The 47,432-nt window shown below is 31.7% G+C and carries 50 protein-coding genes and 3 pseudogenes; 13 read left to right on the top strand and 40 right to left on the bottom strand.

Going from position 1 to position 47,432, the window contains the following annotated elements; genetic code table 11:
* Positions 1–192: 192 nt before the first annotated feature.
* The 18 genes and pseudogenes from CUL_RS0103075 to iadA all read right to left on the bottom strand — a co-directional run bounded on the left by CUL_RS0103075 (position 193) and on the right by iadA (position 14,360).
* Positions 193–459 (bottom strand): transposase, encoded by a 267-nt coding sequence (locus CUL_RS0103075; RefSeq protein WP_025640467.1) that lies wholly within the window; start codon positions 457–459, stop codon positions 193–195.
* Between the two features lie 164 nt (positions 460–623).
* On the bottom strand, positions 624–1,619 hold the full coding sequence (locus CUL_RS0103070) for an ATP-binding protein (protein ID WP_005582437.1): 996 nt from the start codon (positions 1,617–1,619) through the stop codon (positions 624–626).
* Positions 1,619–2,713: a DnaD domain-containing protein gene (locus tag CUL_RS0103065; protein ID WP_025640466.1), complete on the bottom strand. Its 1,095-nt coding sequence runs from the start codon at positions 2,711–2,713 to the stop codon at positions 1,619–1,621. The genes CUL_RS0103070 and CUL_RS0103065 overlap by 1 nt, the downstream gene beginning before the upstream one ends.
* Positions 2,714–2,723: 10 nt before the next feature.
* Positions 2,724–3,932, bottom strand: a complete 1,209-nt coding sequence (locus tag CUL_RS0103060) for an HD-GYP domain-containing protein (protein ID WP_025640465.1) — start codon at positions 3,930–3,932, stop codon at positions 2,724–2,726.
* Positions 3,889–4,530: a GNAT family N-acetyltransferase gene (locus CUL_RS0103055; protein WP_025640464.1), complete on the bottom strand. Its 642-nt coding sequence runs from the start codon at positions 4,528–4,530 to the stop codon at positions 3,889–3,891. Before CUL_RS0103055 ends, CUL_RS0103060 begins: the two co-directional genes overlap by 44 nt.
* Positions 4,531–4,610: 80 nt before the next feature.
* On the bottom strand, positions 4,611–5,816 hold the full coding sequence (locus CUL_RS0103050) for an FprA family A-type flavoprotein (protein ID WP_005582430.1): 1,206 nt from the start codon (positions 5,814–5,816) through the stop codon (positions 4,611–4,613).
* 69 nt (positions 5,817–5,885) lie between these two features.
* Positions 5,886–7,208, bottom strand: a complete 1,323-nt coding sequence (gene dnaB / locus CUL_RS0103045) for a replicative DNA helicase (protein WP_005582428.1) — start codon at positions 7,206–7,208, stop codon at positions 5,886–5,888.
* Between the two features lie 28 nt (positions 7,209–7,236).
* Positions 7,237–7,683 (bottom strand): 50S ribosomal protein L9, encoded by a 447-nt coding sequence (rplI, locus tag CUL_RS0103040; RefSeq protein ID WP_005582423.1) that lies wholly within the window; start codon positions 7,681–7,683, stop codon positions 7,237–7,239.
* Positions 7,680–7,862 (bottom strand): annotated as a pseudogene (locus tag CUL_RS18260) (DHH family phosphoesterase); the annotation flags it as partial. The gene rplI (CUL_RS0103040) and the pseudogene CUL_RS18260, both read right to left, overlap by 4 nt.
* A gap of 199 nt (positions 7,863–8,061) precedes the next feature.
* Positions 8,062–8,346 (bottom strand): annotated as a pseudogene (locus tag CUL_RS0103035) (IS110 family transposase); the annotation flags it as partial.
* A gap of 23 nt (positions 8,347–8,369) precedes the next feature.
* Positions 8,370–8,661 (bottom strand): annotated as a pseudogene (gene rplI / locus CUL_RS16545) (50S ribosomal protein L9); the annotation flags it as partial.
* Positions 8,658–10,658, bottom strand: coding sequence for a DHH family phosphoesterase (locus tag CUL_RS0103025; protein WP_005582422.1), 2,001 nt, complete (start codon positions 10,656–10,658; stop codon positions 8,658–8,660). The pseudogene rplI (CUL_RS16545) and the gene CUL_RS0103025, both read right to left, overlap by 4 nt.
* Before the next feature lie 20 nt (positions 10,659–10,678).
* A complete protein-coding gene (locus CUL_RS0103020; protein ID WP_025640461.1) occupies positions 10,679–11,617 on the bottom strand; it encodes a DUF2232 domain-containing protein in 939 nt (312 codons plus the stop codon).
* A 22-nt stretch (positions 11,618–11,639) separates the two neighbouring features.
* Positions 11,640–11,957, bottom strand: a complete 318-nt coding sequence (locus CUL_RS0103015) for a MazG-like family protein (RefSeq protein WP_005582420.1) — start codon at positions 11,955–11,957, stop codon at positions 11,640–11,642.
* 117 nt (positions 11,958–12,074) lie between these two features.
* Positions 12,075–12,299: a 30S ribosomal protein S18 gene (gene rpsR / locus CUL_RS0103010; RefSeq protein ID WP_005582419.1), complete on the bottom strand. Its 225-nt coding sequence runs from the start codon at positions 12,297–12,299 to the stop codon at positions 12,075–12,077.
* A 15-nt stretch (positions 12,300–12,314) separates the two neighbouring features.
* The gene (locus CUL_RS0103005; protein WP_005582418.1) at positions 12,315–12,749 is read right to left on the bottom strand and encodes a single-stranded DNA-binding protein; all 435 of its coding nucleotides are present in this window, start codon (positions 12,747–12,749) and stop codon (positions 12,315–12,317) included.
* 20 nt (positions 12,750–12,769) lie between these two features.
* On the bottom strand, positions 12,770–13,054 hold the full coding sequence (rpsF, locus tag CUL_RS0103000) for a 30S ribosomal protein S6 (protein ID WP_005582417.1): 285 nt from the start codon (positions 13,052–13,054) through the stop codon (positions 12,770–12,772).
* Between the two features lie 133 nt (positions 13,055–13,187).
* Entirely contained in the window at positions 13,188–14,360 is a 1,173-nt protein-coding gene (gene iadA, locus CUL_RS0102995; RefSeq protein ID WP_005588639.1) for a beta-aspartyl-peptidase, read from the bottom strand.
* Between the two features lie 225 nt (positions 14,361–14,585).
* Between iadA and CUL_RS0102990 the strand changes: the two genes are divergently transcribed.
* From CUL_RS0102990 to CUL_RS0102960, 7 genes are all read left to right on the top strand, one after another.
* Positions 14,586–15,497 (top strand): substrate-binding domain-containing protein, encoded by a 912-nt coding sequence (locus CUL_RS0102990; protein WP_025640460.1) that lies wholly within the window; start codon positions 14,586–14,588, stop codon positions 15,495–15,497.
* Positions 15,498–15,575: 78 nt separating this feature from the next.
* Positions 15,576–16,454, top strand: a complete 879-nt coding sequence (pstC, locus tag CUL_RS0102985) for a phosphate ABC transporter permease subunit PstC (RefSeq protein WP_035142846.1) — start codon at positions 15,576–15,578, stop codon at positions 16,452–16,454.
* Entirely contained in the window at positions 16,447–17,265 is an 819-nt protein-coding gene (pstA, locus tag CUL_RS0102980; RefSeq protein ID WP_005588636.1) for a phosphate ABC transporter permease PstA, read from the top strand. The genes pstC and pstA overlap by 8 nt, the downstream gene beginning before the upstream one ends.
* Positions 17,258–18,010, top strand: a complete 753-nt coding sequence (gene pstB, locus CUL_RS0102975; protein WP_097677621.1) for a phosphate ABC transporter ATP-binding protein PstB — start codon at positions 17,258–17,260, stop codon at positions 18,008–18,010. The genes pstA and pstB overlap by 8 nt, the downstream gene beginning before the upstream one ends.
* A gap of 21 nt (positions 18,011–18,031) precedes the next feature.
* The gene (gene phoU, locus CUL_RS0102970; RefSeq protein ID WP_236616426.1) at positions 18,032–18,682 is read left to right on the top strand and encodes a phosphate signaling complex protein PhoU; all 651 of its coding nucleotides are present in this window, start codon (positions 18,032–18,034) and stop codon (positions 18,680–18,682) included.
* Between the two features lie 11 nt (positions 18,683–18,693).
* Positions 18,694–19,359, top strand: coding sequence for a response regulator transcription factor (locus CUL_RS0102965; protein ID WP_005588630.1), 666 nt, complete (start codon positions 18,694–18,696; stop codon positions 19,357–19,359).
* 2 nt (positions 19,360–19,361) lie between these two features.
* On the top strand, positions 19,362–20,420 hold the full coding sequence (locus CUL_RS0102960) for a sensor histidine kinase (RefSeq protein ID WP_025640457.1): 1,059 nt from the start codon (positions 19,362–19,364) through the stop codon (positions 20,418–20,420).
* 30 nt (positions 20,421–20,450) lie between these two features.
* Here the strand turns inward: CUL_RS0102960 and CUL_RS0102955 are convergent, their stop codons facing one another.
* The 5 genes from CUL_RS0102955 to yedF all read right to left on the bottom strand — a co-directional run bounded on the left by CUL_RS0102955 (position 20,451) and on the right by yedF (position 23,762).
* Entirely contained in the window at positions 20,451–21,632 is a 1,182-nt protein-coding gene (locus tag CUL_RS0102955; protein WP_005588629.1) for an aminotransferase-like domain-containing protein, read from the bottom strand.
* Between the two features lie 140 nt (positions 21,633–21,772).
* Positions 21,773–22,003, bottom strand: a complete 231-nt coding sequence (locus CUL_RS0102950; RefSeq protein WP_025640456.1) for a DUF951 domain-containing protein — start codon at positions 22,001–22,003, stop codon at positions 21,773–21,775.
* Positions 22,004–22,018: 15 nt separating this feature from the next.
* Entirely contained in the window at positions 22,019–22,870 is an 852-nt protein-coding gene (locus CUL_RS0102945) for a mechanosensitive ion channel family protein (protein WP_025640455.1), read from the bottom strand.
* Between the two features lie 14 nt (positions 22,871–22,884).
* Positions 22,885–23,151: a putative Se/S carrier protein gene (locus CUL_RS0102940; RefSeq protein ID WP_005588626.1), complete on the bottom strand. Its 267-nt coding sequence runs from the start codon at positions 23,149–23,151 to the stop codon at positions 22,885–22,887.
* A gap of 14 nt (positions 23,152–23,165) precedes the next feature.
* Complete coding sequence (gene yedF / locus CUL_RS0102935; protein WP_005588625.1) at positions 23,166–23,762, bottom strand: sulfurtransferase-like selenium metabolism protein YedF; 597 nt, start codon at positions 23,760–23,762, stop codon at positions 23,166–23,168.
* A 335-nt stretch (positions 23,763–24,097) separates the two neighbouring features.
* Here yedF and CUL_RS0102930 point away from each other — a divergent pair, with 335 nt between their 5' ends.
* Genes CUL_RS0102930 through CUL_RS0102915 form a run of 4 tightly spaced genes read left to right on the top strand, consistent with a single transcriptional unit; the run spans position 24,098 to position 26,541 of the window.
* Positions 24,098–24,496 carry a hypothetical protein gene (locus tag CUL_RS0102930; RefSeq protein ID WP_025640454.1) on the top strand — a complete coding sequence of 133 codons (399 nt, stop codon included), beginning with the start codon at positions 24,098–24,100 and terminating at the stop codon, positions 24,494–24,496.
* A 20-nt stretch (positions 24,497–24,516) separates the two neighbouring features.
* The gene (locus CUL_RS0102925; protein WP_005588623.1) at positions 24,517–24,888 is read left to right on the top strand and encodes a DUF2089 domain-containing protein; all 372 of its coding nucleotides are present in this window, start codon (positions 24,517–24,519) and stop codon (positions 24,886–24,888) included.
* 11 nt (positions 24,889–24,899) lie between these two features.
* The gene (locus tag CUL_RS0102920; protein WP_025640453.1) at positions 24,900–26,141 is read left to right on the top strand and encodes a DUF4097 family beta strand repeat-containing protein; all 1,242 of its coding nucleotides are present in this window, start codon (positions 24,900–24,902) and stop codon (positions 26,139–26,141) included.
* 10 nt (positions 26,142–26,151) lie between these two features.
* Positions 26,152–26,541 carry an SHOCT-like domain-containing protein gene (locus CUL_RS0102915; protein ID WP_005588621.1) on the top strand — a complete coding sequence of 130 codons (390 nt, stop codon included), beginning with the start codon at positions 26,152–26,154 and terminating at the stop codon, positions 26,539–26,541.
* A 14-nt stretch (positions 26,542–26,555) separates the two neighbouring features.
* Here the strand turns inward: CUL_RS0102915 and CUL_RS0102910 are convergent, their stop codons facing one another.
* From CUL_RS0102910 to CUL_RS0102900, 3 genes are read right to left on the bottom strand one after another with little or no spacing between them, the layout of a single operon-like run.
* Entirely contained in the window at positions 26,556–27,185 is a 630-nt protein-coding gene (locus CUL_RS0102910; protein WP_025640452.1) for a hypothetical protein, read from the bottom strand.
* A gap of 11 nt (positions 27,186–27,196) precedes the next feature.
* A complete protein-coding gene (locus tag CUL_RS0102905; RefSeq protein ID WP_005588619.1) occupies positions 27,197–27,784 on the bottom strand; it encodes a CvpA family protein in 588 nt (195 codons plus the stop codon).
* 26 nt (positions 27,785–27,810) lie between these two features.
* Positions 27,811–28,887, bottom strand: a complete 1,077-nt coding sequence (locus CUL_RS0102900) for a DUF5711 family protein (protein WP_005588618.1) — start codon at positions 28,885–28,887, stop codon at positions 27,811–27,813.
* Positions 28,888–29,006: 119 nt separating this feature from the next.
* Between CUL_RS0102900 and pdxR the strand changes: the two genes are divergently transcribed.
* Positions 29,007–30,452, top strand: a complete 1,446-nt coding sequence (gene pdxR / locus CUL_RS0102895; protein WP_025640451.1) for a MocR-like pyridoxine biosynthesis transcription factor PdxR — start codon at positions 29,007–29,009, stop codon at positions 30,450–30,452.
* A 140-nt stretch (positions 30,453–30,592) separates the two neighbouring features.
* On the opposite strand, the gene CUL_RS0102890 is transcribed toward pdxR, so the two are convergent.
* The 14 genes from CUL_RS0102890 to CUL_RS0102810 all read right to left on the bottom strand — a co-directional run bounded on the left by CUL_RS0102890 (position 30,593) and on the right by CUL_RS0102810 (position 46,933).
* Entirely contained in the window at positions 30,593–31,387 is a 795-nt protein-coding gene (locus CUL_RS0102890; RefSeq protein WP_025640450.1) for an alpha/beta fold hydrolase, read from the bottom strand.
* Between the two features lie 1,081 nt (positions 31,388–32,468).
* Positions 32,469–33,278, bottom strand: coding sequence for an alpha/beta fold hydrolase (locus CUL_RS0102875; RefSeq protein WP_005588614.1), 810 nt, complete (start codon positions 33,276–33,278; stop codon positions 32,469–32,471).
* A gap of 284 nt (positions 33,279–33,562) precedes the next feature.
* Entirely contained in the window at positions 33,563–34,303 is a 741-nt protein-coding gene (gene fabG, locus CUL_RS0102870) for a 3-oxoacyl-[acyl-carrier-protein] reductase (RefSeq protein WP_005588613.1), read from the bottom strand.
* Positions 34,287–35,318: a 3-oxoacyl-ACP synthase gene (locus tag CUL_RS0102865; RefSeq protein ID WP_025640447.1), complete on the bottom strand. Its 1,032-nt coding sequence runs from the start codon at positions 35,316–35,318 to the stop codon at positions 34,287–34,289. Before CUL_RS0102865 ends, fabG begins: the two co-directional genes overlap by 17 nt.
* A gap of 13 nt (positions 35,319–35,331) precedes the next feature.
* Positions 35,332–36,897 carry an AMP-binding protein gene (locus CUL_RS0102860; protein ID WP_025640446.1) on the bottom strand — a complete coding sequence of 522 codons (1,566 nt, stop codon included), beginning with the start codon at positions 36,895–36,897 and terminating at the stop codon, positions 35,332–35,334.
* Positions 36,898–36,916: 19 nt separating this feature from the next.
* A complete protein-coding gene (locus tag CUL_RS0102855) occupies positions 36,917–37,531 on the bottom strand; it encodes a flavodoxin family protein (RefSeq protein WP_005588610.1) in 615 nt (204 codons plus the stop codon).
* A 63-nt stretch (positions 37,532–37,594) separates the two neighbouring features.
* Positions 37,595–39,109: a sodium:solute symporter family transporter gene (locus tag CUL_RS0102850; RefSeq protein WP_025640445.1), complete on the bottom strand. Its 1,515-nt coding sequence runs from the start codon at positions 39,107–39,109 to the stop codon at positions 37,595–37,597.
* The gene (locus CUL_RS0102845) at positions 39,110–39,562 is read right to left on the bottom strand and encodes a hypothetical protein (protein ID WP_005588608.1); all 453 of its coding nucleotides are present in this window, start codon (positions 39,560–39,562) and stop codon (positions 39,110–39,112) included.
* A 210-nt stretch (positions 39,563–39,772) separates the two neighbouring features.
* Positions 39,773–40,363, bottom strand: a complete 591-nt coding sequence (locus CUL_RS0102840; RefSeq protein WP_005588607.1) for a TetR/AcrR family transcriptional regulator — start codon at positions 40,361–40,363, stop codon at positions 39,773–39,775.
* A gap of 93 nt (positions 40,364–40,456) precedes the next feature.
* Positions 40,457–41,470: a YkvI family membrane protein gene (locus tag CUL_RS0102835; RefSeq protein WP_005588605.1), complete on the bottom strand. Its 1,014-nt coding sequence runs from the start codon at positions 41,468–41,470 to the stop codon at positions 40,457–40,459.
* Positions 41,471–41,579: 109 nt separating this feature from the next.
* A complete protein-coding gene (locus tag CUL_RS0102830; protein ID WP_157752610.1) occupies positions 41,580–42,320 on the bottom strand; it encodes an epoxyqueuosine reductase in 741 nt (246 codons plus the stop codon).
* 369 nt (positions 42,321–42,689) lie between these two features.
* Positions 42,690–44,183 (bottom strand): glycine betaine uptake BCCT transporter, encoded by a 1,494-nt coding sequence (locus CUL_RS0102825; protein ID WP_025640443.1) that lies wholly within the window; start codon positions 44,181–44,183, stop codon positions 42,690–42,692.
* Between the two features lie 94 nt (positions 44,184–44,277).
* Positions 44,278–45,594: a betaine reductase selenoprotein B gene (gene grdH / locus CUL_RS0102815; RefSeq protein WP_081722742.1), complete on the bottom strand. Its 1,317-nt coding sequence runs from the start codon at positions 45,592–45,594 to the stop codon at positions 44,278–44,280.
* Positions 45,595–45,607: 13 nt separating this feature from the next.
* Positions 45,608–46,933, bottom strand: coding sequence for a glycine/sarcosine/betaine reductase component B subunit (locus CUL_RS0102810; RefSeq protein ID WP_025640440.1), 1,326 nt, complete (start codon positions 46,931–46,933; stop codon positions 45,608–45,610).
* 169 nt (positions 46,934–47,102) lie between these two features.
* On the opposite strand from CUL_RS0102810, the gene CUL_RS16540 reads away from it, so the two are divergent.
* On the top strand, positions 47,103–47,432 hold a 330-nt coding region (locus CUL_RS16540; protein ID WP_025640439.1), incomplete at its 3' end, for a transposase.

The following is a 47,432-nucleotide window of genomic DNA, read 5'->3' as shown; positions in this document are numbered from 1 at the left end:
TTTTGTTACTATTATTATAGATTGTTAGAATATCTTCTCTAAGCTTCTTATTAAGAGTTTTCCACTTGTTTCCAGGCTTTTCCTTATGCTTATCATAATAGGTGCTTCTAGGATATTTTAGCACCTTGCACATAGTATCTATGCTGTGTTCCTTAGAATTAGCTTTTATTATTTCAAATATAATATCAGGATTTATTTGGTTGCGAATATGGCCATAGCTTTTTTTAATATATCATTTTCTTCCTTAAGTCTTGCATTTTCCTTCTTGATTTTTAGAATTTCTTCAAGATTTGTGGTATCTCCCTTTACATCTATCGGTGTTTTCTTCTTTACCCAATTACGTATTGCTGTTTGGCTTAGGCCATATTCGTCTGCTACTTCCCTAACTGTTTTTCCTGATAATACTAACTCTGCAATCATTATTTTGAATTCATCTGTATAAGTTTTTCTTTTAGACATTTTATGGACACTTCCTTCCTCATTTAGTAGTATATAAAAAACCTTATTTAGTGTCCATACTTATATACTAACATCACCTTAAGGCCATGTATAATAAATAACAATTATGTATAATAAGATTCTCTTATAATGAAAAAAGCGCCTATTGAAATCAATAGACGCTTCTATTTGGCTTCCCACCTATAATATCTTAAATCGGGACCAAAGAACCTCAATGGTATAAATCTTTCCAACACCCTAGAAAACACCCTATCCGTATAGGTTTCTGAAATCTCCTTTGGAGTCAAATTGGTAGAAATAATGGTTTTAGTATTATTTATTAGCCTTGTATTTACTATATTAAATATTTCTGCATTGGTAAAGGCATTAGATAGCTCCGTTCCTAAGTCATCTATGATCAAAAGATCTGCTTGGAATAATAATTCATAATCCCAATCGTTAAACCTATCCAAATCTCTACCGAATCTTCGTTTTTCAATAATCTCCAATATCTTAAAAGCGGTTTGATATATTACAATTTTATTTTTATCCAATAAGGCCTTTGCAATACAGTTGCACATAAAGGTTTTGCCTAATCCAGTAGAACCATAGAATAATAAGTTTTCCTCATTGTTCTCATCAAAATTGTTAACGAAACCTTCACATATACTGGTGATATTTGCCATATTTTCCCTAGGAGTCATCCTTTCCCCTTCTATAGGCTCATCTGGAAATATATTTATATTGAAGGTCTGAAAGTTTTCCTTCTTTAGAACATTTTCAATATTGGACATCCCATAAGCTTTACTTATAAGGACTTGTTTTAAACAGTTACATTTGTCCCCATTAGGCAAATAGCCTGTATCCTGACATTCATTACATTCAAAGTAAGTATCTAAATAATCTAAAGGAATATTGTTCTCTGTAAGGATATAAGCCTTTTCCATTTTTAATTTTTCTATTTCCTTTTTTACCTTTTTAATGTTTTCTTTATAATTTTTAGGATTCTCAATTACTGCTTTAGACATAAGTAGACCAGTTTTTAATATGGATCTATCTATTTCCCTTATTCGAGGAACTTTATTATAGACTTTTTCAGTCCTTAACTTCTGTTCATAAACTGCCCTATCCCTTTTTTTTTCATACTCCATTAAGATATCCCTTAATATTTGACTATACATTACTTACTTTCTCCTTTTGTTTTAAAATAATATTCTTCTCGTTTTCTCCGGACAATCTCCTCTAATTGTTCAGCAGTATAATTAGAGGTCCTCTGTTGGAAATTATGAAATTTGGTCCTGGTGGTTCTTGGTCTCTTATCTGCTTTATTATATTTTGTATCTTTCTTTTCTGAAGGTCTGTCCTTCTCTTCAATCTCATCAACGGTCTTAATCCCTTTATGGTACCACGAAGTTAAAATTCCATCTATATAGTTAATACTAGGATTAGAAGTCTTTTTAGAGTTTTCACATCCCCTAAGGACTATTTCCATAGTAAATTTATACTCTTCAAACCATTTATCTATAACTTTCATTTCCCCCACACTGGGTAATCTATTTCCATATCCTAAATATTTCATAACTTGATCGTACCTAAAATATTTTTCATCTGTTTCCTTAAAATGTTCTTGTAGAGCCTCTACATTGGTTATTCCTTGATCATACCAGTTTCTTACTATTCCCCCTACATAGTTAATATTTCTTTTGCCCTTTTTTTCTATTCCATAGAAAAAGGCTTTTACAATAATATCTGGATTCATATTATAATTATATATCCATTCTAATACCTTTTGCTTCTCGTTAGGTACTAATTGTCTTCTCATAATATAATCGATTTGATTGAACATTTCATTAATGGCAGGTATCTGATTAGCGTCAACAAGATCTTCTACAGAACAAATATAGGATTTTGTGGCCATTTCTTCTTCAATATTAATGGGTTTATAATTGTTCTTTATATATAGTTGTTTTAAATTTAAAAATTTAACCTTATAATTAAATTTATTATCTTTGTCTATGAATATTTTTTTAATTATGCCTTTACTCTCCCAAAAATCCCAAGCATTTAATACATCGGATAAGGGTATATCCAAATGTTTGGCTATGGTTTTATTGTTCACTTCAATAGTTCCATCTCTATCGTAGGCATATTTATATCCTAATAGATATACCTTCACATAGGTACCATTGGCCATGGGCATAAAATCATTGATAAATATATTTTCAATAGGCGTATCACCTAAATCGATATCCGTAGTTTCAATTATAAAACTCATCTCTCCACCTCTAATATAATACTACCTGTTTAAAATCGGACAACATGCTATTACAGATTTCTCCCCTATCTGCCATCCCATCCATTATGGATATAGCCTTTTTGGGTTCCATTCCCTTCCTATAGGGTCTATCCTCAGTTAGAGCCTGATATATATCGGCAAAGGCTATTATCTGATCTTCCTTAGTTAAAGTTCTTTCATCTAATTTTTCTGGATATCCTGTGCCATTCAGTTTTTCATGATGATTCCCAGCCCATTCTGCTATATCCTCTAAGCCTTCTACCTGTTTTAATATTAGTTTTGTATAATAAACATGGGATTTGATAATTTCGAATTCTGAATTACTTAATTTACCAGGTTTTTCTAATATATTTAAAGGGACTACAAATTTGCCTATGTCGTGTAAATTTGCTGCAATAGTTAGTTTCTCTATCATTATAGGATTATAGCCTAAATAGGCAGCAAATTTACCTGTAATTTTAGAAATTCCTTTAGAGTGTTCATAGGTAAATCTACTTTTAGCGTCTATTAACATGGAAAAGGCCCCTGAAATTTTATGTAAGTCGTGTATATCTATAGATATATCCTTTCCTGGTTCGATTATCTGCAAAGCTTGACCTATATTAATGGACATTAAGTCTAACCAAAATTTTTCTTTCAAAATAACCGAAGAAAAAACCTCACATATTTCATTGCTAAACATTTTGTTTCTATGCATCTTTAACCATTTATATATTCTATCTAAATCCTGGAACTGATTTCCATTTCTAATTTCCCTTACAAAGAATAGTTCAAAATAATCTGCTAGATGGATGATTTGAGCAGCTAAAGGGATTTCATTTTCTATTAAACCATAGGGCCCTGTTCCCTTCCATTCCTCATGATGATATAGTATATATTCTTTCATTTCCCTTTTTAAAGGCAACTTATCCAATATTTTATAACCATTAAAACAATGCTCCTTTCTTAAATCCTCATTAAAATGGATTTCTTTCACAGTATAGTTAGACAAATGGCCTGCCATACCTATATCATGAATAAGGGATGTATAATATATATCTATAATATCCTCCTCTTTTAATTCCATTTCTTTAGCTAAACAATAAGCTATATATGCAGTCCTTCTTGAATGGTTGAAATACCTATTTTCTGCTACATCTAATGCAAATGATAAACTAGTCAATAGTTGACCTAGTTTGATTTTTAATTTTTTGTCCATCTATTTCTTCCCTCGCTTTTAAATATGTATTCTTATCCACTTTCATTTTGTAAATATAATTATATACCTTTCCTCCTTCTATTACAAAAGAAGATTTTTCAGATATAAAGTAAGGGTCTATTAAATCAATCCTTTGATCAAAAAATTCATCTAAATATCTATCTATTATCTTAAAACCACTTTTTTCATAACACCGTAGAGCCCTTTTGTTAAATTGGGCTACCTCTAAATATAATTTTTTCATCTTCATTTCATTAAAATAATACTCTAAAAAGGCAGTGATTGCTTCAGTACCGTAGCCTTGATTTACATAGTTTGGGTCAAATACTATTCCCAATAAGGCGTCCCTAAAAATTCTCCTTATCTTTTTAATACCCATATAACCGATAAACCTATTCCCCTCATTAAATACGCTATAGTACTTCCTATTTTTTTCACCAGTTTTATAGTTATACCATTTCCTTATTTCTTCATCACTTAATGAAGGTAGATTATAATCGGATAGTAGAGGATTTTCGTGGGTCCCCCAGTTCTTCATAAAAAAGGCATCCTCTAATTTTAAAGGAGATATCCTTATCCTTTTTCCCGTTATTTCCATCTAAATTCCTCTTTCCATTACATAATTAGTGAAATTAATACTTCGAAGAAGGTTTGAATCTCTTCTTCGAAGTATTTCTTTTATCTACTATTATCTAATAATTTTTTCCCAAAATCTTTTCCATATTCTATAGCTTCTTGAAAAGAATCTTCAAAAGGTATAAAACAACATCTTAAACCATCGTCATATACCTTTAGTTTTAGGTTTTTAAGATTTTCTTGTATGATCTTTACGGCTTCTCCACTCCATCCATAGGAACCAAAGGCCCCTGCTAATTTACCTCTATTCCTAATAGGATTTATTACTGCAAATAAATCGTATATTGGTCTTAAGGTGTTTTGGTTGATAGTCGGGGAACCGATTATTATAGCTGTACTCTTATCAATCTTCTCTTCTAAACTAGTTACATCTATTAATTCTATATCCATTAATTCTACTTCAATATCTCCAGCCATCTTTATACCTTCTGCTATTTTTTCTCCTATTTTTCTGGTATTTCCATAGGCAGATACATAAGGTATAAAAACTTTATGTTTTTCTACCTTTTTTTCCGTATCTTCTGCCATCTTTTTAGACCATTCTACATATTTCTGCCAATTGGAGCGGAGTATAGGGCCATGACCTGGACAGATGGTATGGATGTCTAAATCCTTAATCTTGTCTATAGCTTCTAGCATATAGTTGCTAAAAGGTTTTAGTATCACTCTAAAATAATATTCAAAGGCATCATCAAAATCATCTACTAAATCGTCAAACATTCTTTCATCACAGTAATGACATCCAAAGACATCACAGGTAAATAGCATTCTATCTTCTTCTAAATAGGTAAACATAGTATCTGGCCAATGTAAGAATGGGGCAGATATGAATTTGAGGGTTTTGTTTCCTAGACTTAACTTGTCTCCATGGGAAACTATCATATATTTAAACTCTTTGTCCACCATATTCTTTAAAAAATTGATAGCAGACCTGCTACCTACCACTGTAGCATTGGTTGCAAAATCCAACAAATGGGTTAAATTACCTGAATGATCTGGTTCTGTGTGGTTTAGGATTATATATTCTATATCCTCAAAACCCACTACTTTCTTGATTTTGTCTAAATACACTTCTTTGAAAGGTTCCTTGGATGTTTCTATAATAGCCTTTTTGTCAGCATCAATAAAATAGGAATTATAAGTGGTGCCGTATTTTGTCTCCATGACTACGTCAAAGGTTATCAATCCTGGATCTAAAATTCCGACCCATTTTACGCTATCATTTATGGTTAAAACTTTATCGTCCATATAATAAACCTCCCTACTACCATTGTACATCTATCAATAGTATATTTACCCAACTCTATTGTTAATTAACTACACTCTTATATTCTCTTTATTTAAGAATTTAGTAAATTCCTTCTTCCAGACTAATTCAACAACTCCAGTTGGTCCATTTCTATGCTTTGCGATTATGACTTCTCCAATATTTTTCTTATCTGAATCTTCATGGTAGTATTCATCCCTATATAGGAAAAGTACGACGTCTGCATCTTGTTCTATGGCTCCAGACTCCCTCAGGTCTGATAGGATAGGTCTATGGTCAGAACGAAGTTCTGGTGCACGGGAAAGCTGTGATAAGGCTATTACAGGACAATCCATTTCCTTTGCTAGGGCTTTAAGTCCCCTAGATATGGCAGATATCTCCTGTTGTCTATTTTCTTGTCTACCATGGGATTGCATCAGTTGCAGATAATCTATAACGATTAAATCTAGGCCCCTTTCTATTTTTAACCTTCTACATTTTGCCTTCATTTCTGTAAGGGATATTCCAGCGGTATCATCGATAAATATTTTGGCTTGAGACAAGGGTCCCATAGCGTCTATTATTTTAATCCATTCATCTTCATTTAATCTTCCACTAATTATTTTTTGTAGATCTACATGGGCTGCTGAGCTAATCATTCTTTGAACTAATTGCTCTTTAGACATTTCCAGAGAAAATATAGCTACGCTAGCTTCTGCTTTAATGGCTGAGTTGGTAGCAATATTGATTCCTAAGGCAGTTTTCCCCATAGAAGGCCTTGCTGCTAATAATATAAGGTCTGAATTTTGCATACCGGATAATTTCTGGTCAATGTCGATAAATCCAGTAGTAAGGCCTGTTAATTCTCCTTGATGGGCCGCCATTTCTTCTATCTTTGAAAAACTATCTAATAATACTTCCTTTATAGGGGCAAAACCTTCTCTATGGCGTCCTTGGGTAATATCAAATATGTTTTTTTCTGCTTCTTCAATAATATTATTGACTTCTTCCGTACCTTCATAGCTCTTGGCCATTATATCATCACAGGATTTTATTAAACGCCTCAATATAGACTTTTCTTCTACTATATCACAGTAGTATTTTACATTAGAAGTTATAGCTACCCCGCCTGACAGTTCAGCAAGATAGGTAACCCCTCCTAAATTTTCTAAGGTGCCTCTTTTTCTCAATTCTTCCGATAGTGTAATAAGGTCTACCGGTTCATTTCTATTAAACAATTCTATTATAGCCTCGAATATCTCCCTGTTTGCTTCCTTATAAAAATCTTCAGGATGAAGCTGCTCTATAGCTGTGTTTATAGCTTCTTTATTTAATATCATAGCTCCTAAAACCGATTGCTCTGCTTCTAAACTATGAGGTGGGATTTTCCCCAATGCATATGCTTCTATTTAAATCACCCCATTATCCTTCTACTACTTCAACTTTTAAGCTAGCAGAAATTTCTGGATAAACCCTTACTTCAACTGTAGTTATACCTATAGATTTAATATTATCTTTTAATTCTATCTTTCTCCTGTCAATATCTATTTTATGCTGTTTCTTTAATGCTTCAGAAATATCTTTAGAGGTAATTGAACCGAAAAGTCTACCTCCCTCTCCTGCTTTTCCTTTTAGCTCAACAGTCAAGTTTTCAATTTTTTCCTTTAGTTTAAGGGCCTTTTCATATTCTTCCTTTTCTTTTGCTTCTTCAATTTTTTTTCTTTCTTCCCATTTTTTCATATTTGCAGGTGTTGCTTCTACAGCTAAATTTCTTGGTAGTAAAAAGTTTCTTGCATATCCATCCTTGGCATTAACCAATTCTCCTGCTTCTCCTAATCCTTTCACATCTTTTAGTAAAATTATTTTCATTCTTCTTCACCTTCCTTTAAATATTCATCTATAGCTTCAATAAGCATTTCTTCTACCTGTTCTAAGGTTTTGCCCTCTATTTGAGTACCAGCACTAGTTAAATGGCCTCCCCCTCCTAGTTTTTCAAGTATTAATTGAACAGAAATATTCCCTAAAGATCTGCCACTTATATGAACTTTCCCTTCCCATAAGGTTCACACGAAAATGATTTAGTTAGTAGGCTCCTCTTTAATAGATCCCACCTTCTTCTTTACTTCTTATGAATAATCTATCCCTTGTTTTTTGAGCAATAAAATGCCCGGGAGGCCCTTTTAGGGTTTCCCCAAGCTACTTATATATGCTTTATGTACAATTTTTAGGTGATTTTAGGTGAAACAATTAAGCAATTAGAGGTTCAACCATATATCCTCGTTTTTTTAATTCTCGGATAAGTTTCTTTTCTCTCTGCTTTTCATGATTCACTTGTATTTCTGTAAATTTGTCCTCATCATATGATAAGTTCTCTTTTAAAAGAGTATAGATAATTACTAATATCTTGCGTGCTAATCCAATAATAGCTTTTTTAGTACCCCTTCTTTGCTTTACCTTCCAATACCAGTTTGATAAATATGTTCCTTTTCTTCGTGTCACTGTCCAAGCTACTTCACATAGAATACTTTTTATATNTCTTTAATGCTTCAGAAATAATCTTTAGAGGTAATTGAACCGAAAAGTCTACCTCCCTCTCCTGTCTTTTCCTTTTAGCTCAACAGTCAAGTTTTCAATTTTTTCCTTTAGTTTAAGGGCCTTTTCATATTCTTCCTTTTCTTTTGCTTCTTCAATTTTTTTTCTTTCTTCCCATTTTTTCATATTTGCAGGTGTTGCTTCTACAGCTAAATTTCTTGGTAGTAAAAAGTTTCTTGCATATCCATCCTTGGCATTAACCAATTCTCCTGCTTCTCCTAATCCTTTCACATCTTTTAGTAAAATTATTTTCATTCTTCTTCACCTTCCTTTAAATATTCATCTATAGCTTCAATAAGCATTTCTTCTACCTGTTCTAAGGTTTTGCCCTCTATTTGAGTACCAGCACTAGTTAAATGGCCTCCCCCTCCTAGTTTTTCAAGTATTAATTGAACAGAAATATTCCCTAAAGATCTGCCACTTATATGAACTTTCCCTTCCCATAAGGTTAGTACAAAAGTAGCTTCTACCCCATTTATGTTCAATAGATCATTGGCAGATTGAGCTGCTATTAGAATAGAATCCTCCATTTCGCTATCTAGCTTACCAATAGCAATTTTTTCAAATACAACTTTGGAATTCTTGACTACCTCTGCCTTGTGCAAAAATGTATTGAAATCGTCTCTAAATAATTGCCTTACACTAGTAGTATCAGCTCCCGCTCTTTTTAATATGGAAGCAGCTTCAAAGGTCCTTACCCCTGTTTGGAACGTAAAGTTTTTAGTATCTACCGTTATTCCAGCTAATAGAGCATCTGCTTCGAATTTGGTCATTTCCATCTTGTCCGACATATAATATAGTATTTCTGTAACCAATTCACAAGTGGATGAAGCATAGGGTTCTAAATAGGTTAAAACCAGATCCTTAATAAATTCAGCCCCTCGCCTGTGATGGTCGATTAATACCACCTTATCCGTCAAATCCAATAGTTCTGGTGCCTCTGTGAAGCTAGGCTTATGATTGTCTACTACCACTAAAAGAGAAGATCTATCAACCATGTCTATAGCTTCTTCTGGTTCTAATATTAAATCTAAATACTCTGGTTGCTCTTCTTCCATTCTAACATATATATTCTTAATGGATGGATTTACCCCCCCTAATATGAAGTATGCTTTTTTATTCCTATTTCTTACAGCCCTAATTATTCCTATACTGGCCCCAAAGGAGTCCATATCTGCATTTTTATGTCCCATTACAAATACTTTTTCTGATTGGTCGATAAGTTGCATTAAAGCATGAGATATGACCCTAGATCTAACCTTATTTCTCTTTTCTATGGCTTTAGTTTTACCGCCATAAAAACTTAAATTATTGTTATCCTTTACAACAGCTTGATCTCCGCCTCTACCTAAGGCAATATCTATGGCCGCCCTTGCATATTCATAGTTTTCATTTGGATTCTTTCCATTTATTCCTACGCCCATACTTAAAGTTATAGATATTGAATTACCTTTATCGATTTCTCTTATTCGATCTAATATATCAAATTTTCTGTTTTGAATTTGTTGTAAACTTTTACTTTCAAATATTAGAATATATTTATCATTTTCATACTTACGAACTAATCCATGGTTCATAGTTGCATAAGCATTTATAGTTTTATCAATTTCTGCTAATACCAATGGCCTATTGATCTCGGGAGTTGTATTCTTTACTTCATCATAATTATCTATATAGGCCAAACAAACTGCTATTTTTTCTTCCTCATATCTATTATAGAGAAGAGCCTGTTCCGTTTTATTGACCCAATAGAGCATTATAATATTGCCTTTTGTACTAATAGTTTTTTTACCATCAACGATATTATAATGGACTTCATAATGTTGGTTATTATATTCTATCTTTAAGGGTGCCTTATTAGCATCCTTTAAAATGGTTTCTACTCTTAATTTAGGTAAAATTTCATCAATCTTTTTATTCAATATATCCTTTTCTTCCATCATATCTATAAATCTAGTATTATACCAGGATATGGTACCATCCATTTCCAACATTACCAAAGGAAAAGGCATATTGAATACAGCATGTTTAGTGGCTGTATCAAATTCTTCAGCTAATCCTTCAATGTATTTAGTCCATTCCTCTTCCTTTTCTCGAAGGGTGATAATATATTTATAGACTAAAAAGGCCAAGGCTATAGCTAAAAGTAAAGCTAATATAGGTTGGTAATAGGCGATTATGGCTATAAGCCCTCCTATTATTATTAAATAGGTCCTTCCATCTTTCCATTTAAAAAAATTTTTATTATCCATATTTATCCTCCTAATGGAAATTAAATAGATCTCCTAATTTTTCTGAAGTCAAATATAGTATCTAGTACTCCAATAAAAGGTATTAGCCATCCTAAGGGTATAATTATAGTAAAAACTATAACAATAAGTATTCTTGGAATTATCTTTATATTCCTCTTAATGAGCTTATAGTCTATGACAGATAAACCCTGTACAAAAAATATGAAAGCGATTATTGATGTTATGTTTAAAAATACTGTTTTATAATATAATAATTCCAATTTTTTTAATATAAATGCCCCTAAAAACATAATCCCTGTTCCCAATAAAATATTATTAGGCAGTTTAAATCGTGAAAATTTGGGAATTGATACTATCCCATATTCTAGCTTTCTAAGGGATAAAGAAGATAGTAAATAATTTAAATATGCTGTTATTAAAGAAAATATCATGATTATTGATGGCATAATTAAGAGTATATAATCAAAAGCATTTTCTAAAAAATCCTTAATCTTCAAAACTTCATAATTTGATAAACCTGTATCTTTCAATATCTCTATTTGATAATTTATGCTTTGAGTAAAAAATTCTTCTAATTGGTTGATTATACTTACACCAGTCATATTTTTCATCATACTTATTATCAACAAATTAGAGAGTAAAAAAACAAAAGTGGAAATAGATAAAATTGTAAAAGAATTTTTTCTCGTCTTAATGGTATAAATTAATGATATAATCAAAGGGGTAAATGCTACAAATATAAATATACCCGATATCATATCTACCATTAATCCAATGGATAAAGTGGATATAATTAAAGCCAATATAGCATAATTTACTCCGTATCTAATTCCTAATATTATAAAAAGGACAGGGTATAGAAATATGACCCACGGTAAATAATATATCCCTATTAACATTAGTATTGTGGAAATTGCTATGGCAAATACAGTTTCCATAGTTTTGTTTTTAAAATCCATCTTCAAATCTTTCACCCCGTTCTTATTTAGTCCTTAAAAACTCCATTAGCTCGCTTAAATCTCCATACCATTTCTCAATTTTATGCCCTTCTAATATATTTAGCTTTACCTTATCTTTCAGATTGGAGCTTATGTCTTCATAGTCTATTCCCATTCTTTTACCCAATAAAAAGGATAAAAGCATAATATTAGAAATAAGGTCTTCTATATCATCTTTGATATAATCTTCCCCTTTAGCTAATAATTGATATAAATTAGCAATGGAAGTTAATATCTCACTTTTTAACCATTCTATAGTCCTTAGGTTTTTTATTATATCCATCTCTTTCTTCTCTTCCATATTTTCACCCTTTTATCATAATCTTAGTTTAGATCGATTTGTTAAAAAAATAGTCTTACTAAAATAATACAGAGTATAATATTATATGTCAAACAAAAAAGAGAGGTTATTCCTCTCTTAATCTGCACTATATGGTAGTAGCGCTATTTGTCTTGCTCGTTTAATAGCTCTTGTTAATTCTCTTTGATGTTTTGCGCAGTTCCCGGAAATTCTTCTTGGAAGAATCTTTCCTCTTTCAGTAACATATTTTTTTAATTTATTAATATCTTTATAATCTATATGTTCAACTTTATCTGCACAAAAATTACAAACTCTTTTTCTTGGTTTAAATCTTCTTTGCACCGTCTTCCCTCCTTCTTAGAATGGAATATTATCATCGTCAACTGGCTCAAAACCATCTATTCCTGGAAAGTCTGAATCTGAAGAACTATTGAAATTAGAACTGCTGTCATCTCCCCATTCTAGAAACTGAACTCTCTCTGCTACAACTTCAGTTACATACCTTCTCGTACCATCCTTAGCGTCATAAGTTCTAGATTGAATTCTTCCCTGAACGGCGGTAAGCCTTCCCTTTGCTAGATAATTTGCACAGTTTTCTGCTTGTTTTCCCCATACGACAATGTTTATAAAATCGGCTGTTGGTTGTCCTTTTGCTTCCATTTCCTGTTTTTTCTCCCTAGACAGGGGTTTATCCACAGCTAGACTAAAGGTTGATACTGGAGTCCCTGTATTGGGGATATACCTTAACTCTGGATCCCTTGTAAGTCTTCCAATTAACACAACATTATTCAACCAAAACACCACCTTAAATTCTATTCATCTTCTCTAATTATCATATGTCTCATTATACTGTCGGAAATTTTACATACTCTGTCTAGCTCCTCTACAATTTCTGGGGTAGATTCAAAGTTGACTACTATATAATATCCTTCAGATATATCATTAATTTCGTAAGCAAGTTTTCTTACTCCCCATTCATCTACATTTGAAATGGTACCATTTGATTCTATAATACCTTTCAATCTGTCGAATAATTGGTTTCTTGTTTCATCTTCAAGAGTTGGCACAAAGATAAAAACTGCTTCATATTTTCTCATGTCTTTCACCTCCTTTTGGACTAACGGCTCTATTATTTAATAGAGCAAGGATATATCTATAGAATTATATCATTAATGTAATTTTTGTGCAATACAATATTGATTTTATTTTATCCTAGGTTTCTTTCACAATTCATTCAAAAGTCCCCCTAATTACTGGTTTTCCTGCTAAAACCATTATTTCACCTAAGGCTATAACAGTATCAATTTCTAAGGTGTTTTTGTTTAATAGAACTATATCTGCATCTCTTCCTTCTTCTATATATCCTTTATTTGATAATTTCAACACATCTGCAGGATTTGATGTAATAACTTTTAATGCTTTTTCCATTGGTAATTTTTCATCTAATATTGAGTCTCTTACTTCACCGTATAGGGATGCTACCTTCCCTACTCCTAAACCTATAAATTCATCCCGTTCATCAAACTCTGGTAAACTGCCTTGTCCATCTGAGGAAAATGTTATATTGCCAGATGATACACCTTCATCTAACAATATCTTCAATGCCTTGCTACATTTTGTTTCTCCTTCTTCTAAAAATCTTTTAGTAGTGCTAGTTGTAAAATCTACTATTCCTCCTTTTCTTGCATATTCTATGGCTCTATTGAAAAGACTTCTATTTCTATTCATATGAGTAGGTAAAAATTGAGTTATAGGTATTTCAGTATTTTCAACTATTTCTTCGATAAAATCCAATTCCCTTTTCCCATCTCCCATGTGAATATTTACTATTCCAGCTTTTCCCGATAGTATTCCTCCTACTCTTGCTTCCGCAGCTACCTTTGCAAAATCATTTACAGTAGGCTGACTTGATCGATGATCTGACATTGCCACTTCTCCTACACCGATTATTTTATCAATAAGTACTATATCATCTTGAATATTCCCTGTTAATGTTCTTATAGGAACTTGATATGAACCTGTGTATACATAGGTAGAAATTCCTTCTTCTTCTAATCCTCTAGCTTTAGCTATTAAATTGCCCATATTCCTAGTTGTTCCATCTGTTCCTAATACTCCTATAACAGTAGTAACTCCACCAAGGGTAATGTCCGTTAACTGTATTTCTGGTGTTCTGGTCTTATAACCACCTTCTCCACCACCCCCGCATATATGAACATGGGAGTCGATAAACCCAGGTACCAAATATTTATTGGTAGCATCTATTACTTCAATCTCTACAAAATTTTTAGGTATATTTATTTCATCCATAATGTACCCTATCTTACTTCCAATAATTAATACATCCTTTTGGCCTAGATAATTTGGACAATAAACTTCTCCATTTTTTATTACTTTTAACATCTATACCCCTCCTAATTTAGTCTATAGTAATATTTAAGCAAATTACATGCAAAAAGTATAGTGCTAAATTTCAATACTTCTTATTAATAGTCTGGCTTTTGTAATTCCTATACATTCATATATATTTTACATAGATTTTACATTCTAAATGCAACAGATTTTACATAGCTTCGATATCCTTATATTGAAGATAAAAAATTGGAAAGAAAGGTAGGTAATTAATTTATGAAAAGATTTATAAGTATATTTTTAGTTGCTATTATGATAATGGTTATGATAGTTGGTTGTTCAAACAATAATAGTAGTGGCAATACTGTTGAATCTGGTTCTAGCAATGGAGATGATTTTGATACTGGTAAAACTATCAATGTAGTTACTAGGGAAGAAGGGTCTGGAACTAGGGGAGCCTTTATTGAAATAGTTGGAATACTAGAGAAGGATGCAAATGACAATGAAATGGATAGGACTTATCCTGAGGCAATTGTACAAAATGGCACCAATGCAGTTATGACTACAGTGGCTGGTGATGAATATAGTATAGGATATATTTCTCTTGGTTCATTGAATAACACTGTAAAAGCAGTAAAAGTAAATGGAGTAGAAGCTACTGCTGAAAATATATTAAATAATTCCTATGAAGTGGCAAGACCATTCAATTTAGCATATAAAGGGGATTTAAGTCCATTGGCTAAAGACTTTCTTGATTTCATACTTAGCTCTGAAGGACAAGATATTGTTGCAAAAGAAGGGTATGTGCAAGTAGACACACAAGCCTCAAATTATGAAAGCAATGGCACAGAAGAAGATACTTTAGTTATAGCAGGTTCCACTTCCGTATCTCCTTTAATGGAAAAATTAGTTGAAGCATATCAAGAATTAAACTCAGGCGTATCCATAGAAGTTCAATCTACTGGTTCTTCAGCTGGAATGCAATCTGCCATGGAAGGCACTGCTGATATTGGTATGGCTTCAAGAGAATTGAAGGATTCAGAACTTGCTGAATTAACTCCTGTAGTCATAGCTTTAGATGGAATTGCAGTTATAGTGAATAATGATAACCCTGTGGAAGATTTAAGTATCGATGATATAAAATCAATTTATATAGGTGAAACCACTAATTGGAGTGAAATTGAATAAGACACTCTCCCTTTCAATCAATATAGCCTAGTTAACTAGGCTATATTGATTTCAAAATTTAAATTAACAAAGATAGAAATGAAGGTGAAATATATGAAGTCTAAATCCATTGAAAATTTTATGAAAATAGTGTTCTTTATATCTGCGACTATGTCTATAATTGCCATAGTGCTCATATGTATATTTATATTTGCTGGAGGTATTCCTTTTATACAGGAATATGGTTTAAAAAATTTTCTTCTTGGGACTGAATGGAAACCCAACAATACTCCTTCATCATTTGGAATTTTACCCATGATACTTGGCTCTATTTATGTTACCATAGGAGCAATAATTATAGGGGTTCCCATAGGTATTTTAACAGCAACATATTTAGCTAAGTTTTGTAATAAAAAGATATATAAATTTTTAAAACCAAGCATTAACCTAATGGCTGGAATACCCTCAATTGTCTATGGTTTCTTTGCATTAGTAGTTGTTGTACCTATTATTAGAAATATATTTGGGGGAACTGGTATGAATATAATTACTGCTTCTATTTTACTGGGCATAATGATTCTTCCGACTATTATAAATATATCTGAAGCATCTATTAGGGCCGTTCCTCGAAGCTATTATGAAGGGAGTATTGCCCTGGGCGCCTCCCATGAAAAATCTATTTTGTCGGTAGTACTCCCTACTGCAAAATCTGGCATATTATCTAGCATTATTCTTGGGATAGGCCGTGCTATTGGAGAGACTATGGCTGTTATTTTAGTAGCAGGGAATCAAGCTCGTATGCCAGCAGGCCTTGCAAAAGGTATTAGAACCCTTACTACTAATATTGTAATCGAAATGGCCTACGCTGCAGATGAACATAGACAAGCTTTAATTGCGACGGCTACTATATTGTTTGCATTTATATTGATTATTAATGGAATATTTTTGACTATTAAGAGGAGGACAAATAATGGATAGAGCAATAAAAACTACAATAAAAATATCTGCTTTTATCACATTTGGTGTGTTATTTTTCATAATTGGATATATTTTAATAATGGGCTTACCAAACTTAGATCTATCTTTATTCCAATTAAAATACACAACGGAGAATGTATCCCTTTTCCCCGCTATGATTACTACCTTGATGCTAATATTTTTAACTCTGGTAATTGCAACACCAATAGGTATATTTACTGGATTTTATCTAGTGGAATATGCCAAAAAAGGCAATAAAAGAGTGGAAATCATTAGAATTGCAACTGAAACTCTATCTGGTATCCCATCAATAGTCTATGGATTATTTGGTATGCTGTTCTTTGTTATAAGGCTTAATTTTAAATATTCTCTATTGGCAGGAGCTTTAACGGCTGCAATTATGGTACTACCTTTAATAATCAGAACTACGGAAGAAGCTTTGCTTTCTGTAGACGATTCCCTTAGGGAAGCTAGTTTTGCCCTAGGTGCAGGAAAGCTACGTACTATTTTTAAAGTAGTCCTATCAGTAGCAATGCCAGGAATTTTATCGGGTATTATACTTTCAATAGGTCGTATTGTTGGAGAAACGGCAGCATTGATATTTACTTTGGGAACTGCTACAAAAATTCCAGAAGGACTTTTTTCATCTGGTCGTACTTTGGCCCTTCATATGTATGTACTTTCTACGGAAGGCCTTCATGTGAAAGAATCATATGCAACGGGAGTTATTTTATTGATCGTGATATTGGTTGTAAATGGATTATCTACTTTACTAAGTAATAAATTGACAAAGGGGAATGAAAATGAATAAATTTGTTATAAAGAATATGAATTTATATTACGGTAATTTTCACGCTTTAAAAGGTATAAATATGAATATAAACGAAAACGAAATAACAGCCCTTATAGGACCCTCAGGCTGTGGAAAATCTACTTTATTGAAAAGCCTAAACCGTATGAACGATTTAGTTGAAAAATGTAAAATCCAAGGAGATATCCTCCTGGATGGAGAAGATATATATGCTGAAAATTTTGATGTTAATCTACTGAGAAAAAGGGTAGGTATGGTTTTTCAAAAACCTAATCCTTTCCCAATGAGCATATATGATAATATTGCCTACGGTCCAAGGACTCATGGAATAAAAAATAGATCCAAACTAGATGAAATTGTTGAGAGAAGCCTAAAAGCTGCTGCCATTTGGGATGAAGTAAAGGATGATCTTAAAAAGAATGCCCTTAGGATTTCTGGGGGACAACAACAAAGACTTTGCATAGCAAGAGCTCTTGCTGTTGAGCCAGAAGTATTATTAATGGATGAACCTACCTCTGCTCTAGATCCTATTTCTACAGCAAAAATTGAAGATTTAATTCAGGAGTTGAAAAAAAATTACACAATAGTAATAGTAACCCATAATATGCAACAAGCTACTAGGGTCTCTGATAAAACGGCTTTTCTTTTAAATGGTGAGTTAATTGAATTTGATCAAACTGTTGATCTATTTTCCATACCAAAAGACAAGCGTACTGAAGACTATATAACGGGTAGATTTGGCTAAAAAATGGAAAGGATGATAAATATGATAAGAAATAGATTTGATAGAGAGTTGGATTTGCTTAATGATGAGTTGATAGAAATGGGTAATTTAATAGAAAGTGCTATTAAAGCTGCTATAACAGCTCTAAAGGAACAGAATGTCGATTTAGCAAGGCGAATAGTAGATAATGATAAGGAAATAGACGATATGGAAAGGGCTATTGAACAAAGGTGTTTAAGATTATTGCTCCAGCAACAACCCGTGGCCGGGGATTTAAGACTTATATCTGCCGCTTTAAAGATGATAACGGATATGGAAAGAATAGGAGACCAAGCAGCAGATATTTCTGAAATATCCATTAGACTTGCCAATGAAACCTATTTAAAAGAGCTTGTTCATATACCCCAAATGGCTGAAGGGGCAATAAAAATGGTTAAAAATAGTATAGACTCTTTTGTTAGAAGGGACATAGAATTGGTTAAAGAAGTTATCTTATACGATGACACAGTAGACCAATTATTTGATATAATTAAAAATGAGTTAGTAGATCTAGTTAGAGAAGATAGGGATTCTAAAGAACAGGTTATCGATTTACTAATGATAGCCAAATATTTAGAAAGGATAGGTGATCATGCTCAAAACATTGCAGAATGGGTATATTTTGCAATAAAAGGAGAGCATTATACATGGTAGGAGTTGATTAAATGTCTTTAATATATTGTATAGAAGACGATGAGAGTATTAGGGAATTAGTAGTTTATGCCCTAAATAATAATGGATTTGAAGCTACAGGCTTTGAAAATGGTGAAGCCTTGTTTGATAATCCTATTCCCGACTTAATTATTTTGGATATTATGCTTCCCGGTGATGATGGATATGTGATTTTGAAAAAATTAAAATCCAATTTTAAAACTTCAGATATTCCTGTCATCATGCTTACAGCTAAAACTAGTGAATTTGATAAAGTTAAATCTCTAGATATGGGTGCAGATGATTATATTGAAAAACCCTTTGGAATCATGGAATTAATATCTAGAGTTAAAGCGGTTTTACGTCGCAGTAATAGAAAAAACAGAACTACAAAATTGATCTTTAAGGAAATATCTATTGACTACGACAAATATTTGGTTACAGTAGATGGAAAAGAAGTAACCCTAACCCATAAAGAGTTTGAACTATTATATTATCTAATGAAAAATCAGGACATAGTCTTATCAAGAAATAAAATAATGAATGAAGTATGGGGTTTTGATTTTGAAGGGGAAACACGAACTATAGATGTGCATATTAGAACTCTAAGGCTTAAATTAGGGGATTCAGGCAAATATATTCAAACCATTAGGAACGTTGGTTATAAACTGGGGGATTAATTATGGAAAAGAGAATTTATTTTAACCTAGCTATGGTTGCAACTATTACCGCAATTATAACTGCTAGTATTATAGCTTTTTTGTTTTATGACTTATATAGTGGGGATATTAATCAAGGATATGTGGATTTAACTTCAAGGTTTTTGTCTATTCTTCCCGTCACAGTTGGAGTTTTGGTCTTTATTCTAATATCCCTGTATCTTGTTGCCAATATTTTGACTTCCAAAATCATAAAGCCCATATCTATTGCCACCCAAAGTATTGAAAATATTCTCACGGGAGAAGAAATGGAAGATGTAGAAGTTTATGATGAGTTAATACCTTTTATAAAAGCTATCCAGATTCAAAAAATGGAAATAGAAAATTATATTTTGAAGTTAAAGGAAGCGGAAAAATCTAGAAGGGATTTTACTGCTAACGTATCCCATGAGTTAAAAACTCCCCTTACTTCCATAAATGGTTTTGCAGAAATGCTATCTACTGGCCAGATAAACATAGAAGACACTGTAAAATTTGCTAATATAATTCACAAGGAAGGCACTCGATTATTAGATTTAATAGATTCAATTATTCATTTGTCACATATTGAAGATGAAATAGAAAATAAAACTATGGAAATTACAAATATATCGGATATTGCTAAGGAAGTAGTATCTCAGTTAGAAATTAGAGCAAAAAATAGAGGATTAAGCCTAAACCTTGCAGCTGGAAATATATTTATTCATGGCAATAAAAGGATGATTAAGGACTTATTATATAATCTAATAGACAATGCTATAAAATACAATAAACCTAATGGAAAAATTGATGTGTTATTAGAGGAAATAGATGGTCTTTGCATAATCAGAGTAAAAGACACTGGAATAGGCATCTCGCAAGAAGAACAGGATAAAATTTTTGAACGCTTTTATATGGTAGATAAAAGCCGTTCTAAAAAAGTAGGAGGCTCTGGCCTAGGACTATCTATTGTAAAACATATAGTAAAATATCATAATGGAAAAATATCATTGACTAGTAAAATAAATGAAGGCACAGAAGTTGAAATAAAATTACCTATCTAAAAACCCCCTCTAATTTAGAGGGAGTTTTTCCTAGATTACTTCTCTTAATACTTCTCCTAATCTCTTTACACCTTCAACTATTCTTTCCTCATCCATATTGGAATAGTTCATTCTGAAGGTATTTTCATTACCACCATTAGGGAAAAAGGAACCTCCTGGAACGAAGGCTACATTCCTTTCCAAGGCTTTTACAGCCAATTCTCTAGCGTTTATATGCTCTGGTAATACTACCCAAGTAAATAATCCACCTTCCGGATTAGTAAATTTAACTCCTTCAGGAAATTCTTCTTCCATGGTTTTTATCATTAAATCTTTTCTCTTTTTATATACTTTCTTTAATTTTTCAATATGTTCTTCTATATCATATGTTTCTAAAAACTTGGCTACTTCCATTTGAGATATAGTACTAGATTGCAAGTCTGCCCCTTGTTTTACCATGATAAATTTATTAAGTACTTCCTCATCAGCAGCTACCCAGCCAAGTCTAAGACCTGGACAAAATATTTTAGAAAAAGTGCCTAAAAAGATTACCCTTCCTTCTGTATCATAATGTTTAACAGCAGGTAAAAACTCACCTTCAAATCTTAATTCTCCATAAGGGTTATCTTCTAATATTGCTACATTGTGTTTATTAGCTAATTCTACTAATTTCTTCCTTCTTTCTTCAGACCAAGTCTTTCCAGATGGGTTTTGGAAATCAGGTATTACATAGATAAACTTTGCATTGTCATTTTCTTCAAGGGCCTTTTCCAAATCCTCCATAATCATTCCATAATCGTCAGTTGCTACTTCAATAAATTTGGGTTCATAAGCTTTAAAAGCATTAATTGCACCTAAATAACTAGGACTTTCACAGATAATTACATCTCCTGGATTGATAAATATTCTTGCAGCAAAGTCTAATCCTTGTTGGGATCCACTTGTAACTAAGATATTATCCACACTAACATCAACGTTTACCTTTTTCATTCTTTCTACAATTTTTTCCCTCAATGGTTCATATCCTTCTGTAGGACCATATTGCAATGCGGCCGTTCCGTTTTCTTCTAATACTTCTTTGGCTACCCTTTTAAGTTCTTCAACAGGGAATAATTCTGGAGCAGGTAATCCACCTGCAAATGAAATAACTTCTGGTCTTTGGGTTAATTTTAACAATTCCCTAATTTCAGATGCTTTAATATTGTCCATTCTTTTAGCATAATTTAAAGCCATTAAAACACCTCCTAAAATTTAAAAACGTTTTCATGCTAAAAAATAAATTAATCCTATCAATTATAGTTTACTATTAAAAGACCAAATTGTCTAATATAAAAAAAGCTATTTTCTGGTTTAAAACAACCCAGAAAATAGCTTTAATCCACTCCTTCTCTTCCCTTATAGTGGATTATACTAATCCATTTATCGTCTACTAAAATTCTTCTTACACGCCTTTCAAAGTCTATCCTAGGTATCCAAATTTGCCTATCGCATCCCAAACATTTTAGTTTAATATCTACGCCAGTCCTCATTATTTCCCATTTATTTTCCCCACAGGGATGAGGTTTTTTTAAAGTTATAATGTCACCAAGTTCGTAATTTAACACCATAATCAATACCTCCTAAGATTTATTATCAAATATAACCATTCTAGGATATGGTATTTCAATATTTTCCCTATCGAAAGCTTCTTTAATATCTTTTCTAAGGGCTCTCTCTACACTCCACTGTTCCATAGGTTTAGTCTTAGCTACTATAGTTATATCTACTCCATATTCTCCTAAATCAGAAACTCCTAAAATAGTAGGTCCTTCTACAATATTTTCATTAGATTTTTTTAATCTATTGCAAACTTCATCTAGAACTTTAATGGTTTTGTCTATATCTTCTTCATAAGCTATACTCACCTTTACAAGAGCTCGCATAGCTCCCCTAGTCTTGTTTGTTACAGTATTAATATTGCCATTAGGTATAATATGGAGTTCTCCAGAGAAATCCCTTAATTTGGTCACCCTTACTCCTAGTTCTTCAACGATCCCTTCATAATTATCTATTTTAACATAATCCCCTACGGAAAACTGATCTTCAAATAGAATGAAGAAGCCTGTTATTACATCTTTGACTAAAGATTGGGCACCAAAACCTATAGCCAAACCACCTATTCCAGCCGTAGCTAAAATAGAATTAGTATTTATATTAAACATGTCCAATATTATTACTGTGCCTATAAAGTATAAAACATATTTCATAATATTTTTTAGTACGGCAGTTAGGGTATTAACCTTTTTTTCATCAAAGGAAAAAAGCCTTCTTTTTCTGTTTTCTACAGTCTTATCTATTATAATATAGGATACCTTAATTAATATCCTAATAACAATAAATACTAGAATTATCTTTAGACCCTTGCCTAATATATTTAAATTTCCATCTTCATTTTTTAAAAAATGATTTATAAAGTTCAATACCCTATCCATATAGTCCTCCAATATCAGTTTATCTTTTCAGCTTTATAACCATTATCATTTTTAATGAGTTTAAATATTCCATCTATATCCAGTTGGTTTTCCCGGATGATATCCTTTATCAAGCCTATATCCTCTAGATCAAATTTAATAGCCAACCCACAGCTACGAGTTATTTCCCTTGGAGTCGGTATAGTTCTATATTTAATATCTTCCTTTTTAAATATTATATCTCCCTTTATTGCATAATGGGTAGATTTAAAGGTAACAACTCCAAACTGCTTATCTTTCATTATAACATACTCTCCTATCCTATAGTTATTGTATTCATTGGATTTTTTAATTTTTCATAGATTGTATACATATTTGATATTTCTCCTACTTCAAGTTTATCCTTGATTCCAAAATAATCTAAACAGGTTCCACAGGAGATGATCTCTACACCCTCAGCTTCTAATTTCTTTAAGTCTTCTAATACTTCAGAGCCTTCACATGTTAGATAGACTCCCCCATTATAGAACACCAATGTAGAAGGAAAAGGAGTTGCTTCAGTTAAAGTATATATAAAGGATTTCATTAAAATTTTTCCTAATTCCTCTGAGCCTTTACCCATGGTATTGGAAGAAAAGGCTATGGTTAGATCCTTAAAGGTCTCTGGTATGCATACATTAGCTTCTTTTGAAACTTCGCCTTTGGTTATGTGTATATAATATTCATTATCGCTTTTTTTGTCAACTTTATAATCATAACCTGCACTCTTAGCAAGCTTTGAAACATTTTCTTTTGCCACTTCATTGTCCACAATTGTAGTAATTATACCTTCCTTTATATTATCTAACTCTTTTTTAGTCATAATAACTGGTTTAGGACAAGCTTGTCCTCTTGCATCTACTTCAACTTTCATAAATAATACCTCCTCATTTATCTTTACAAGTATATTATACTACTCTTTCTCCATAGTGAACTATGAGGATTCTTTATAGTAATTGGCCATACTATAAATTATATCTATAAGTGAAATCAGAAAGGGAACTTAAATATTTTAAACCTATTTTTAATATTTTTAATAATTTTATTAATATTATTAAGAATTATGTTGACATTTTTAAATTTTGATATTAATATAGTATTAAAGAGAACTAAATGTTCAAATTAGGTTTCTATTATTATACCCTAATTTGTTGTTTTACCTTTATTAAATTGATATTTTCCTATTTCACCGGATTAGGAGGGATTGTTTTGGAGGGCAGCATTAAAGAAATATTAAGTCAACTAGATAATGGAGAAATAAAATATAAAGATGCAATGAATTCGATAAAAAATATGAATTTTAATACTGAAACCATTAAAAAGAAAGCCTCTAAACTAAAAATTTATGTAGTAGACGGGGAAGAATCTATTAAAATACCCGCCATACCTTTTGGCCTTATAACCTTTTTTATAGATATAGGTTTTGGTATAAGTTCTATAGCTGTAAGATTTGTGGATGATCTTGATGAAGATGTTAAAAAAATACTAAATTCAATAGATAGAAAAGATATAAAGTTAATTTTTAAGGAGTTGAAAAAATATGGTCCCTTTGATTTAGTGGACATCCAAGGTGGAGACAATATGAAAGTTAAAATAACTATACTTTAGCAAATAGGGAGAGTGACAATATGAGAAGAGAAGTATTAGGAAAATGTCCAGTTTGTGGAGAAGAGTTGGAAGTAACAAGATTAAGTTGTCGTAATTGCTATACCAATATAGAAGGAAGTTTTTCATTATGTAAATTTTGCAAGCTTTCCAATGAACAAAAAAATTTCTTAGAAGCTTTTATTAGAAATAGGGGAAATATTAAGGAAATAGAAAAGGACTTAGGAATATCCTATCCCACTGTCAGAAATAAATTAGAAGATGTAATTGAAGCTTTAGGATATAAGCCTAGATATAATGAGCCAAAGGTAGACAAAAAAGAGATATTAAAAAGATTAGATGAAGGGGAGATTTCTTCTGAAGAAGCTATAAAACTCCTTAAAGGAGAAGAATAAGGGGGATTAAAATGAAAGATGAAAAGATGATGGTATTATCTATGTTAGAAGAAGGCAAAATCACCAGTGAAGAAGCGGTAAAACTATTAGAAGCACTAGAAGAAACGGAAAGTTTCATAGAGTATGAATCCATTAAAGAAAATGAAGAAAAGTTTATCGATATGGACAAAACTAAGGAAAAACTGGAAGAGTTAGAAAAGAACCTTAAGGAACAGGGTAAAAAGGTAGAAGATTTTAGTGCAGATTTGGGTAGTAAATTATCAAATGCCTTCAGTAATTTAATAAACAAAAACAATATAATTGGTTTTTTTGGCGACTACAAGACCATAAATACCGAAATTGAAAAGGATATATCTCAGATGGATAGCCCTATAATTCAATTAAAATCAATTAATGGTGGCATTACTTTAAAGAATTGGAAAGAAGAAAAGATATTAATTAAAATCCTTTATAAATATAAACATAATAATTTATCCGAGGATGACAAGTTTTACGATTTATATGAAGAAACTAATAAGATAATATTTGAACCTTTATATACCAATAATGTAATGATGGATTTAGATGTATATTTACCTGATAGATATTATGAAGAAATAAATTTGAATACGTCCAATGGTAAAATCCAGGTAGAAGATTTTAATTTGGAAGTACTCAATTGTAAAACATCTAATGCCTCTATTTCAATAAGGGATATTATAGCAAAAGGTATTGACTTATCAACGAAAAATGGAAGAATCAATTTAAAGGATATTTCTTCCCCTGTGCTAAAGACAGTTACCACCAATTCCAATATTATGATGGAAGATATTGATAGCGATAATTTAATAACTTCTACTAAAAATGGTAGGATTACACTTTCCGATATATTAGCAAACAGTATATCTGCCAATACTTCCAATAGCTCTATTGAAATAAATGATATAGATAGTAAAATAGTCCAACTTATTACGTCTAACGGAAAGATAATATGTAGGGATTTAAATAATAAAAAAATTGGTGAATTAAAGCTTTCCACCTCTAATTCTACTATTGATGTAGAATTAGGTGAATTAAGAAATATGAGTTATTTCGACCTAGAAACCTCCATAGGAAATATTAGTTTGGAAATACCAGACCTTGTATATAAAGTGAACAAACAGGTAAACCTGGGAGTTAAAAAAATAGTTGCCCATAGCGTTGACTTTAGTGAAGGAGAAGATTGTTTCCATTTAAATGCTTCTACTTCCAATGGTTCAATAAGAATAAGATAGGGGGATTTAAATGACGGATTTTAAGGATGAAAAATTACAAATTTTGAAAATGGTAGAAGAAGGTAAGATCACTAGTGAAGAAGGTGTAGAACTATTGGATGCTCTTAATGAAACCAAGGTAAATTATATGGAAAACCAAAAGGCTAAATGGTTAAAGATAAGAGTTTTTGAACCAGATAATAGTACTAAGGTAAATGTAACCATACCTGTATCATTAATAGATGTAGGCATGAAAATAGCAGGCAAAGTTGCCCCGAATTTTGTACCAGAGTTAAAAGAATCTGGTCTTGATGAGATGGATTTAAAAGAAGTATTTGAAGCTATAAAGGAAGGAGCTTCTGGAAAGTTAGTAGATGTGGAAAGTGAAAATGGAGAAAAAGTTGAGATAATAGTAGAATAATCCCATTCCTGGGATTATTCTTTTAATTTTACTATATTATATATAATTTTTATACCTATCCCTATTAACATTATTGGTATTATATAAGATATTAATTTCCAAAATCCAAATCGGATAACCGTCCTAGACGATATTAGGAGTAATATAGAAATAGCTACCATTATCCAGGCTAGATGTTTAGGCCATTCTATTCCAGAACTTCTATATCCTATTATGTATGCAATGTAGAAAGCAATTCCAAATAACAGGAATAAAACCCAATTAACATCATAGAAAGCCAATTCTTCAATTAGATTGTAGGTTCCTAAAGCAGGTAAGATCACACCAATTATCAAAAACCCTTTATTCTTTTGTTTAAAATATAATGCTAAGGACATAACTCCAAATATCCATAGGAATAGAAAACTTTTCACATTTATCTCAGGAAAAACGTATTGATTTAATATGGAAATTAAGGAAATGCCTAATAGTACCAATCCAGATATTAAATATCCTATATGCTTTTGACTAAAATATCCTATTATTAGCCCTATAGATAGTAGAAATAAAACCCAATCCATATTTAACACTTTTAAATTTAACAACAGAAACAAAATCCCAACAAATACTAATAATAAACCAAAAGAATAGCTATTCCTTTTCATGATATCCCTCCCTAGATAATGATTCCATCAGTAAAATTAAAATTTAAACCACTTAAATAAGCAAAGATTAAAGAGTTATATACACTGCTTCCAATAAAAGATTGGGGAAAAATTGAAGCTATCGGGAATAAAATTAAATTTAATAAATAGATAATAAATAATCCTTCTATTAATCCAAATATTATACCTCCTGCCTTATTTAACTGTTTTAGTATTGGTACATCTAAAAGGAATGAAAAAATTCCTAGAATTAAACTTATCAATATATTAGCTAAAGTAAATACTATAATCATTGCAGTAATTGTAATTATAATTTTTAGCAACCCTGTAGAAAACAAATTGGAAATAAAATTCGCCTCCTCTTTAATTCTTGAGTGAAATAATATCTTTAAAACTACTTCAGTTATACTTTTAAATATATTGTAAGCCTTAGGATTATTTATTATATACCCATAAACAGTAGGATAATATACTTTAGTAATCATTACCGCTAATATTACTTGAATAATATTAAATATTGATAAAATAAATCCTAACCTTAACCCCTTTGTAGTTGTATATATTAAGATAAATATAATAACTATATCTAACCAGTTCATAATAATACCACCAAATCCTATATATATTATAATGAAATTATATCAATTCTGTGTTTAAAAACTACTAAAAGCTTTTGTGTTCCTTGTATAACATTAACTATAGAATCCTCTGTTTTATATTTAAAAACTTCCTTTCCTTCTTTTAAACCAGTAATGTGATCCTTCCCATATAATACAGTATAATTGTTAAAGGGAAGTATTTTTTTATATTCCTCTGTAAATGAGTCTTTTTTTATAGTTCTTCCATCAAAAGATATCATCTCTAAAGTATTGCCATGTAATACATAGAGGTTTTTACCATCCATATATATGTCTTTTATAAGTTGAAACTGTTTCTTCCATAAGATGCTTCCATCATCAATTTGATATATTCCCTTATCTGACAATATTATTAAATTATTTTGATCATCAAAATTTAAATACATGGCAATTTCATTGTCTAAATAGGCAGTCCATAAAAACTCACCCTCTAATCCATAGGTTTGAATTTCAGATTTTATGTTCTCCCCTTTTAAACTCAAAGTTGCTAGAGCATAACATTTGTTGTTTTCATCTATACAGTAGGTTAATATATTTTCATTTTCTATTAGATTCTCTCCAATTAAATCTCCTTTTTTATCTAATATTTTTAAAATTTCTTTATCTCCTTCTTTTATGTGTATTAAAATATTTCCAGAACTCTCGGCTATATTATAAATTTCCATATTTAATTGAAATTTCTCTATAGTTTCTCCTTTTGGATTTATTATATAAATTTGACCTGTTGTCCTTTCACAAATATATATTTCTTCCTTACCCAAATAAGCTAAAGCCTCGTCTATATTAAATTCTTTTTCCCATTCTATATCACCATTTAGCCTTAGCCTTCGTAATTTATTGTCTCCCCATAGTATAATACCTCCATCATAAAAACCTATCTCTTTTATATCAATGTCCATAGGAATAGATTCTGCTACCTTTAACTCCTTGCTTATAATTTTTGATGTTTTTATAAAATCTATGAATTTCTCTTGGTTTTCCTTTTTAGAAAACAATAATATGATTCCAATTAAAAATACTACAAAAAACTTAAAACCTATATTCTTATTTTGTTTCGGATTCATAGGATCACCCCATAATATTATAATTCGTTACACTTAAATAATATCCTTTAAAATATTTGTGAATATTTTAATATCTGATATAATAAATGTACCCATACATTCTAAAGGGAGGTAAAATAATGTTAATTGATAAAAATTTAAATACTCCTTTATATATACAGCTTTATGAAAACATTAGAAATCTAATAGAAGAAGACAATTTTAAAGAAGGAGAAAAACTTCCCTCTATTAGAAGTTTAGCAGATAAACTGGATGTAAACAATATTACAGTTGTAAATGCTTATAAACTTTTAGAGCAGGAGGGATATGTGTATTCTATAAAGGGTAGTGGAACTTATGTAAGGAAGACTGGTTATAATATGGATATTTCCTATATGGAAGATGGAGATATTGAATTGATGATAGGCGGAGTTCTTCCTATTTCCAAAAATAGTATTAATTTTGCTTCTGTATCTCCCACTCCTGAAATTTTCCCCATAGAAGAATTTAAACAGGCTTTAATTGAAGTGTTGAATAGAGATAAGGGAAGTGCATTTGTCTATCCTGAAATAAATGGTTATGAACCCTTTAGGGAGTCTATTACCTCTTTTTTACATGAAAATTATAATATGACCGTTGATAAAGAGCAGATACAAGTAATCTCAGGAGGCCAACAAGGAATAGATATTATTACTAAAACCTTGATCTCTCAAGGAGATTGCATATTCGTAGAAAACCCTACCTATTCAGGAGCTATAGCTGCCTTCCAATCTAGAGGAGCTAAGATAATGGGGGTCCCCATGTTAGAAGATGGATTGGATTTAGATACATTTTACAAATATATTAAAAGATATAGACCTAAATTCCTATATATGATGACCAATTATCAAAGTCCTACCACCTATTCCTATAGTGAGGAAAAAAAGAAAAAGCTTATTGAACTAAGTAAAAAATATAATTTCTATATTATCGAAGACGATTTCTTAACAGATTTAAACTATGATAATAGTAAAAAAACTCCTTTAAAATCTATGGACGATTTAGATCAGGTTATATATATAAAAAGTTTTTCAAAGATATTTATGCCTGGAGTAAGAATAGGCTTTATGACGGTACCACAAAAGCTTTTCAAGGATATAATTAGAGCTAAACACACTACAGATATTTCTTCTTCTGGATTTTTACAAAGAGCCTTCGATCTTTATCTAAGGAAAGGTTATTGGAAAAAACATATAGAAACCATAAAAAAAGTCTATACTGAAAAATATAATACTATGGTAGAGGAACTGGATAGATTAAAAAAATATGATATAAATTTTATTAAACCTAACGGCGGTCTTAGCATTTGGGTCAAACTACCAAAGGAAATAGATTCTATAGAACTGTATAATGAATGTGTAGAAAACAATGTAGCATTGGTACCAGGTAAAATATTTTTTATCGATGATAGTATATATTCCAACTATATCAGACTAAGTTTTGGAGCAGTCTCCAATGAAGAAATAGTCCAAGGAATAAAGATAGTAGAAAATTATCTTAGGAAAAAATATAATGATGATAATAATGAATATTTACCCTTTGTATAATATCCAAATTGAGCACCAACCTCTTCATCCTGAGCACCACTTCCGTCATCCTGGGCATTAGCGAAGGATCTAAAACCCTAGATTCTTCGGTTTCGCCTCAGAATGACAATTTTAACATAATCTGTTATCACTTTCAATTTTCAACCTTTCAAAAAATCCATTATAATGGATATATACTCTTCCGATTTTTCATACATGGCTGCATGACCTACCTCTTTTAGTATAATCCATTTAGAACCTTCTATTTCTTGGTGAATTAGATATTGATATTTAATAGGAGTAAGGATATCCAATTCAGAGCTTATGATTAATGTAGGTAACTTAATATCTCCTATCCTATTCTGAATATTATAATCTATTGCACTTTGTAAACCCCTGCTAAATCTCTCATACCATTTATCGTTTAAAATTTTGGATAGAATCTTCTTTTTCTCTTCTATATCTTCATAATTCTTTTCATAATAATTGTAGGAATACATATAGGGTAGAACTATACTAGAAAAAATATTCCCATCAAGAGTAGATGCGGCATAATCCCAGGTCTTTCCTATTTCTTTCATAATTTTTGTAGTATAACTGTCTGTATTAGATAGTATTAAAGACTTTACTTTATGTTCATATTTCAATGTAAAACTCAGAGCTACCTTTCCACCATAGGACATACCTACCAGATGAACTTTCTCAAGTTTAAGCTTATCTAAAAACTCCTTTAAAAAATCAGCTTGAGTTGTAATAGTATAGCCACCCTCATAGCTATCAGATTTTCCCTGATCCAACAAGTCGACAGTTATCATCCTATAATTCTTAGATACGGTTTTAATGAAAGGAGACCAGCTATTGGTAGCCATCATCATTCCATTTAAAAAGACTACAGGCTCACCGTTTCCATATTTTTTATAATATATATTTTTATTCATTATGTTTACATAAGGCATTTCATCATCTCCTATTTGGTTGTTAATATTAGTATAGCAAAAAAACCGAAGATTAACTTCGGTTTTTAGTAAGTTAGTAAGCTTTTAATATATTTAGATATATCTTTATCTTGAAGCAGCTTCTTTTACAATCTCCACAAGTTTTTGTGGATTTTCTAATACGAGGAAATGAGTACAATTTTCAAAAGCTACAATTTCTGAATTTGGTATGTTGGAATTTAAATATCTGGCTGTCTCGCTAGAATATAAAGTGCTCTTTTCTCCATAAATAATGAAAGTGGGTACAGTAATATTTTCAAGTACATCCCTATAATCATTTGCAGACATAGCAATCCACATTGAATACATTACATGTGGAGAGTTTGTGCTTGTCGCCTCATATATTGGCTTTAATTGTTCTTCGCTTAAATATGGAATAGCTTCTTTGATAAAAGGTTTTGCAAAATCCATCCAACTATTACACATGGTTGTTAAGGCTTTAAACGTATCATCTACTGTAAACCGTCCATGATATAGACCCAATTTCCATTCATCGTCATTTATCAGTTTTGGTGTCATATCAACTATGCAAACGGAGGATAAACGTNTAGCCATTCTTTAAGACTTTTTAAGCCATGCTGAAGAGCTGAAAACTTCCTTATTTCTGATGTTGGTTTGCAATTCAAGGCACCCTTGGTGATACATGCTACTATGTTATCCCTATGAACATCCAACCCGCAACATATTTCTAATATTGCTTCCATTACCTTCACTCCAATATGTTTTAGTGACAAGATTGATAGCCTGAGAAAATCTAAAATTTCACACACGTGCTATCAGTTTTATTCCTAAGAAGTAAAACTAATGCAACACTCCTTTGTACTCTTGGGCTATCAAGATAGGTTAGTACCCGGGGATCAACCGCCATTCTTATTATCATCCTTTTTTCTTGTCCCGTTTTTAAGATATCCATTTAATAGTAGTTATAAACATCTTCAACATAATTTAGGGGAACGATTATTAGTAGTCACTACATTTTCATTCCCCTTTGTGTCTTCAAGTCATGATGGTTAGTAAGCTTTTAATATATTTAGATATATCTTTATCTTGAAGCAGCTTCTTTTACAATCTCCACAAGTTTTTGTGGATTTTCTAATACGAGGAAATGAGTACAATTTTCAAAAGCTACAATTTCTGAATTTGGTATGTTGGAATTTAAATATCTGGCTGTCTCGCTAGAATATAAAGTGCTCTTTTCTCCATAAATAATGAAAGTGGGTACAGTAATATTTTCAAGTACATCCCTATAATCATTTGCAGACATAGCAATCCACATTGAATACATTACATGTGGAGAGTTTGTGCTTGTCGCCTCATATATTGGCTTTAATTGTTCTTCGCTTAAATATGGAATAGCTTCTTTGATAAAAGGTTTTGCAAAATCCATCCAACTATTACACATGGTTGTTAAGGCTTTAAACGTATCATCTACTGTAAACCGTCCATGATATAGACCCAATTTCCATTCATCGTCATTTATCAGTTTTGGTGTCATATCAACTATGCAAACGGAGGATAAACGTGAAACTCCAAAAGTCCTAACATAATCAAATATTATGGATGAACCCATAGACCAACCTACAACCGTCACATCCTTTAAATTTAAATATTCCATTAGTTCTTCTAAATCAATTGCAAATCGGTTAAGTGTTAATCCTTTATCTGGCCTGTCAGAAGCACCATGTCCTCTTAGATCATAGGTTATTACTTTAAAATCTTTACTTAACTCTTCCACGTGTGGCTTAAAACTAGTATGGTCTGCCGACCATCCATGAATAAAAACTATGGGTTTACCTTCACCATTAACTTCATAGTATAATTTTATACCATCACTAGTTGTAAATTTTGACATTAAAATACCCCCTAAATTTAAAACTGTATTATATTCATCTTGCAAAATATATGCCAAAACTTTATTTTATGTAGAAGCGTTGTTTTATGGCCACCATACTAATCAAAAATAAAAGTTCATGCTAAACCCCATACAAAATATTTGTATATTAATTGTTTAGTACGAATAAGCATACAATTATATGAATATTTAAATAAAACTGTACGATAATATATACAAATTCCATTTTCCTTCATACTATATGTATGCCCTTTCTAACAATTCTAAATATTTTTACTATAACTTTATATAACAACCCCTCCATCAACGCTTAAAACAGTTCCAGTGATAAAACTTGCCTCATTAGAAGCTAAAAAAAGATAAGCATTAGCTATATCTTCTGGAGTACCTAACCTTTTCAGTACTGATTTCTCCTTCATCATTTCTAATACCTTCTCAGGCATTTTTGCTGTCATTTGGGTTAAAATAAATCCTGGTGCCACCGCATTTACTCTTATGCCTTTTCTTCCTAATTCCTTAGCCCATGTTTTAGTCATGCCTATTACTCCCCATTTGGAAGCGGCATAATTGGTTTGCCCAAAGTTTCCATATATCCCCACTACACTAGCAGCATTCAATATTACTCCATTTCCTTGTTCTACCATATATCGTGATACTATTTGCCCACAATTAAATACTCCTTTAAGATTAATATCTATTACCCTATCCCATTGTTCTTCTTTCATCTTTATTAATGTTGCATCCGCCGTTATTCCTGCATTGTTTACTAGTATGTCAATTTTAGAGAATTCTTTTATTACTTTATTAGTTATTTCTTCTATTTCCAGTCTATTAGTAACATCTACTTTATATGCTTTTGATATCCCTTCTAACTCACTTATCTCTTTTACGGTTTTATTTGCTTCTCCTAAGTTTATATCCCAGACTGCTACCTTAGCCCCTTCTCGAGCAAATTTAATAGCTGTTTCTCTACCTATTCCACTGCCTCCACCTGTAATAATAGCTGTCTTATCTTTTAATCTCATGATATTCCCCCCATTTAATAGTCGTTGCTGCCCAAGTATACCCTGTACCAGCACCTAACATTACTACTAAATCTCCTTCCTTTATTCTACCTAATCTTTTCCCTTCAACTATGGATATAAAAGCATCGGCAGATTGACAATGGCCATAGTCTTCTAATACGAAGGAGTTTTCTTCAGATAGATTAAATCGATCAAGAATATTTTCTAATATGGATCTTTTCATGAAAATTGGTGCAATGAAATCAATATCTTTATTTGTATAACCACTCTTTTTAACTGACTTTTCTATTACAGATACGAAATTTTCCAAGGTAATAGGATCTAGTCTTTCTTTCATAGACTGGGGTTCTTTAACATCTAACATTATTGGATTATTATTTATTAAGCTAAAGTCCATTAAATTATTATTTCCTATATTATAAACGGCTACATCTTCTGCAAAGCTTCCATCAGTTATCATATGAGTTTCTAATATTATATTTTTTGTGCACCCTTTCTGTAATAATGCAGCACTGGCACCGTCACCAAAATTGAACATGAACCTAGATCTTTCGTTTTCATAATTAACTATGGAAGTTTCTTTTGATGAGGATACCAATAGCACGTTGTTTATATCTGGGTCGTTCAACATCATGCTCTTTAAAATTTGTAATGAAAGAACTCCTGCGGAGCATAAAGAATGTATTTCAAAGGCATTTGCATTTTTAGCACCTATTAAATATTGGATCTTTGCTGCAATATTCATCAAATAATAATCTTTGAATTCACTCCCACAATATACTACTAAATCTAAATCTAATGGATCAAAATTCTTTAATATTTTCCTAGAAGCTTTAATAGCCATATCAGATACTGATTCTTCCTGGCTAGCCTTATGCTTTTTTATTATCCCAAATTTATTTTCTATAACATCCTTAGGAATACCGGATTTCTTAGAAATAATACTGCTATCTTCTATCTCTTCTGGTACATATATCTGAATATCCTTAATGCCTACAATTCCGTCATAATTCATCTTATTTTCCTCCTTATTCATCTATTGTTCCATATAGTTTAACAACTGTTGATATTTCAATTTTTCCTACATTATTTTTAGGTATTTCTTCAACAAATTGTATATATTTGGGCACTTTATAGCCTGCCAATTGTTTTTTTAGTTTAGAAATAATTTCTTCTTTCGAAATCGTCATACCAGGCTTTAAGGATATTATAGCTTTGCCTACTTCTCCCCATTTGTCGTCCCGTACACCTATTACACATACTTCATGTATTTCCGGTATATTGTAAAGGGCATTTTCTATTTCAGCAGGAAATACATTTTCCCCTCCGCTGATAAACATATTCTTCTTTCTACCTACTATATAGTAAAATCCATCCTTATCTTTTTTAACCATATCTCCACTGTGAACCCAGCCATTTATAAGGGTTTTTTTGGTCTCTTCTTCATTATCCCAATATCCAGAGAATATTTGTGGACCACTCCATAGTAATTCCCCAATTTCGCCTTCTTTAACTTCATTTCCATCATCGCCAACAATTTTAGCTCTCGTCAAATACATAGGTCTTCCAACAGAAGCATGTTTTTCTCTCATATCTTCAAAACTCATAATTTCTGCAGGAGAAGATAAATTATTTGGTCCTGCTTCTGTCATGCCATAACCTAAAATGAATCTTACCCCTTTTTCCCAAAATTTCTCCATTATATTAATAGGAGTAGGGGCTGCTCCTGCCATTACCCATCTTAAAGAAGAAAAATCAGTTTTTTCAAATTCTGGTAGATCAGTCATCATTCTATATATAGTAGCAGCTCCAAAAGAAAATGTTGGTTTTTCCTTATCTATTACTTCTAAGGATAATTTAGGATCAAATTGTTTGTTTAAAATTATTCTTCCACCTGCATGGAGCAAGGGTAGTGTAAGAAGATTCCAACCTCCAGTATGGAATAAAGGTAGCAATATGTGTGCACTATCATGATGAGAAATGCCCCAGGTTATAATTTCATTCATCGAATTAAATAACATTGCTCTATGGGATAACATTGCTCCTTTAGGCAATCCCGTAGTACCTCCAGTATGAATTATTAGATGTATATCTTCTAAATCCAAGTCTTCACAGTAAGCAGGCGAGTCATCACTATATTTCATAATGTCTTCATACTCGATTCCTAGTTTATCCTGATTTTTAACTGTGTCCCTAATTACTACATAATATTCTATATTGCAATTTTTCTTTATTTCCTCTATTTTTTCTTTAAAAACATCCTCAAATATCAATACTTTCGGTGTTTCTTTGTTTATAAGTTGAATTAATTCATTTTCAGACAATCTCATATTATATGGAACAAAAATTGCCCCAACTTTTCCCGTAGCATAGTAACCATCTATTAACTCAATTCTATTTCTAGATAAATAAGCTATTCTTTCTCCTTTTTGAATTTTCATTTCCTTTATCATATAATTTGCAAGTATATTTGCCCTATTATCTAAATCTTTAAAACTATATTTTATGTCATTATCTAAATCAAAAACAGCTTCCTTATCTGGAGATATTCTTTGTCTAAAATATGAATAGTTACCAATCCAATTATAACTCATCCTAAATTCCTCCTTGTAGTTATTTGTTTAACTGTTTAATGATATAAGCCATATTATGCCCTAAATGTTCCATTATTCCAATTCCTTCCTTATCATCTTCAGCATTTACTTGTCCACCAGAACCTGCGACTGCCATATTCCAATAATTTGAACCGGCAATAATACAATCATTTACCGTTGCCCACAATAGTAGTTGAGAAAATGCAAAAGTATGACCTGTTCTTCTAGCTACAGTAATTGGAGCCACAACTTTTCTAGAAAAAGCAGTTCCTTTCCAATCATAATTTTTATTTTCTTCTACCATTTCATTAGAAATCCAACGGCATAAAAATCCTGCCCTATCCAGTAGGCTTTTTAATTTTGGTGTAATAGATGCATGATATACCGGAGAGCTTAATATTATCCCATCAACCTTCAACATTTTGTTAAATATTTCTTGAAAATCATCTTTTATTATGCATTCTCTTTCCTTAACACAAGCATAGCAACCTGTACATTCAGAAATATTCTTATCTCTAAGGCCTACGAATTCTGTTTCTATATTTTCTTTTTCTAATACATCTAGAGTCAATTTGGTAAAATATTCAGTATTGCCTCCCTTTCTCGGGCTACCACATATTCCTATTACTTTCACGTTAATCCCTCCCATTATTTATCATATAGACAACCCATTGCATAATGGGCTGTCTATTGTTCCTTATAAATCTATAACCATTTTAACCTTTTCATCTAAATCATCTTCAGTAGCACCTTTGGTAAATAAGGACACAATTACAGTCACTAGTATTGAAGCTGTAATAACATTTACATACCAAGGCATGCCACCAGGCCATTTAAATCCTGTTCTTTCCAACAATAAGGAGATTACATTCAATATCAGAGAAACAATCAACCCACTTAAAACACCTTGGCTACTTGCCCTATCCCATAGAAGTCCTATTACAAATACTGGAAAAGTTGCAGACATTAAAGTTCCCCAGCCAAAAGTTCCTAATATTGCTACCATACTGTCACTTGTTAATGAAAATATTATTGAAAGTATTCCAAGAATAAATATTGTGATTTTAGAATTTCTTATTTGTTTTTCCGGTTCTACTTCAAATCCCAATGCACTTGGTAAATCCCTTGATATAATACCCGCAGAAAGAGATAAAAACATACTTGCCGAAGACATAGCTGCAGCTAAAATCGCAGCATAAACAAATAATTGAGCATATAGGCCTAAGTAATCTGCAAAAGCAAATATAGCTGTATCAGGATTAGATAATGGGGGAATAAGTCCTCTTCCAACTAAAAACAATGCACCATATGCAACAACTACAGCCATGAACCCGACAACCATATGGGAAAGAGAGGCATATAATCCCATTTTAGGCATATCCCTTGGATCTTTTAATGCATACATTCTCGTCAATACTTGAGGTTGACCAACAGTGCCCAATATTGGTATTAACATCCAAGTCATAGCCACTGATCCAGGCATGATTCCCCATGCATCTAAAAAACCAGAACTAAATTCTTTTACTATTTCTCCGCTTGTAACAGTACCAGCAGTAGAAACCACTTCCAAAACGGATTTAAATCCTCCTGTTACTTTAAAAAAAGCTATTATCATTATAAAACCTGCTACAACCATCACAAAACCTTGAAATGCTTGGGTTAAAGCCCCACCAACTTCACCACTTATTGCTGTATAGATGGTCAAAACTCCAAATATTAAAAACCCAGCAAGTATGGGATTTAATCCTAGTAGATGACCAAAGAGCTCTGAACCTGCTTTGATTTGGGAAGCTAAATAGGCAATACATCCAATAAAAATAATTATTGACATTAGAACCTTTATACCTCTATTATTATTAAATCTTAAGTCAGAAATGTCTCCTAAGCTAGCCACAGGTCCAACTTCTGCCATTGCTCTAATCTTTTTACCTAGTATTATATATGCCATGGGAAACGCTCCTGAGGACAACATCCAGAATGTCATAGCATTTCCAGTTGAATAAATTATACCTGGAACACCTACTAAGGCAAAAGCACTAGCTACGGCAGCCATAGAAGAAAACCCCACTACAAAAGGCCCAAATAATCCTGTACTTCCAAAATATGCTTGAGCAGTAGTTGCTTTTTTCTTCGCCCACCAGCCAATGATAAAAGAAATTACAAGCATTCCAAAAGAGAACAATGTAATTAACATCTTTGTTTTACCGTCCATTTAACTAACCTCCTTTTTTCCATCTATTTGCCCTATTTTCTTTATAAAATTATTCCAATCTTCATCCGAAAGCCATAAATCCTTATAAAGTACAAAACCTAATGTTAATGTAAGCACCCCGCCAATCCAATAGGTTATCACTGTCCATGCAAAAGAAGGGTGAAAACCTAGTATTGTAAAACTTGGCATAGTTCCAGTAAATAACTTCCCATGATAATCTGAAAGAATAAAACTTAAAACCCAAAGTATAGCCCATACCATAAGAGGATATGTAAAGAATTTTTTGTTTAGTACCCCTTGATTAGCCGCACCTATAGACATGTAAACCAACATAAGAAGCACCCCTAAAATCATCCCTAGAATATACTGTCCCTTCCAACCACATACGGTAATTATAGCCCATAATATGGTTGTTAAAATAATCATAGATGTGATTTTTTCTTTTAATTTCACCTTTTTCCCCCCATTTCTTAATGATATGAAATATGAATCATATTTCATGTTTGTTTTTATATTATCATGCAAACGTTTTTATGTCAATATTATTTTTAATTTTTCTGAAATTTCAATAAAAATAATAGGTGATATCCTTTTAAATTATTAAAAGGATATCACCTATTATTTTGACATTTAAACAATATATCCTATTGATAAAATTAAATATTATTTAAATATTCCAGATTTCATAAACCTCATAATATCATCGATTACTTCATCAGGTACAGGTTCATCATTAAAAATTATCCATTTAAGTCCTACAAAATTAGTTATACCCATAAGGCAATAGGCTAAGGTCATAGGGTTAATATCAACCATTTCATTGTTTTTCTGAGCATCTTCTATTCTCTTAACATATCTACTTGCAAAATTATCATAATATTCTTTGAACAATTTTTCATCAACAAATTGAGCTTCCCATATTATTTTATATAACCCAATATGTTTTCTTGCAAAATCAAAGAAAACTCTAAATCCTATACGTTCTTCCTCATATCTATTTTTACAATTCTTAGTTGCAATAGCAATTTCTTTTCTAAGGTTATAGCTTAAATCCTCAAGTAAATATCTAAAAATGCTTACTTTATCTTTGAAATAAATATATACTGTACCAGGGGCTACTTCAGCTTTTTGAGCAATATCTGTTATTGAAGTATTATAATACCCATTTTGGCTAAATAACTCTTCTGAAGCTCTACATATTCTATCCATTGTTTCTTGTCCCCTTGCTGTTTTGGGAATATTTACATCATTCAATTATTACACTCCTTATCTATATATGTATTATCTTCTTATATAGAAAAACATTATGGATTAATTATAGCAAAACCTTTACAAATGTTCAATATGCTAAACCCTCACCAATACCCCTACCATCATTGCAAATCCAATTACTCCAAAAATAGGATATATTATTCCCACTAGATTTGCAAATCCAACCTTAGCTAATGGAATAGCTGTTATACAGAACAAAGCTGTAATTGGGATTTTATATCTTTCCTTAGATATTCTATTCATAAATCCAAATCCATTGGCCAATGCAGTGGTAAACATGGCAATCCAAAGAATAATAGCGTATAGTTTTCTATAGTTTTTACCTATGTAGTTGCATATTCTTAACATGGGAATATCTAAATTTGATACCTCATTATAATATATAAGCGTGGAAGTTAATATGGAAATTCCAAGAACAGATAATATTATTCCTCCTGTTATTCCACTTTGTATAGCGGTTTTTTTATTGTTGATTAATGGATATAAGGATGAAAATACTATTATTATTATTAAAGAATTAGAACCAAAGTATAAAAAAGAGGAAGTTATGAAATTGCCTTTACTAGTAATAGCTGCTCCTTCAATATTTGAAAAATTGCATCCTTCTCTTATATTCACATATATAGATGTAAATACTATTCCAATAATCAATAAAGGTACTAATATGGAGTTGATAAAGGATATGCCCTTTAGACTAAATAAAAAAACTATGAAAGCAAAAAATACCATAACAAGGATTCCAATATTATATGAAAGACCTAATTCATCTTTAAATATGGCTCCAGAGCCAGCTATCATTACACTAAATCCAGTATACAAAGAGAAAATCATTATTGTATCCAATAGAAATCCAAATTTTTTACCAAATAGATTGGTTATTAATTCATCAAATCCCCGTATTTTATTATTATATACCTTTATTAAAAATAAACTACCTACCAGTGAGAATAGTAATCCTGATATAAGCATACCCCAAATTCCTTTAAGACCATAAATCCCGAAGAATTCTATGATCTCTCTACCTGAAGCAAACCCTGCTCCTATTACTGTCCCTACATATATGGATGTAATTTTAACCCAGTTTTTCATCTAAAGCCTCCTTCCTGCTAATTAATAATATTAGAAAAGGGGCTTATCCTATAACTGAAATATAATCCTAAATAATAATTGATTAAAATATTTTCTAGGATATAAAATATTATTTAATATAGGCCAATGGACATACACTTATACATTTACCGCATGTATCTGCACCAAATTTATCCTGTTTTTGATTCGTATTACAGACATATTGACAAGCAAACTTATTAAAGGAATTCGGCTCTAAAGCATGAACTGGACATATTTTAAAACATAACCCACAAGAGCCATTTTTGCTATATAGGCATCTATCTTCTACTGGTTTCATTTCTTTATATATAATAGCCGAAGTTAGCACAGAGCAAAATCTACCAGCCGACCCCTTTTCCGTAATAACCATTCTATTCGCCCCAAATTTGCCCATACCTGCAATAACTGCTGCACTCCTGTGGGACCACATTGATTGCATATCTTTAGGATCATATGTATGTGTTGCCTGAATTGAAGTAGCTGAATAACCTAAATTATTTAAATACTCAATTATTAATGAATTAATCTCATCAAAATAAGAATTAATAATTGCATAAGCCTCGCCCCACAGTGATGAACCTCCAACGACTTTTTTCGGCTCTTCTACAACCTCCTTGGTAAACGGTACAAAGTAACTTATTACAGTCTTGGCATCTTCTAATAATTCATCTGGATTTAAATGCCAATCTCCAATTATTTCTTTTAATTCACCATACCGCTTGTCTTTTGCTGATGAAAAACCAACAAGAGGTTCTCTAAATAAATCTGGCCTCTCTAATGAAGCCACCTTTTCTATTATCAGTTTATTGATATCACTTGCAATATTCATCAATATTTTTCTCTCCTTTCTTCAATTTGTATATAGTGAACATATTGTCACAATAAACATGCTTATTGTAATAATATAAATTATTTATAATAGAACATTATATCTATCAGCTTCTATGTAGATGATATTTACTTTTTTATTGAGTCTACGTCCTTACATAGATATATATTATCCCTTTGAAATTGGAATTTTCCCTTAATCCATTAGTAAGTTTAGATTGTTGCTGAATTAATAATTTCCTCATATATATTAATAGAGAATTTCCTCTTTTTATGATTTTGGTAGATTACATTATATCAAACAGAGGATAATTCTCTATATTTTTTGTATTACAATTTTTACATTAAATGTAAATCATATTTTTGTTAATTATATTTTTTCTTCTTTAAATGCTTTCATTAATGATACCATTGCCAACAACATTACAAAAATAAATGGAAAGGCTGCAGCAACAGAGGCTGTTTGTAAGGCTTCTAATCCACCTGATAGTAATAATGCAGCTGCAAATAGAGATTGTATAAGTCCCCATAATATTTTTTTATTATTACTTGGATTTAAATTCCCTTCGGAAGTAAACATTCCTAATACAAATGTAGCTGAATTGGCGGAAGTAATAAAAAATGTGCATAATAATGTTACTGTAATCAATGATAATATACTTCCTAAAGGATATTCGGCAAGCACCTGAAATAGTGCTGTTTCAGGAGCCTGAGCGGCTATTGATAAACTCTCTAATCCTAACTTATCAGCTAAATTTATTCCTAAAGATCCAAATGCAGAGAACCAAACAACTGATGCTAAGGCTGGAGCTAAAATAACCCCTGCTATAAATTCTTTTATAGTTCTTCCTTTAGATATACGAGCTATAAAACTACCTACAAAAGGCGCCCAAGCTATCCACCATGCCCAATAAAATATTCTCCAACTATTTAACCAGCTATTATCCCCAAATGCACTTATACTCAAACTGTCCCTTATAAAATCATTGATATATTGACCTAATCCATTAGTAAAATTATTTATTATTACTAAAGTTGGTCCTAATATTATAACAAGAACTAATAATCCAAATGCCAAATATAGATTTATATCACCAAGAATCTTAATACCTTTATCTATACCAGTCACTGCAGTCCAAATGAATAAAAATGTAACAATTGCAATAATTATCATTTGAATTAATATGGTCTCTGGAATATTAAAAAGATAATTTAATCCACTATTGATTTGTAAAGTACCTAGTCCTAAAGATGTAGCTACACCTGCTACAGTAGCAAAAACTGCAAGAATATCTATTAATTTACCAATTGAACCATTAACCCTTTCTTCCCCGAATAAAGGTATAAATATGCTACTTATTAGACCAGGTTTACCTTTTCTAAATTGAAAATATGCAAGGGCAAGGCCTATGATGCTATAATTAGCCCAAGGATGAAATCCCCAGTGCATAAAGGATGATTTCATAGCAAAATCTGCAGCTTCTACCGTTCCAGGTTCTATACCAGCAACAGGGGCTACGAAATGAGAAATTGGTTCAGCTACTCCCCAAAATACTAGTCCTATACCCATACCTGCTCCAAATAGCATAGCAAACCAAGAAGCATTACTATATTCAGGTTTAGAATCATCTGGGCCTAATTTTATATTCCCATATTTACTAAAGGCTAGGAATATGGCAAATACAACAAATAATAGCATAGATATTAGATATGACCAACCGAAATTATTTGTTAAAAAACCTAGCAATGAATTTGCAAAGTTTGCAAAACTTGTCTGTCCTATTATACCCCATAGGACTACAATGATGGATAAAGCTAGGGATATATAAAAAACTTTATTATCTTTTTGTTTTATATTATTCATTTTTCCCCTCCAATTAAATATTTTTAATGTTTAATACTTTAATCAAATTTCCAAAAAAGGGTGATAAAATTTATCACCCTTTCATATTTTATAACTATATTTTAACCTTAAATACAGTTTGCTCTTTAACATCTGTAGTCAATGCTTCTAAAGCTACTCCAACTCTATGATATCTTAACTTCCATTGTTCCTCCTTTGATGTATTCGGATCTCCCAATGGATAAGGTATTGATATAGTTGGAACTATCTTGTTTGAACCAACAGTTTTAGCTACGGGGATTAGATTTGCCATTTGAACTATAGGTATACCTGCTTTTTCTATTTCTTTTACTATTGTTGCACCGCAACGTGTACAGGTACCTCAGGTAGATGTCAATATAACTCCATCAACACCCGCTTCTTGTAAATCCTTTACTATTTCTTTGCCCATTCTAGCAGCTTCCCCTTGAGTTGTTCCCGTTCCAACAGTAGAGTAGAAATAATCGTGGACCTTACCTATTTTACCTTCTTTTTCATATGCTTTCATAACATCTAATGGAACTATAACATTTGGATCTGCATTAGCAGCTGCAGGATCAAAGCCAGCATGGATAGTTTTAAATATTCCAGATTCTAATCTATCTATATTTGATACATCGTATTTACCCCATCTAGTAGCTGAAGCTGATTGGATTCTGTCTGGATTATCTACAGGTACTATACCACCTGAAGTTACAATAGCTATTTTTGCTTTCGACAGATCTTTTATAGGTTCTGCTATAGGTACTATATCTTGTTCTGGTATAGGAAGTTCCGTTTGGAAAGGCTCTCCGTGAACCTTCTTTAATAACATGTCTATTACTCTATCTGCTGCATTAACAGATGGTGTTAACCAAACTTGACGTCTAATTCCCCTACCATAATAACCTTCTTCATCGGCAGATAGAAGTTCTTCACCATTTAATATTTTATTACCAAAAATCGCCATTTTTTTAATATCTTTTCTCATAGCAGCAGCACTTGCCCCGCCTTTAAATATATAGATATGTTGGCGAAACATATTAACACCAGGATTTTCTTCATTCATGGAAGATATAACTGGAACATTGAATTTTTCCTTTACGGCCTTTCCTATATGACCACAAGCACTACCATATCTACCTGCTCTAAAAGCTGGTCCTGCAAAGAAAATATCAAATTCTTTATCTTCTAAAAATCCTAATATTGTTTTTATTGCTTCTTCAGTGTTAGATCCCATATAGTTATCACCACATATAATTGTGTGAGTAACTTTTACATTTTCACCTAATTGTTTTTGTAATTCCATTGCTGGACCTACTAAACCTTCCCTTATTTCAGGTGGAAAATCTGCTTTTTCTTCTCCTCCAATTTGTCCGAAAAATTGATTTATATAAAGTATAGCTTTCTTCAATTGGTACACCTCCTTAAAATTCTTTCACAGTCTTAGTTGACCAACCAACTACTTGATCTCCACAGAACATGGAATTGTTTTCCATTATTATGGATCCATCTTCTCTTACTGAAGGTCCAAGAATTTCGTCGCCTGCCCATCCTCCAGCAAATCCATCTCTTCCTAAAGATTCTAATTCTCCTAAAACAGTTTCCATAGGAGGAAGTTCTATTAATTGAGATACATCTCCACAGGATACAATAGCATCTGCTTTAGGATCTAAAGTAACTAATGGTTGAGACTTTCCATCTCTACCTGTACATTCATTAGTTAATCCAACAGTTTTAACTCCAGCATCTTCTAAAGCTACTAAACACGCTATAAAATCTGCGTCTGGGTTTCCATACCCTTCTTCTGCAACTATTGCACTGTCTGCACCTAAAGATTTAGCCATTTGGGCTACAAATAAAGCAGCTCTTTCTTTTTGATCCAAGGCAACATTTAAATTGGACATTATAATACCCAAAAAGTTTAAGGTCTTTCCATGTTCTTTGTACAGTCTTCTAATCATAGGGAAATTTTGAAAATCATAAGTTGACCACTTAGATGAACAAGGCATGAAACTACCTGATATTATTGCTCCATCTAAAACTTCATTTGGATGCATAAATGTTGGTAACATCCTATTAGAATCCCATCCATATATTAAATCATTATACCCTAATTCCTCCATTTGGGACTGAGGTTGAAGTACTAGTACAACGGATGGTAAATCCTTTATATTATCAGAACGTTTTGTAATAGGTTCTAACTCAAAAGTTTCTATTTCTTCTGGTTCTAGATCTTTTACGCAAGAGGCAATATATTCTGCTAACCTCATTCCAGCCCATCTTAAGGCTCTGTTTTTCTTTTGTTGTTCTTTTTTCTCAAATTCTTCGTCTGTATCTGCTACTAGTACAATATTTTTTAATTGAGAAAAATAGGTATATTTTGCCCCTTCTCCACTCATATCTATTAAACCATCTTGAAACCCACCCCAGTGCTTTCCTACAACTAGTACACTACAATCTTTAAGAGCCAATGTTCTACCGTTACCTGCTTGCATTAATTCTCCAGTGACTCCTGGAAATACTGGTCCACCTTCCACTCTCGTCCTTGGCTCAATAGCTTCCTTTACAGGCACTAATCTTACATTATCTCCTGGTTTTACTATAAATAAATCTGCTTCTGTTATATGTTCATCTTCTTTTACTACTTCTAAGGCTTCTTCCTTATTAATAGTTAATACGCCTTTTGAATAAGAAATTCTGTCTCCAAAAACAATGTCTTTTACATAAAAATTACCTAATTCAAGTTTCACTTTTAACACTCCTTTCATTGTTATAAAGTTATAGGCGTTTGCGAAACGCCATAACCCGCATAAATACGGGATATTTTTTTCATAAAATAATATAACTCCTCACCGATTTATGGTAAAATTGAAGTGTCAAGCAACAAATCTACCAAAACCCGAAAGGAGTTATATAGATATGATACCACATAAACAGCTTTCTTTGGCAGACATTTATTCAGATTGCAAAACTTTTTTTGAATCTGATAAACCTAAGTTTCTTTCATTACTTGAAAATAACATTAATCTTGATGAGTTTATTCCTATTTCTTTTTACCATCACTTTTATGCTTCTACTGGAAGACCTCGTGAATACAAGCTTCATTCAATGCTATGGGCTTTAATTATTCAAAGGATTTTTTCTATCCCTACTGATACCCTCTTAATTACTTTTCTTAAGTATTCAAGTGAATTAAGAGAATTTTGTGGGTTTGAAAAAGTTCCTGATGGTTCTAAATTTACCCGTTTC

It is taken from the genome of [Clostridium] ultunense DSM 10521, from assembly GCF_000511955.1.
Classification (GTDB): domain Bacteria; phylum Bacillota; class Clostridia; order Tissierellales; family Tepidimicrobiaceae; genus Schnuerera; species Schnuerera ultunensis.
Note: the sequence above shows the minus strand (reverse complement) of the source record. Positions and strands in the feature narration are given on the sequence as shown.

Excerpts from the sequence above, each read along its gene's own strand:
- yedF (WP_005588625.1), bottom strand. The coding sequence starts at position 23,762 with ATGAAAGTTGAAGTAGATGCAAGAGGACAAGCTTGTCCTAAACCAGTT.
- CUL_RS0103060 (WP_025640465.1), bottom strand. The coding sequence starts at position 3,932 with ATGGACAAAAAATTAAAAATCAAACTAGGTCAACTATTGACTAGTTTA.
- pstB (WP_097677621.1), top strand. The coding sequence starts at position 17,258 with ATGAATAAATTTGTTATAAAGAATATGAATTTATATTACGGTAATTTT.
- CUL_RS0102900 (WP_005588618.1), bottom strand. The coding sequence starts at position 28,887 with ATGAATCCGAAACAAAATAAGAATATAGGTTTTAAGTTTTTTGTAGTA.
- CUL_RS0102875 (WP_005588614.1), bottom strand. The coding sequence starts at position 33,278 with ATGTCAAAATTTACAACTAGTGATGGTATAAAATTATACTATGAAGTT.
- CUL_RS0102925 (WP_005588623.1), top strand. The coding sequence starts at position 24,517 with ATGAGAAGAGAAGTATTAGGAAAATGTCCAGTTTGTGGAGAAGAGTTG.
- iadA (WP_005588639.1), bottom strand. The coding sequence starts at position 14,360 with ATGTTAAAAGTAATAAAAAATGGAGAAGTTTATTGTCCAAATTATCTA.
- CUL_RS0102940 (WP_005588626.1), bottom strand. The coding sequence starts at position 23,151 with ATGAAAGATAAGCAGTTTGGAGTTGTTACCTTTAAATCTACCCATTAT.
- fabG (WP_005588613.1), bottom strand. The coding sequence starts at position 34,303 with ATGAGATTAAAAGATAAGACAGCTATTATTACAGGTGGAGGCAGTGGA.
- CUL_RS0103015 (WP_005582420.1), bottom strand. The coding sequence starts at position 11,957 with ATGGAAGAGAAGAAAGAGATGGATATAATAAAAAACCTAAGGACTATA.
- pdxR (WP_025640451.1), top strand. The coding sequence starts at position 29,007 with ATGTTAATTGATAAAAATTTAAATACTCCTTTATATATACAGCTTTAT.
- CUL_RS0102955 (WP_005588629.1), bottom strand. The coding sequence starts at position 21,632 with ATGGCTTTAAATTATGCTAAAAGAATGGACAATATTAAAGCATCTGAA.
- CUL_RS0102965 (WP_005588630.1), top strand. The coding sequence starts at position 18,694 with ATGTCTTTAATATATTGTATAGAAGACGATGAGAGTATTAGGGAATTA.
- pstA (WP_005588636.1), top strand. The coding sequence starts at position 16,447 with ATGGATAGAGCAATAAAAACTACAATAAAAATATCTGCTTTTATCACA.
- phoU (WP_236616426.1), top strand. The coding sequence starts at position 18,032 with ATGATAAGAAATAGATTTGATAGAGAGTTGGATTTGCTTAATGATGAG.
- CUL_RS0103075 (WP_025640467.1), bottom strand. The coding sequence starts at position 459 with ATGTCTAAAAGAAAAACTTATACAGATGAATTCAAAATAATGATTGCA.
- CUL_RS0102860 (WP_025640446.1), bottom strand. The coding sequence starts at position 36,897 with ATGAGTTATAATTGGATTGGTAACTATTCATATTTTAGACAAAGAATA.
- CUL_RS0103065 (WP_025640466.1), bottom strand. The coding sequence starts at position 2,713 with ATGAGTTTTATAATTGAAACTACGGATATCGATTTAGGTGATACGCCT.
- CUL_RS0102920 (WP_025640453.1), top strand. The coding sequence starts at position 24,900 with ATGAAAGATGAAAAGATGATGGTATTATCTATGTTAGAAGAAGGCAAA.
- CUL_RS0102825 (WP_025640443.1), bottom strand. The coding sequence starts at position 44,183 with ATGAATAATATAAAACAAAAAGATAATAAAGTTTTTTATATATCCCTA.
- CUL_RS0103055 (WP_025640464.1), bottom strand. The coding sequence starts at position 4,530 with ATGGAAATAACGGGAAAAAGGATAAGGATATCTCCTTTAAAATTAGAG.
- CUL_RS0102945 (WP_025640455.1), bottom strand. The coding sequence starts at position 22,870 with ATGGATAGGGTATTGAACTTTATAAATCATTTTTTAAAAAATGAAGAT.
- CUL_RS0102865 (WP_025640447.1), bottom strand. The coding sequence starts at position 35,318 with ATGAATTATGACGGAATTGTAGGCATTAAGGATATTCAGATATATGTA.
- rpsF (WP_005582417.1), bottom strand. The coding sequence starts at position 13,054 with ATGAGAAAATATGAAGCAGTTTTTATCTTTGTGCCAACTCTTGAAGAT.
- CUL_RS0102850 (WP_025640445.1), bottom strand. The coding sequence starts at position 39,109 with ATGGACGGTAAAACAAAGATGTTAATTACATTGTTCTCTTTTGGAATG.
- CUL_RS0102990 (WP_025640460.1), top strand. The coding sequence starts at position 14,586 with ATGAAAAGATTTATAAGTATATTTTTAGTTGCTATTATGATAATGGTT.
- rplI (WP_005582423.1), bottom strand. The coding sequence starts at position 7,683 with ATGAAAATAATTTTACTAAAAGATGTGAAAGGATTAGGAGAAGCAGGA.
- CUL_RS0102905 (WP_005588619.1), bottom strand. The coding sequence starts at position 27,784 with ATGAACTGGTTAGATATAGTTATTATATTTATCTTAATATATACAACT.
- CUL_RS0102960 (WP_025640457.1), top strand. The coding sequence starts at position 19,362 with ATGGAAAAGAGAATTTATTTTAACCTAGCTATGGTTGCAACTATTACC.
- CUL_RS0102835 (WP_005588605.1), bottom strand. The coding sequence starts at position 41,470 with ATGAAAAACTGGGTTAAAATTACATCCATATATGTAGGGACAGTAATA.
- CUL_RS0103070 (WP_005582437.1), bottom strand. The coding sequence starts at position 1,619 with ATGTATAGTCAAATATTAAGGGATATCTTAATGGAGTATGAAAAAAAA.
- CUL_RS0102915 (WP_005588621.1), top strand. The coding sequence starts at position 26,152 with ATGACGGATTTTAAGGATGAAAAATTACAAATTTTGAAAATGGTAGAA.
- pstC (WP_035142846.1), top strand. The coding sequence starts at position 15,576 with ATGAAGGTGAAATATATGAAGTCTAAATCCATTGAAAATTTTATGAAA.
- CUL_RS0102910 (WP_025640452.1), bottom strand. The coding sequence starts at position 27,185 with ATGAAAAGGAATAGCTATTCTTTTGGTTTATTATTAGTATTTGTTGGG.
- CUL_RS0103025 (WP_005582422.1), bottom strand. The coding sequence starts at position 10,658 with ATGGATAATAAAAATTTTTTTAAATGGAAAGATGGAAGGACCTATTTA.
- CUL_RS0103050 (WP_005582430.1), bottom strand. The coding sequence starts at position 5,816 with ATGGACGATAAAGTTTTAACCATAAATGATAGCGTAAAATGGGTCGGA.
- CUL_RS0102830 (WP_157752610.1), bottom strand. The coding sequence starts at position 42,320 with ATGAATATTGCAAGTGATATCAATAAACTGATAATAGAAAAGGTGGCT.
- CUL_RS0102890 (WP_025640450.1), bottom strand. The coding sequence starts at position 31,387 with ATGCCTTATGTAAACATAATGAATAAAAATATATATTATAAAAAATAT.
- CUL_RS0103020 (WP_025640461.1), bottom strand. The coding sequence starts at position 11,617 with ATGGATTTTAAAAACAAAACTATGGAAACTGTATTTGCCATAGCAATT.